The 57,013-nt window shown below is 71.2% G+C and carries 51 protein-coding genes (1 of these 51 only partly in view); 26 read left to right on the top strand and 25 right to left on the bottom strand.

The features are described 5' to 3' along the window. Window positions 1-163: 163 nt before the first annotated feature. The 4 genes from ACIBW9_RS27440 to ACIBW9_RS27455 are packed head-to-tail and all read right to left on the bottom strand — an operon-like array spanning window position 164 to window position 4,062. A complete protein-coding gene (locus ACIBW9_RS27440; RefSeq protein WP_398959399.1) occupies window positions 164-1,183 on the bottom strand; it encodes an ABC transporter substrate-binding protein in 1,020 nt (339 codons plus the stop codon). A gap of 34 nt (window positions 1,184-1,217) precedes the next feature. Next, on the bottom strand, window positions 1,218-2,027 hold the full coding sequence (locus ACIBW9_RS27445) for an ABC transporter ATP-binding protein (protein ID WP_398959401.1): 810 nt from the start codon (window positions 2,025-2,027) through the stop codon (window positions 1,218-1,220). Continuing rightward, entirely contained in the window at window positions 2,024-3,073 is a 1,050-nt protein-coding gene (locus ACIBW9_RS27450) for a FecCD family ABC transporter permease (protein WP_398959403.1), read from the bottom strand. Before ACIBW9_RS27450 ends, ACIBW9_RS27445 begins: the two co-directional genes overlap by 4 nt. Beyond that, window positions 3,070-4,062 (bottom strand): FecCD family ABC transporter permease, encoded by a 993-nt coding sequence (locus tag ACIBW9_RS27455; protein ID WP_398959699.1) that lies wholly within the window; start codon window positions 4,060-4,062, stop codon window positions 3,070-3,072. Before ACIBW9_RS27455 ends, ACIBW9_RS27450 begins: the two co-directional genes overlap by 4 nt. Before the next feature lie 209 nt (window positions 4,063-4,271). Here ACIBW9_RS27455 and ACIBW9_RS27460 point away from each other — a divergent pair, with 209 nt between their 5' ends. Continuing rightward, the gene (locus tag ACIBW9_RS27460; protein ID WP_398959405.1) at window positions 4,272-5,111 is read left to right on the top strand and encodes a (2Fe-2S)-binding protein; all 840 of its coding nucleotides are present in this window, start codon (window positions 4,272-4,274) and stop codon (window positions 5,109-5,111) included. Window positions 5,112-5,204: 93 nt separating this feature from the next. Here the strand turns inward: ACIBW9_RS27460 and ACIBW9_RS27465 are convergent, their stop codons facing one another. Next, window positions 5,205-6,959, bottom strand: coding sequence for an ABC transporter ATP-binding protein (locus ACIBW9_RS27465; protein ID WP_398959407.1), 1,755 nt, complete (start codon window positions 6,957-6,959; stop codon window positions 5,205-5,207). Window positions 6,960-7,100: 141 nt separating this feature from the next. Here ACIBW9_RS27465 and ACIBW9_RS27470 point away from each other — a divergent pair, with 141 nt between their 5' ends. The 4 genes from ACIBW9_RS27470 to ACIBW9_RS27485 all read left to right on the top strand — a co-directional run bounded on the left by ACIBW9_RS27470 (window position 7,101) and on the right by ACIBW9_RS27485 (window position 10,200). Next, window positions 7,101-8,186 (top strand): S-(hydroxymethyl)mycothiol dehydrogenase, encoded by a 1,086-nt coding sequence (locus tag ACIBW9_RS27470; protein ID WP_398959409.1) that lies wholly within the window; start codon window positions 7,101-7,103, stop codon window positions 8,184-8,186. Next, window positions 8,186-8,815, top strand: a complete 630-nt coding sequence (locus ACIBW9_RS27475; RefSeq protein ID WP_398959411.1) for an MBL fold metallo-hydrolase — start codon at window positions 8,186-8,188, stop codon at window positions 8,813-8,815. The genes ACIBW9_RS27470 and ACIBW9_RS27475 overlap by 1 nt, the downstream gene beginning before the upstream one ends. A gap of 20 nt (window positions 8,816-8,835) precedes the next feature. Then, window positions 8,836-9,210, top strand: a complete 375-nt coding sequence (locus ACIBW9_RS27480) for a DUF4180 domain-containing protein (protein ID WP_398959413.1) — start codon at window positions 8,836-8,838, stop codon at window positions 9,208-9,210. A 75-nt stretch (window positions 9,211-9,285) separates the two neighbouring features. Further along, entirely contained in the window at window positions 9,286-10,200 is a 915-nt protein-coding gene (locus ACIBW9_RS27485; RefSeq protein ID WP_398959415.1) for an SDR family oxidoreductase, read from the top strand. A gap of 2 nt (window positions 10,201-10,202) precedes the next feature. Here the strand turns inward: ACIBW9_RS27485 and ACIBW9_RS27490 are convergent, their stop codons facing one another. Continuing rightward, entirely contained in the window at window positions 10,203-10,739 is a 537-nt protein-coding gene (locus tag ACIBW9_RS27490; RefSeq protein WP_398959417.1) for a hypothetical protein, read from the bottom strand. 49 nt (window positions 10,740-10,788) lie between these two features. On the opposite strand from ACIBW9_RS27490, the gene ACIBW9_RS27495 reads away from it, so the two are divergent. Beyond that, the gene (locus tag ACIBW9_RS27495; RefSeq protein WP_398959419.1) at window positions 10,789-11,586 is read left to right on the top strand and encodes an SDR family NAD(P)-dependent oxidoreductase; all 798 of its coding nucleotides are present in this window, start codon (window positions 10,789-10,791) and stop codon (window positions 11,584-11,586) included. 200 nt (window positions 11,587-11,786) lie between these two features. Continuing rightward, window positions 11,787-12,485, top strand: coding sequence for a L,D-transpeptidase family protein (locus ACIBW9_RS27500; protein ID WP_398959421.1), 699 nt, complete (start codon window positions 11,787-11,789; stop codon window positions 12,483-12,485). 26 nt (window positions 12,486-12,511) lie between these two features. Here the strand turns inward: ACIBW9_RS27500 and ACIBW9_RS27505 are convergent, their stop codons facing one another. Genes ACIBW9_RS27505 through ACIBW9_RS27520 form a run of 4 tightly spaced genes read right to left on the bottom strand, consistent with a single transcriptional unit; the run spans window position 12,512 to window position 17,003 of the window. Then, on the bottom strand, window positions 12,512-13,711 hold the full coding sequence (locus tag ACIBW9_RS27505; RefSeq protein WP_398959423.1) for a Gfo/Idh/MocA family protein: 1,200 nt from the start codon (window positions 13,709-13,711) through the stop codon (window positions 12,512-12,514). Between the two features lie 29 nt (window positions 13,712-13,740). After that, window positions 13,741-15,090 (bottom strand): ABC transporter substrate-binding protein, encoded by a 1,350-nt coding sequence (locus tag ACIBW9_RS27510; protein WP_398959425.1) that lies wholly within the window; start codon window positions 15,088-15,090, stop codon window positions 13,741-13,743. 10 nt (window positions 15,091-15,100) lie between these two features. Further along, on the bottom strand, window positions 15,101-16,018 hold the full coding sequence (locus ACIBW9_RS27515) for a carbohydrate ABC transporter permease (RefSeq protein ID WP_398959427.1): 918 nt from the start codon (window positions 16,016-16,018) through the stop codon (window positions 15,101-15,103). A 19-nt stretch (window positions 16,019-16,037) separates the two neighbouring features. Continuing rightward, the gene (locus ACIBW9_RS27520) at window positions 16,038-17,003 is read right to left on the bottom strand and encodes a carbohydrate ABC transporter permease (RefSeq protein ID WP_398959429.1); all 966 of its coding nucleotides are present in this window, start codon (window positions 17,001-17,003) and stop codon (window positions 16,038-16,040) included. Window positions 17,004-17,171: 168 nt separating this feature from the next. On the opposite strand from ACIBW9_RS27520, the gene ACIBW9_RS27525 reads away from it, so the two are divergent. The 3 genes from ACIBW9_RS27525 to ACIBW9_RS27535 all read left to right on the top strand — a co-directional run bounded on the left by ACIBW9_RS27525 (window position 17,172) and on the right by ACIBW9_RS27535 (window position 19,514). Next, window positions 17,172-18,332: an ROK family protein gene (locus ACIBW9_RS27525; protein WP_398959431.1), complete on the top strand. Its 1,161-nt coding sequence runs from the start codon at window positions 17,172-17,174 to the stop codon at window positions 18,330-18,332. Window positions 18,333-18,431: 99 nt separating this feature from the next. Further along, window positions 18,432-18,617 (top strand): hypothetical protein, encoded by a 186-nt coding sequence (locus ACIBW9_RS27530; RefSeq protein WP_398959433.1) that lies wholly within the window; start codon window positions 18,432-18,434, stop codon window positions 18,615-18,617. Between the two features lie 63 nt (window positions 18,618-18,680). Beyond that, on the top strand, window positions 18,681-19,514 hold the full coding sequence (locus ACIBW9_RS27535; protein ID WP_398959435.1) for an EamA family transporter: 834 nt from the start codon (window positions 18,681-18,683) through the stop codon (window positions 19,512-19,514). Window positions 19,515-19,519: 5 nt separating this feature from the next. Here the strand turns inward: ACIBW9_RS27535 and ACIBW9_RS27540 are convergent, their stop codons facing one another. Together ACIBW9_RS27540 and ACIBW9_RS27545 are read right to left on the bottom strand one after the other, a co-directional pair. Next, a complete protein-coding gene (locus tag ACIBW9_RS27540) occupies window positions 19,520-20,905 on the bottom strand; it encodes a S1 family peptidase (protein ID WP_398959436.1) in 1,386 nt (461 codons plus the stop codon). A gap of 115 nt (window positions 20,906-21,020) precedes the next feature. Further along, a complete protein-coding gene (locus ACIBW9_RS27545) occupies window positions 21,021-21,851 on the bottom strand; it encodes an SAM-dependent methyltransferase (protein WP_398959438.1) in 831 nt (276 codons plus the stop codon). A 159-nt stretch (window positions 21,852-22,010) separates the two neighbouring features. Between ACIBW9_RS27545 and ACIBW9_RS27550 the strand changes: the two genes are divergently transcribed. The 3 genes from ACIBW9_RS27550 (at window position 22,011) to ACIBW9_RS27560 (ending at window position 24,406) form a co-directional block, all read left to right on the top strand. Further along, complete coding sequence (locus tag ACIBW9_RS27550; RefSeq protein WP_398959440.1) at window positions 22,011-23,189, top strand: MalY/PatB family protein; 1,179 nt, start codon at window positions 22,011-22,013, stop codon at window positions 23,187-23,189. Window positions 23,190-23,252: 63 nt separating this feature from the next. Next, window positions 23,253-23,996: a type 1 glutamine amidotransferase domain-containing protein gene (locus tag ACIBW9_RS27555; protein ID WP_398959442.1), complete on the top strand. Its 744-nt coding sequence runs from the start codon at window positions 23,253-23,255 to the stop codon at window positions 23,994-23,996. A 23-nt stretch (window positions 23,997-24,019) separates the two neighbouring features. Next, complete coding sequence (locus ACIBW9_RS27560; protein ID WP_398959444.1) at window positions 24,020-24,406, top strand: PPOX class F420-dependent oxidoreductase; 387 nt, start codon at window positions 24,020-24,022, stop codon at window positions 24,404-24,406. A gap of 65 nt (window positions 24,407-24,471) precedes the next feature. On the opposite strand, the gene ACIBW9_RS27565 is transcribed toward ACIBW9_RS27560, so the two are convergent. Then, a complete protein-coding gene (locus ACIBW9_RS27565) occupies window positions 24,472-27,249 on the bottom strand; it encodes a hypothetical protein (protein ID WP_398959446.1) in 2,778 nt (925 codons plus the stop codon). 187 nt (window positions 27,250-27,436) lie between these two features. On the opposite strand from ACIBW9_RS27565, the gene ACIBW9_RS27570 reads away from it, so the two are divergent. Continuing rightward, the gene (locus ACIBW9_RS27570) at window positions 27,437-28,780 is read left to right on the top strand and encodes a Gfo/Idh/MocA family protein (protein ID WP_398959448.1); all 1,344 of its coding nucleotides are present in this window, start codon (window positions 27,437-27,439) and stop codon (window positions 28,778-28,780) included. Between the two features lie 7 nt (window positions 28,781-28,787). On the opposite strand, the gene ACIBW9_RS27575 is transcribed toward ACIBW9_RS27570, so the two are convergent. Further along, on the bottom strand, window positions 28,788-29,201 hold the full coding sequence (locus ACIBW9_RS27575) for a Zn-ribbon domain-containing OB-fold protein (RefSeq protein ID WP_398959450.1): 414 nt from the start codon (window positions 29,199-29,201) through the stop codon (window positions 28,788-28,790). Between the two features lie 154 nt (window positions 29,202-29,355). Next, window positions 29,356-30,018 (bottom strand): TetR family transcriptional regulator, encoded by a 663-nt coding sequence (locus tag ACIBW9_RS27580; RefSeq protein WP_398959701.1) that lies wholly within the window; start codon window positions 30,016-30,018, stop codon window positions 29,356-29,358. Window positions 30,019-30,212: 194 nt separating this feature from the next. Here ACIBW9_RS27580 and ACIBW9_RS27585 point away from each other — a divergent pair, with 194 nt between their 5' ends. Then, a complete protein-coding gene (locus ACIBW9_RS27585; protein WP_398959452.1) occupies window positions 30,213-30,896 on the top strand; it encodes a peptidoglycan-binding protein in 684 nt (227 codons plus the stop codon). Between the two features lie 20 nt (window positions 30,897-30,916). Here ACIBW9_RS27585 and ACIBW9_RS27590 read toward each other — a convergent pair whose 3' ends face one another. The 7 genes from ACIBW9_RS27590 to ACIBW9_RS27620 form a co-directional block, all read right to left on the bottom strand. Then, on the bottom strand, window positions 30,917-33,214 hold the full coding sequence (locus tag ACIBW9_RS27590; RefSeq protein ID WP_398959703.1) for a SpoIIE family protein phosphatase: 2,298 nt from the start codon (window positions 33,212-33,214) through the stop codon (window positions 30,917-30,919). A gap of 202 nt (window positions 33,215-33,416) precedes the next feature. Further along, on the bottom strand, window positions 33,417-33,983 hold the full coding sequence (locus ACIBW9_RS27595) for an antibiotic biosynthesis monooxygenase (protein WP_398959454.1): 567 nt from the start codon (window positions 33,981-33,983) through the stop codon (window positions 33,417-33,419). A gap of 58 nt (window positions 33,984-34,041) precedes the next feature. Continuing rightward, complete coding sequence (locus tag ACIBW9_RS27600; protein WP_398959456.1) at window positions 34,042-34,416, bottom strand: hypothetical protein; 375 nt, start codon at window positions 34,414-34,416, stop codon at window positions 34,042-34,044. 398 nt (window positions 34,417-34,814) lie between these two features. Continuing rightward, window positions 34,815-35,738 (bottom strand): MurR/RpiR family transcriptional regulator, encoded by a 924-nt coding sequence (locus ACIBW9_RS27605; protein ID WP_398959458.1) that lies wholly within the window; start codon window positions 35,736-35,738, stop codon window positions 34,815-34,817. Window positions 35,739-35,827: 89 nt separating this feature from the next. Further along, window positions 35,828-37,561 carry an ArnT family glycosyltransferase gene (locus ACIBW9_RS27610; protein WP_398959460.1) on the bottom strand — a complete coding sequence of 578 codons (1,734 nt, stop codon included), beginning with the start codon at window positions 37,559-37,561 and terminating at the stop codon, window positions 35,828-35,830. Window positions 37,562-37,603: 42 nt separating this feature from the next. Further along, a complete protein-coding gene (locus ACIBW9_RS27615) occupies window positions 37,604-39,532 on the bottom strand; it encodes a phosphatase PAP2 family protein (RefSeq protein WP_398959462.1) in 1,929 nt (642 codons plus the stop codon). A gap of 201 nt (window positions 39,533-39,733) precedes the next feature. After that, window positions 39,734-40,633: an N-acetylglucosamine kinase gene (locus ACIBW9_RS27620; RefSeq protein WP_398959464.1), complete on the bottom strand. Its 900-nt coding sequence runs from the start codon at window positions 40,631-40,633 to the stop codon at window positions 39,734-39,736. Window positions 40,634-40,961: 328 nt separating this feature from the next. Here ACIBW9_RS27620 and ACIBW9_RS27625 point away from each other — a divergent pair, with 328 nt between their 5' ends. From ACIBW9_RS27625 to ACIBW9_RS27650, 6 genes are all read left to right on the top strand, one after another. Then, window positions 40,962-42,095: an ROK family transcriptional regulator gene (locus ACIBW9_RS27625; protein WP_398959466.1), complete on the top strand. Its 1,134-nt coding sequence runs from the start codon at window positions 40,962-40,964 to the stop codon at window positions 42,093-42,095. A gap of 280 nt (window positions 42,096-42,375) precedes the next feature. Continuing rightward, window positions 42,376-43,707, top strand: coding sequence for an ABC transporter substrate-binding protein (locus ACIBW9_RS27630; protein WP_398959468.1), 1,332 nt, complete (start codon window positions 42,376-42,378; stop codon window positions 43,705-43,707). Window positions 43,708-43,823: 116 nt separating this feature from the next. Continuing rightward, entirely contained in the window at window positions 43,824-44,735 is a 912-nt protein-coding gene (locus tag ACIBW9_RS27635) for a carbohydrate ABC transporter permease (protein WP_398959470.1), read from the top strand. After that, window positions 44,732-45,634, top strand: a complete 903-nt coding sequence (locus tag ACIBW9_RS27640) for a carbohydrate ABC transporter permease (RefSeq protein WP_398959472.1) — start codon at window positions 44,732-44,734, stop codon at window positions 45,632-45,634. Before ACIBW9_RS27635 ends, ACIBW9_RS27640 begins: the two co-directional genes overlap by 4 nt. Window positions 45,635-45,636: 2 nt before the next feature. Further along, window positions 45,637-47,343 (top strand): hypothetical protein, encoded by a 1,707-nt coding sequence (locus ACIBW9_RS27645; RefSeq protein ID WP_398959474.1) that lies wholly within the window; start codon window positions 45,637-45,639, stop codon window positions 47,341-47,343. Window positions 47,344-47,356: 13 nt separating this feature from the next. Then, a complete protein-coding gene (locus ACIBW9_RS27650) occupies window positions 47,357-49,189 on the top strand; it encodes a hypothetical protein (RefSeq protein ID WP_398959476.1) in 1,833 nt (610 codons plus the stop codon). Here the strand turns inward: ACIBW9_RS27650 and ACIBW9_RS27655 are convergent. Beyond that, window positions 49,179-49,832 carry a nucleoside/nucleotide kinase family protein gene (locus ACIBW9_RS27655; RefSeq protein ID WP_398959478.1) on the bottom strand — a complete coding sequence of 218 codons (654 nt, stop codon included), beginning with the start codon at window positions 49,830-49,832 and terminating at the stop codon, window positions 49,179-49,181. The two genes, ACIBW9_RS27650 and ACIBW9_RS27655, sit on opposite strands and share 11 nt — an antisense overlap. A 101-nt stretch (window positions 49,833-49,933) precedes the next feature. Here ACIBW9_RS27655 and ACIBW9_RS27660 point away from each other — a divergent pair, with 101 nt between their 5' ends. The 5 genes from ACIBW9_RS27660 (at window position 49,934) to ACIBW9_RS27680 (ending at window position 55,702) form a co-directional block, all read left to right on the top strand. Next, window positions 49,934-50,329 carry a YybH family protein gene (locus ACIBW9_RS27660; RefSeq protein WP_398959480.1) on the top strand — a complete coding sequence of 132 codons (396 nt, stop codon included), beginning with the start codon at window positions 49,934-49,936 and terminating at the stop codon, window positions 50,327-50,329. Between the two features lie 54 nt (window positions 50,330-50,383). Then, on the top strand, window positions 50,384-51,124 hold the full coding sequence (locus ACIBW9_RS27665) for an HAD family hydrolase (RefSeq protein WP_398959482.1): 741 nt from the start codon (window positions 50,384-50,386) through the stop codon (window positions 51,122-51,124). Next, on the top strand, window positions 51,121-53,457 hold the full coding sequence (locus ACIBW9_RS27670; protein WP_398959483.1) for a glycoside hydrolase family 65 protein: 2,337 nt from the start codon (window positions 51,121-51,123) through the stop codon (window positions 53,455-53,457). Before ACIBW9_RS27665 ends, ACIBW9_RS27670 begins: the two co-directional genes overlap by 4 nt. A 140-nt stretch (window positions 53,458-53,597) precedes the next feature. Further along, window positions 53,598-54,452 carry a proteasome subunit beta gene (prcB, locus tag ACIBW9_RS27675; RefSeq protein ID WP_398959485.1) on the top strand — a complete coding sequence of 285 codons (855 nt, stop codon included), beginning with the start codon at window positions 53,598-53,600 and terminating at the stop codon, window positions 54,450-54,452. An 86-nt stretch (window positions 54,453-54,538) separates the two neighbouring features. Then, window positions 54,539-55,702 (top strand): HoxN/HupN/NixA family nickel/cobalt transporter, encoded by a 1,164-nt coding sequence (locus tag ACIBW9_RS27680; protein WP_398959487.1) that lies wholly within the window; start codon window positions 54,539-54,541, stop codon window positions 55,700-55,702. Window positions 55,703-55,722: 20 nt separating this feature from the next. Here ACIBW9_RS27680 and ACIBW9_RS27685 read toward each other — a convergent pair whose 3' ends face one another. Both ACIBW9_RS27685 and ACIBW9_RS27690 read right to left on the bottom strand, forming a co-directional pair. Then, window positions 55,723-56,682 (bottom strand): hypothetical protein, encoded by a 960-nt coding sequence (locus ACIBW9_RS27685; RefSeq protein WP_398959488.1) that lies wholly within the window; start codon window positions 56,680-56,682, stop codon window positions 55,723-55,725. Between the two features lie 11 nt (window positions 56,683-56,693). Further along, window positions 56,694-57,013, bottom strand: the final stretch of a protein-coding gene (locus ACIBW9_RS27690) for an APC family permease (RefSeq protein WP_398959490.1). Its footprint extends 1,153 nt past the window's final position; only the last 320 of its 1,473 coding nucleotides appear in the window; the start codon falls outside the window, past its right edge; the stop codon is at window positions 56,694-56,696.

Consider the following 57,013-nt stretch of genomic DNA (forward strand, 5'->3'; position numbering starts at 1 on the left):
CGCCCCGGCCCCCCGGGGGGGCGGGGGCCAGCACCCCCGGGGCCCCCCCCCCGGGGGGGCGGCCCGGCCACCCCCCCCCCCCCCCCGGCCCCCCCCCCCCCCCCCCCGGGCGGGGGGGGGCCCGGGGCCGCCCCGCGGCGGCCCGCCCCTGAGGAAGCGGGAGTTACTTCTTCGGGAGCTCCACGCCGGTGGCCTTCGCCACGTCCTTCAGCATCTGCTCCGCGGCCTGGACGCCGATGCCGGACATCCATGTCTCGTCCGGGACGGTGAAGACCTTGCCGTCCTTGACGGCCTTGAGGGACTTCCAGACCGGGTTGGAGGTGACCTGCTTCTGCTGGGTCTTGTCCGGGGTGTCGGCGGTGGTCACGAAGACCAGGTCGGCGTCGGCCTGGTCGATCTCCTCCGGGCTGACGTCCTTCATGGTGACGGCGGGGTCGTTCGACACCTGGGACTTGGGCCGCTGGAAGCCGATGTCGTTCAGCACGACACCGCTGTAGGAGTTGGTCTGGTAGAGGCGGGTCGGACCGGCGATGAAGCGGACCACGGACGCGGTGGGCATGGTGCCGCCGTCCTTCTTCCTGATGGCCTCACCCAGCGCCTTGGCCTGCGTCTCGTACTCCTTGAGCTTCGCGGCGGCCTCCTTCTCCAGGCCGAGCGCCTCGGCGTGCACCTTGAGGTTCTGCTTCCAGACACCGCCGGTGGTCTCCGTGAAGACGGTCGGGGCGATGGCGCTGAGCTTGTCGTAGATCTTCTCGTGCCGGATCTTCGACGACAGGATCAGATCCGGCTTCAGCGAGGCGATCTTCTCCAGGTTGGGCTCCAGGAGAGGGCCGACGTCGGCGGTGCCGCTCAGCTCGCCCTTGAGGTACGTCGGGAAGCCGCCCTCCGTCTTGAAGTGCGGGGCGACCGCGCCGACCGGGTCGATGCCGAGCAGGGTGACGTCGTCCAGCTCGCCGGTGTCGAGCACCACGACCCGCTTCGGCTGCGAGGGGATCTTGACGTCGCCCATCACGGTCTTGAGGGTGCGCGGGAAGCCGGTTGATGCCACGCCGGAGGCCTTGGCCGTGTCGGCCGCATCGGTCTTCTCGCTGCCGCAGGCGGCCAGCACGGCCGTACCGAGCACGACGGAGAGCAGCACGGCGATCAGCCGGCCGATTCCGCGCAGGGGAGAGCGCTTGAACATGGGGGGTGGGTCTTTCTGGTAGGGGAGTGGTGGGTCAGGCGGATGCGGCCGGTTGCCGGACCGCGCTGCTTTTCGGGACGACCAGCGGGGTGCCGGTCTCCGGGTCGGGGATCACCCGGCAGTCCACGTCGAACACGGACCTGACCAGGTCCGCGTCGAGGACGTCGGCCGGGGCGCCGGCGGCGGCGAGGCGTCCCTCCTTGAGGACCACCATGTGGTCCGCGTAGCGGGCGGCCTGTCCGAGGTCGTGCAGCACCATCACCACGGTGCGGCCCGCCTCGGCGTGCAGGGCGGCCACCAGGTCGAGGACGTCGAGCTGGTGCCGCAGGTCGAGGAAGGTGGTGGGTTCGTCGAGCAGGAGCAGCTCGGTGTCCTGCGCCAACGCCAGGGCGATCCAGGCGCGTTGGCGCTGACCACCGGAGAGCCGGTCGACGGGCTGGTCGCGCAGGGACGCGGTGCCGGTGCGTTCCAGGGCCTCGTCCACCGCCCGCTGGTCCGCCGCCGACCAGGGGCTCAGCAGCCGCTGGTGCGGATACCGGCCCAGCCGTACGAGCGCCTCGACGGTGATCGCCTCGGGCGTGACCGGTTGCTGGGGCAGCAGTCCCATCCGGCGGGCGAGCGTCCGGGCCGGCATGCGGTGGATGTCCGCGCCGTCCAGCGTGACGGTGCCCGCGGACGGGGCGAGCAGCCGGCTCAGGCCCCGCAAGAGGGTGGACTTCCCGCAGGCGTTGGGACCGACGATCGCCGTGACGGCGCCGCCCGGCAGCGTCAGATCGAGCCCGCCGACGACCAGCCGGTCGCCGTAGCGCAGATCGAGGCCCTGGGTCTGCAACTGGTTGGTCATGCGTGGCTCCTCTGGACGGGTGAGCTCTGCCGGAACATCAGCACCAGCAGCCAGGGCGCGCCCAGCGTGGCGGTGACCGCCCCGACCGGCAGCCCTTCGATCGGCAGCAGGTGCTGCACCACCAGGTCGGAGGCGAGCAGCAGCACCGCTCCGGTGAGACCGGCGAGCCCCAGGGAGGCCGCCGTGGGCGGACCGGTGACCAGGCGGACGAGGTGCGGCACGGCGAGCGCGACGAAGGTCACCGGACCGGCGAGCGCGGCCGCGAGCGACGCCAATGCCACGGCCACAAAGAGAAGTTGAAGACGTGCGGCGGACGTCCCGAGACCCAGCGCGCCCGCCGATTCGTCCCCGAGGTCGAGCAAGGCCAGCCGTCGGTGCAGTACCAGGGCGGTGGCGAACGCCGGCACCATGGCGCCGGCCGCCCCCCACACCTCCGTCCACGTCCGGCCGTACACCGAGCCGGTGGTCCACTGCAGCGCCGAACCGGCGAGCTCGGCCGGGAAGCGCACGATCATCAGGTTCACGGCGGCGGCCAGCCCCGCCTGCACGGCGAGCCCGGTGAGCACCAGCCGGGTGACGGCGAGCCCGGACCGCCAGGCGAACACACCCAGCAGCAGCGCCGAAAGCAGGCCGCCGGCCAGCGCGCCGACCGGGATCAGCGTCTGCGAGGCCCCGGCGGCGATCAGCGCGACCGCACCCAGCGAGGCCCCGCCTGTCACGCCCATGACATCGGGAGACGCCAGGGGATTGCGGAACAGTCGCTGCAGCACGCAGCCCGCCGCTCCGAGACCGGCGCCGGCGACGATCGCCGCCACCGCCCTGGGCGCGCGGAACTGCTGCACCACCAGCACGTCTCCAGAGTCTCCGAGCCCGACCAGGGCCCGCAGCGCCGTGCCCGCGGGCATGGGCATCTCACCGGTCGTCAGGGAGACGGTGAGCAGCACGAACAGGACGAGGAGACCGCCGGCGGCGAACACCAGGACACGGCGGCGCATCCGGCTGCGGGACATGGACTTGGCGGGGAGGGTTGCAAGGCCGGCGGTCATCGGGCCACCTTCCGGGCCAGCAGTGCCAGCAGGGGCGCGCCCAGGAACGCCGTCACGATGCCGACCTCCAGTTCCGAGGGGCGGATCACCAGCCGGCCGAGGACATCGGCCGCGAGCAGCAGCAGCGGTCCGGCGATCAGACAGCCGGGCACCAGCAGCCGGTGGTCGGCACCCACCAGGGGACGTACGAGATGGGGTGCGGCGAGGCCGATGAAGGCGACCGGACCGGCCATGGCGACCGCCGATCCCGCGAGCAGGACCACCGCGATGCCGCCGGCCAGCCGGATCCGGGCCACCGGCACCCCGAGCGCCTGGGCCGAATCGTCGCCCAGGGCAAGGGCGTTGAGGGCGGGCGACACGGCGAGGGCGACCGCCAGGCCGAGCAGCAGGGTCGGCAGCACCGGCCACAGCACGTCGAGGGGCCTGCCGGACAGGGATCCGGCCAGCCAGAAGCGGGCCTCGTCGAGGGTGCGCTGGTTCAGCAGCATCACCGCCGACGTCCAGGACAGCAGCACCAGTTGGAGCACGGTGCCGCCGAGGGCGAGCCTTACGGGATCGATGTCCCCGGCGCGGCGGGCCAGCGCCTGGGCGAACAGGGCGGCGCCCGCGGCCCCGGCGAACGCGAACCACACGTACTGCACAGGGTCGTTGAGCTTCAGTGCGTAGATCGCGACGACGACGGCGAAGCCGGCGCCCGCGTTGATGCCGAGGGTGGTCGGCGACGCGAGCGGATTGCGGGTGATGCCCTGCGCTACGGCCCCCGCGACCCCGAGCGCGGCCCCCACGGCGAGTCCGATGACGGTGCGCGGCAGCCGCAGCCCGGTGACCACGAGCGCCTCCCGGCCCCGGGCGTGGCCGAACAGCGCGTCGGCCACCGTGGACAGGGGCACCGACCGGGCGCCGAGCGCGAGGCTCAGCACGGTGCAGAGCACCAGGGCGCCCAGTCCGGCGAGGAACAGGGGGAGGTGTCTGAGGGCAGGGGAGGGCACACCGACAGGTGCGCCCCGTTGGGTCGCAGTCACAAGCCGTGAGCTTAGGCTAGCCTTGCTTTACTTTTCAATTGGCTGTGAGATGGCCCTGACGTGGAGGTTCCATGATCGGCAGTGGTGAATGCCCTGCTGGTCGCTCTCGGCAGCACGTGAAGTAAGGTGAGCCTTACCTTCTCGGTTCTCTTTGAACTTCCTGTGCTGGAGCGCCCATGTCCGTGGCCCTGAAGACCCCGTCCGCCGGTGCCGTCACGCATGCCCTCGGCGCTGCCTACCGCAGACTCGCCGACATCTGCGAAACGCTGGCCGTACGGGTCGTCGAGCCGGGCCACGAGTCGCAGGCCGCGGTCACCGCGGCCGAGTTGGCGTCGGACCGCAGCGTGCTCGACGCCTTCGTCGACGCCGAGGCGGCCCGCATCCACGCCCGGTACGGCGTCGCCGCGCGCCGCGACGTCGCCGCCTCACGCGCCCTGCACGGCTACGCCTGGACCCTCGGCGTCCTGCTGGGTGGGACCTGGTACCTCGAACGGCGAGTGCCCCGCATCCGCCCCGAGGACCTGCGCCTCGATCTCACCACGGGTACGTACGAGATCACCCCCGGTACCGAGCTCGCCTGTCTGCCCAGCGACCCCCTCGCCGCACTTCCCGGCACGCTGACGACCCCTCAGGAAGAGTCCCTGCGGGCCGCGTTGCGCAGGTCGACGGCCGACCACATGCGCCCGCTGCTGGCCGCGATCGGCCCCGTCGCACGACGCGGGGCGCGTTCCCTGTGGGGAATGGTCGCCGACGACCTCGTGTCCGGCATCTGGTACCTCGGCCGCATGCTCGGCCAGGAGGCCACCGCCGTACGAGCCGCCACCGACGTCCTCCCGATCGCCGTGCCCCCGTACCCGGCCGCCGCCTTCCGCCACTTGGCGGGCGACGACGGCCGACGACACATCACCCGCACCCGCACCGGCTGCTGCATGTTTTATGCGATCAAGCCCGCCGAGGCCTGCGTGACCTGCCCCCGCACAAGCGACGCCGAGCGCCTGCGCAGACTCCAGAACTGAGAAGGAGGCGGCCGGAGGAGCGCCCCAAAGGGGCGCGGGGAACTGCGCGACCAGCCCGCCATGGTGCCGCAGTCGAACGAAGAACCCCGCAAATCAGTCGGCAGTGGCAAGAAACTGCGTGGCCGCCAACTCGGCGTACAACGGATCCGCGGCAACCAACTCCCGATGGGTCCCAACGGCCCGCACCCGCCCCGCATCCATCACCACAATCCGGTCGGCCATCGTCACCGTGGACAGCCGGTGCGCCACGACAAGAACCGTTGTGGTCCGGGCGACGTCGTCGACCGTGTCCCGCAGCGCCGCCTCGTTCACCGCATCCAGCTGCGAGGTCGCCTCGTCGAGCAACAGCAGCCGAGGCCGGCGCAGCAACGCGCGGGCGATGGCGACCCGCTGCCGCTCACCGCCCGACAGCTTGGTGCCACGGTGCCCCACCAGCGTGTCGAGGCCACCGGGCAGCCGGGCGACCAGACCGTCCAGCCGGGTCGTCTTCAGCACGCGCGTCACCGCGTCGTCATCCGCATCCGGATTGCCCAGCAGCAGATTGTCCCGCAGCGAACCCGACAGCACGGGAGCGTCCTGCTCCACATAGCCGATGGCCGACCGGAGCCTCGGCAACTCCCAGTCCTGCAGGGCGATTCCGTCCAGCGTGACGGTCCCGGACTCGGGATCGTAGAACCGCTCGATGAGCGAGAACAATGTCGTCTTGCCCGCGCCGGACGGGCCGACGAACGCGGTCATGCCACGGGCCGGCACGGAGAACGTCACCCCGTGATGGACGTACGGCAGATCGTCGGCGTACCGGAACCGGACCTCGTCGAAGGCGAGCGCGGCCGGTTCCGCGCCCGCCGTGGGCAACGGGGCGGGACGGGCCGCCGGTTCGGAAGGCAGGCTCAGCGCCTCCTGGATACGGGCGAGAGCGGCGGCACCCGTCTGGTACTGCGTGATCGCGCCGACCACCTGCTGGATCGGCGACATCAGATAGAAGACGTACAGCAGGAACGCGACCAGGGTGCCGATCTGGATGGCCCCGGTCGCCACCCGTGCCCCGCCCACCGCGAGCACCGTGATGAAGGCGATCTGCATCGCGAGACCGGCCGTGTTGCCCGCCGCGGCCGACCACTTGGCGGCGCGCACGCTCTGCCGCCACGACTCCTCGGCGGCCTCGTGCAGGCTCCGCTCCTCGCGGTCCTCGGCGCCCGACGCCTTGACCGTGCGCAGCGCGCCGAGAACCCGCTCCAGCGAGGCCCCCATCATGCCGACCGCGTCCTGCGCCTGCCGGCTGGCCCGGTTGATGCGCGGCACGATCACCCCGAGCACCGTGCCCGCACCGAGGATCACGCACAGGGTGACACCGAGCAGCACCGGATCCACCAGCCCCATCATCACCACCGTCGCCACGAGCGTGAGCCCGCCCGTTCCCAGGCCGATCAGCGAATCGGTGGTGACCTCGCGCAGCAGCGTGGTGTCGGAGGTGATGCGGGCCATCAGGTCGCCCGGCTCGGTGCGGTCCACCGTGGGGATGCGCAGCCGCAGCAGATACGAGGACAGGGTGCGCCGCGCGCCGAGCACCACCGACTCCGCGGTCCGGCGCAGCACATACGAACCGAGCGCGCCCAGCGCGGCATTGGTGACCACCAGCCCCGACATGGCGAGCAGCGCGCCGGTGATGGCCCGGTCGTGCGACAGATCCTCGATCAGCCCCTTGGCCACCAGCGGCAGCAGCAGCCCGGTGGCCCCCGTCACCAGCGACAACAGCGCGCCCGTCAGCAGGGACCACCGGTGCGGCCGTACCTGGGCGAGGAGCAGCCGCCAGGCGGGCGGTCGGGGCTCGGGCTCGGCGATGCTCACGGCGCTCCTCGGGAGTCGTGCGGAGCATTCAGGCTACGTCGGGCGGCAGGCGCCCCGAGGCAGTCTGCTCCGGCACCGTTACTGATCAGTCACCCCTAGGGTCGGAAGCACGGACATCCGCAGACGAAAGGGTTCGACGCCATGGCGCAGGAAGTACGCGGCGTGATCGCACCGGGCAAGGGCGAGCCGGTGCGGGTGGAGACGATCGTCGTGCCGGACCCCGGCCCGGGGGAAGCGGTCGTACGGATCCAGGCGTGCGGGGTGTGTCATACCGATCTGCACTACAAGCAGGGCGGTATCAGCGACGACTTCCCCTTCCTGCTCGGCCATGAGGCGGCCGGTGTGGTGGAGTCGGTCGGCGCGGGCGTCACGGACGTCGCACCCGGCGACTTCGTGATCCTCAACTGGCGGGCCGTGTGCGGTCAGTGCCGGGCCTGTCTGCGGGGACGGCCCTGGTACTGCTTCAACACCCACAACGCCGAACAGAAGATGACCCTCACCGACGGCACCGAGCTGTCCCCGGCGCTGGGCATCGGCGCCTTCGCGGAGAAGACCCTGGTCGCGGCCGGGCAGTGCACCAAGGTGGATGCGAGCGTCGCCCCGCAGGTGGCGGGGCTGCTGGGCTGCGGGGTGATGGCAGGCATCGGCGCGGCGATCAACACCGGCAACGTCGGCCGCGGCGACAGCGTGGCGGTCATCGGCTGCGGCGGCGTGGGTGACGCGGCGATCGCGGGAGCGAACCTGGCGGGCGCCGCGAAGATCATCGCGGTGGACATCGACGACCGGAAGCTGGCCAAGGCACGGGAGATGGGCGCGACCCACACCGTCAACTCCAAGGAGACCGACCCCGTCGAGGCGATCCGCGAGCTGACCGGCGGCTTCGGCGCCGATGTCGTCATCGAGGCGGTGGGCCGCCCGGAGACGTACCAGCAGGCCTTCTACGCACGCGACCTCGCCGGCACGGTCGTCCTCGTCGGCGTGCCGACCCCGGAGATGAAGCTGGAGCTGCCGCTCCTGGATGTCTTCGGGCGGGGCGGATCGCTGAAGTCGTCCTGGTACGGCGACTGCCTGCCCTCCCGTGACTTCCCGATGCTCATCGACCTGCATCTGCAGGGTCGCCTGCCGCTGGACAAGTTCGTCACCGAGACCATCCGGCTCACCGACGTGGAGCAGGCCTTCGAGCGGATGCACCACGGCGACGTGCTGCGCTCGGTGGTGGTGCTGTGATGGCCGCACGCATCGAACGCCTCGTCACCTCCGGCACCTTCAGCCTCGACGGCGGCACCTGGGAGGTCGACAACAACGTGTGGATCGTGGGCGACGACCACGAGGTCATCGTCATCGACGCCGCTCACGACGCCGACGCCATCGCCGAGGCCGTGGGGGACCGCCGCCTCGCGGCCATCGTGTGCACCCACGCCCACGACGACCACATCGACGCCGCGCCCGCGCTGGCCGACCGCACCGGCGCGACCATCTGGCTGCACCCCGACGACCTGCCGCTGTGGAAGCTCACCCACCCGAACCGCGACCCCGACGCCCATCTGCGCGACGGCCAGGTCATCGAGGCGGCAGGGGTCGACCTGACGGTCCTCCACACCCCGGGCCATGCACCGGGCGCCGTCTGCCTGTACGACCCCGCCCTGGCCGCGGTCTTCACCGGCGACACCCTCTTCCATGGCGGCCCCGGCGCGACCGGCCGCTCCTACTCCCACTTCCCGACGATCATCGACTCCATCCGCGACCGCCTGCTCACCCTCCCCCCGGAGACCAAGGTCCTCACCGGCCACGGCGATCCGACCACCATCGGAGCCGAAGCGCCCCACCTGGAGGAATGGATCACCCGCGGCCACTGAAACTCCTATGATCCCGTCCCATGACCACGACCCCCGGAACGCTCGAAGACCTGCACGGCGTACGCGTCCTGCGCTGTACGCCCGACGGCCCGCTGCTCGACGGTGAACAGGCCGCGCTCGATCTGATCGGCGACGCGATGGGGTACGACGCGGAACTGGTCGCGCTGCCCGTCGAGCGGGTGGCGGACGAGTTCTTCCGGCTCAAGTCGGGGGTCGCGGGCGCGGTCATGCAGAAGTTCGTGAACTACCGGGTGCGGCTCGCCGTCGTCGGCGACCTCTCCCGGCACCTCGCCGAGAGCTCGGCACTGCGCGACTTCGTCCACGAGACCAACCAGGGCAGCCACATCTGGTTCCTCGCGGACGAGGACGCCCTCGCCGCGAGACTGCGACCGTAAAAGACGACAGAAGATGTCCGGCTTCTTCGGCACCCTCGACAGGGACAGCAGCCGTAGGGAAAGGGGAGGCCGGACATGTCCGCACCACTGAAGGGCAAGGTGGCGCTGGTCGCCGGGGCGACGCGGGGCGCGGGCCGCGGGATCGCGGTGGAACTCGGTGCCGCCGGTGCCACGGTCTACGTCACCGGACGCACGACGCGTGCGCAGCGCTCGGAGTACGACCGCCCCGAGGCCATCGAGGACACCGCCGACCTCGTCACCGCGGCGGGCGGCCAGGGCATCGCCGTACCCACCGACCACCTCGACCCGGCGCAGGTCCGCACCCTCGTGGAGCGCATCGCGGACGAACAGGGCCGCCTCGACGTCCTCGTCAACGACATCTGGGGCGGCGAGAAGCTCTTCGCATGGGACAGGCCCCTCTGGGAGCACGACCTCGACGACGGGCTCCGGCTGCTCCGGCTCGCCGTCGAGACGCACGCGATCACCAGCCACCACGCCCTGCCGCTCCTGCTGCGCCACCCCGGCGGCCTGGTCGTGGAGGTCACCGACGGAACCGCCGAGTACAACCGCGACACCTACCGCGTCTCCTTCTTCTACGACCTCGCCAAGGCGTCCGTGCTGCGCATGGCCTTCGCCCTGGCCCATGAACTCGGGCCGCGCGGGGCGACGGCCCTCGCGCTGACACCCGGCTGGCTGCGCTCGGAGATCATGCTCGACCAGTTCGGCGTACGCGAGGACAACTGGCGCGACGCCCTGGAACGCGTCCCCCACTTCGCCATCTCCGAGACCCCGCACTACGTGGGCCGCGCCGTCGCCGCCCTCGCCGCCGACCCCGACGTGGCCCGGTGGAACGGCGCGTCCCTCTCCAGCGGCTCACTCGCCCGGGAGTACGGCTTCACGGACCTCGACGGCAGCCGTCCCGACGCCTGGCGGTACCTCGTCGAGGTCCAGGACGCGGGGAAGCCGGCGGACACCACCGGGTACCGGTGAGATCAGGAGGAGGACACCGGCGGCAGCTGCCACCGCACCGAGAGGCCCGGTGGCAGAGCCAAGTCGTCGCGTACGGCGCCGTAGTAGCCGTCACGTCCGATGCGATGCCGCTCCACCAGCGCCTGCCATCCCGCAGGATCGCGAGTCCCGTCGCGCAGGAACTGCTCCATCTCCAGCACCACCGTGACCCACCCCCGGGCCTTCTCCACCACCTCCGGACTCCCCAGCAGGAGCAGCGCTTCTCCCACCGGATCCCGTCCGAGAGTGGCCTCGGCCAGCAGCGGTGCGACCTCCTCGGGGGGCAGGGGATGCGGGTGAGGGTCGTTGCCGAGGTGGGACGCGCCTCGGCACGCCAGCGTGACGGACTTCTTCAGCGCGCTCGCGTAGTCGGCGTACACCGCCAGCCGCCGCTCCTCCCAACGGACCGTCTGCTCCCGGTGGAAGCGGGCGCGGTCGCTGCGCACGACGGCCAGATACGAACCGAGCGCTCCGATGACGACGCCGATGAGCGCAGGCAGTTGCTGTATGAACGCGGACATGCCGCACAGTATCGGCCCAGTTGATCGGCGTGGCACTACGGTGCGATCCATGACGGACGCAATGCGCTGTGCAGGATACGGAGTTCTCGTCACCGGCGCCGCCCGAGGCATCGGAGCCGCTGTCGCCCGCAGGCTCGCGGAGGAAGGGGCGCGAGTGCTGCTGACCGACGTGGACGCGCCCGAGGCGGCCAGGACCGCGGCAGTGCTGCGGGAACAGGGCCTGGCCGCCGAGGCGGCGGGGTGCGACGTGGCCGACCGGGCCTCCGTGGACGCGGCCGTCGCGCATGCCGTGGACGCCTTCGGTTCGCTGGACGTCCTGGTCAACAGCGCGGCGAGCTGCACCCCCGACACCCCCCTGTTCGAGGACGGCCCGGACGAGGCCTGGGAGCGCGACCTCGACATCACCCTGACCGGCACCTACCGCTGCTGCCGCGCGGCCCTCCCGCACCTGGCCGCCTCCGGGCGCGGTGCCGTCGTCAACATCGGTTCCGTCAACGCCCTTCAGGACTTCGGCAACCACGCCTACAGTGCGGCCAAGGCCGCCCTGGTCTCCCTCACCCGCACCATGGCCGCGCACGTCGCCGCACGGGGGGTCCGCGTCAACCTCGTGGTGCCCGGCACGGTGCGCACCTCGGCGTGGGAGGGCCGCGAGGACGAGCTCGAGGCCCTGCGTCCGCTGTACCCGCTCGGCAGGGTCGGGGAGCCGGACGACATCGCCGCCGCTGTCGCCTTCCTCGCCTCCCGCGAGGCGTCCTGGATCACCGGCACCTCGCTCACGGTCGACGGCGGCCTCACCGCGGTGAACACGGGATTCCTCAGGGCGACCCGCCAGAGCCGGGACGTCTGAGGCTCGCGGGACAGGCGAGAGCCAAGGGGCGCAGGCGGCCCGAGGTGGGGCGTGCATCACGCTGTGACCTGCGGCACTGCGAATGTCACCGTTTCGTCGCATCGTGAGGAGGCCTTGCAACCGATCGCGCCGGACGCCGGTCTAGCTGGCAGAGATCGCAGATCTGACCGAATCCGACCGCACGAAAGGCAAGGCAGGCCATGGGGGACATACGCAGACGGGGTGTCGTCGCACTCGGGCTCACCGGACTGGTGGCGCCGCTCGCACTCGCGCTGGGGACGGCGCCCGCGCAGGCGGCCACCGGCTGCACCACACAGACCGGGCCCTACCAGAAGCAGGTCGAGAAGTTCCTCGGCCTGACCGTCGACGGCAAGCAGTCCGCCACCGACTGCAAGGCCATCAAGGCCTTCCAGACCAAGCACGGCATCACCCCGAACATCGGGTACGCGGGTTCCGTCACCTGGGGCGTGATGGACCTCATGACCAAGCAGAAGGCCGTCGGGAACAACCCCAACCGGAGTGGCGCCTGCCCGACCAACAAGGGCCGCATCGCCTGCGTGAACCTCACCCTCCAGCTCAGCTGGATCCAGGACGGCAGCAGGCTCGTCTACGGCCCCGTCCCGGTCCGCACCGGCCGCGACGGCTACGAGACCCGCACCGGCCTGAAGAAGATCTACTGGCGGGACAAGAACCACGTCTCGAACATCTACAACGTGCCCATGCCCTACAGCCAGTTCTTCGACGGCGGCCAGGCCTTCCACTCGGTCAACCTCAGCATGTGGAACCCGCCCGGCTCGCACGGCTGCGTCAACATGACCCCCACCACGGCCAAGAAGTACTGGGACCTGCTGAAGACCGGCGACGACGTCTTCGTCTACGGCCGCAAGCCGGGCACCTGAGCAGGCACCCGGCCCCGGCGTCCCCCCTACTGCGGGGCGTCCCCGAAGTCCGGGATCTCCAGCCTGACCCCGCCCTGCCGCGCCGACTCGTGCGCGACGATGCCCGGCAGGGTGTAGCGGGCGGCCACCCACGCGTTCACCGACGGCAGCGACCGTGTGTTCACGGCGGTCACGAAGTCGTCGACGAGGAAGTGGTGGCTGCCCTCGTGCCCGTTGTGCAGATGGTCGAACTCCCGCGGCAGCCGCGCCCGGTCGTGCACAGGCGCCGAACCCGAGGTGAAGGCGGCCCGCAGATCCGGCGCGATGTGCTGGAGTGACGGGTCGTCAGGAGACAGGGTGGGCTTGGGCTCCAGCAGTTCGCTGATGTCCTTGACCCCCTTCTTGTCCTGCCACAGGGCCACCGTGGCGAGCTGCTCCATGCTCGCCTCGGTCCCGAAGAACCGGAAACGCGACTCCCGGATGTGCGAGGGATAGCCCACGCGACGGAACTCGTTCGTACGGAACGACCCGCCGCCGGCCACCTCGAACAGCGCGGTGGCGTTGGAGAAGTCGTTGCCGAACTGGCTGACCTCCTTGTCGAAGACGCCGTCGCCGCGCTCGTCCACGACCCCGATGGCCGACACGCTCACCGCGTGCGTCTGCCAGGCGCCGAGCACACCGCCCACCGAGTGCGTGGGGTAGAGCAGCGGGGGATAGCTGGCGGTCTGCTTCCAGTTCTCGCCGCCGCTGTACTGGTAGGCCTCGTAGAACCCCAGATCCATGTCGTGGACGTAGTCGCCCTCGGCGTAGAAGATCCGTCCGAAGGCGCCCTCGGCGATCTGGTTGCGGGCGTGCACGGTCGCCGGGTTGTACTGGCTGGTCTCGCCCATCATGTACGTCAGCCCGGTCGCCTTGACCGCGTCGATGATGGCGGCGATCTCCTCGGTGGCCATGGCCATCGGGACCGCGGAGTACACGTGCTTGCCGGCGCCCAGGCCCTGCAGGACCAGCGGTCCGTGGGTCCAGCGCTGGGTGAAGATGGCGACCGCGTCGACGGCCTGCGACTCCAGCATGGCCTCGTACGTGGGGAAGGTGCCCGCCAACCGCTGTGCTGCTGCGAGCTGTTCGGCCCGTTCGGGAAGGAGGTCGGTGACGTAGACGTCGCTGACCCCGGGATGGGCTTGGAAGAGGGTGGCGAACTGGCCGGAGAACTGGCCGGCACCGACGATGCCGAGCGAGAACGTCATGAAAAAAGTGTCCTTCACTGGTCGGGAGATCACTGCGAGAGGATGAGATTGATCTGGTCGTTGGTCTGGTCGAGGCTGGTGACCGACTTGTCGCCGCCGAAGATTCCCTGCATGGCCGGGTGCATGAGGGCGAACACGTCCGCCGCGTTGTCGGTGATGGGGAAGGTGAAGGTCCTGAAGTCCTTCTTGTCGGCGACCGGCTTGGTGAACGCCGTGACGTCGATGCCCTTCTTCCCGTAGGCGGCCACCGCGGCCTTCGTCCCGGCGAGGGTGGCCGGGAAGACGATGCCGTAACGGCCGACGATCTTCTGGCAGGCGTCCGAGGACAGGTACCGCACCCACTTCTTGGCGCCCTGCTTGTTGTGGGCGTTCCTGGTGATGGAGTCGGCGAGGCCGTTCATCATGGTGGCGCGCTTGCCGGTCGGGCCGACGGGTGTGGAGGCGGTGGCGACCTTGATGCCCTTCATCGCGTAGTACGTGGAGATCATCCAGGCGCCGTCGAAAGCGGTCGCCGCCTTGCCCGCGGCCACCTGGGCGTTGGCCGGGTTGGCGCCCGCGCTGTAGTCCGTCAGCGGTGCCAGATAGCCCTTCTTCGCCAGCCCGAAGTACCACTTGATCACGGACTGGAAGGTCTTGCTGTCGTAGTGGTACTTGGTGCCCCACCGCTTCTTGTCGGTGTAGTTCCAGCCCGCGGACGCCGCGAAGTTGCTCCACTGCGTCTGTCCGTCGCCGTCGCCGCCACCGCCGGTCGCCAGGCCGTACACCTTGACGTGCTTCCTGTCGAAGCCGGGTTGGTCGCCGCGCTTGCCGTGGATGTCGATCGTGAGGTGGGCGATGGCCTTCTCGAAGCTGCCGCCGTCCTTCGGGTTCCAGGACAGGGAGTTGAGCTGCTGCGGGGTGAGGCCCGCCGCCTTCGCCATCTTCGTGTTGTAGAAGAGGGCGACCGTGTCCCAGTCCTTGGGGGCGCCGTACCGGTGGCCGTCCTGTCCGATCCAGTTGTCGGCCAGCCCCGACTGGTAGTCGGCGGGGTCGATGCCGAGGTCGTCCAGTGGTTCGAGGACCTTCAGGTCGGCGAACTGGCCGAACTTCTGGATGTGGTCGGTGAAGACGTCGGGCTGGGTGCCCGCGATGAAGCTCGCGGTCAGCTTGGTCCAGTAGTCGTCCCAGCCCATCTGGCTGATCTTCACGTCCAGGCCCGGGTTCTCCTTCTCGAAACCCTTCGCGCAGGCCTGGTAGGCGGGCAGCTGGTTGGAGTCCCACAGCCAGTACGTCACCGTGTTCGCGTCCGCTCCCGCTCCGCCGCCCTTCGCGCACCCGGCGACCAGGGACAGCGCCAGCGCGCCGGTCAGCGCCACGGCGCTCCGCATCCGAACTCGCATGCCAGTCCCCTTACTTGATCCCGGTGAAGCTGATGGTGCTGACGATGCGGCGCGCGAAGAACCCGAAGAGCACGAGCATCGGAAGCGCGGCGATGAGGGTCGCGGCCATCAGACCCGACCAGTCGTAGCCGGTCTGCGGGGTCTGCGCCCGGAAGATGGCCAGCGCCACCGTCAGCACCCGCGAGCTGTCGCTGTAGGACACCATCAGCGGCCAGAAGTAGTCGTTCCAGGAGGTGATGTACGTCAGCACGCCCAGGGTGAGGATCGGCGTCGACGCCATCGGCAGCAGCACCCGGAAGAAGATCCGTACCTTCCCCGCGCCGTCCAGCAGCGCGGCCTCCTCGACCTCGCGCGGGACGTTCATGAAGAACTGGCGCAGGAAGAACACCGCGAACGGCGTCATGAACATCGTCGGCAGGGCGATGCCCAACAGCGTGTCCACCAGGTGGAGTTGCTTGATGAGCACGAAGTTCGGCAGCAGCGTGAAGATCGCGGGGACCATCAGGCCGGCGAGGAACAGCCCGAACACCTTGTCCCGGCCGCGCCACCTCAGGCGCGCGAAGGCGTAGGCGGCCATCGAGGAGAAGAAGATCTGGCAGACGGTGATCAGCGTCGAGACGATCACCGAGTTGAGCAGATAGCGCCAGAACGTCAGCCCGCCGCCCGCACCGCCCTGCGCGATCGCCTCCTTCGCCGACTGCAGGCCCAGCGCCCGCTCGAAGCCGCCCGCCGTCAGGCCGACGGGGAGCGGGTCGCCGGGATGGGCGGCGAGCGCGGTGTTGGTGGACAGTGCGGTGCGCAGGATCCAGTAGAACGGCAGCAGGGTGATCAGCAGGATCGCGGCCATCACCGCCCAGGCGACGATCCGGCCGAAGGAGGTGCGGCGCCTGGTGGGCCGTACGGTCGTGGTGGTTGCCACGGCAGCCATGTCGTTTCTCTCCCTTCCGTCAGCCGAGGTCGCTCTGGCCGGCCCGGGTGAGCCGGTACTGCAGGAACGTGATCGCGCTCAGCACGAGGAGCAGGGCCACGGACATGGCCGAGGCATAGCCGAACTGGAAGCGGCCGAAGGCGGCGCCGTAGATGTAGTACTGGAGCACGTTGGTGGCGTTCGCCGGGCCGCCCATGGTGGTCACGGCGACGGTGTCGAACACCTGGAACGAGCCGATCACCGTCATGATCAGCACGACCGCCAGCACCGGCCGCAGCAGCGGCAGCGTGATCCGCCAGAACATCCGCCACTCGCTCGCGCCGTCCACCCGGGCCGCCTCGTACATGTCGTTCGGGATGGCCATGAGCCCCGCGAACAGCAGCAGCGCCGTGTATCCGACATGCCGCCACACGTTGATCAGCGCGATCGTGGGGATCGCCCAGTGCTCGTCGGCGAGGAAGGGGATGTGGTCGAAGCCGAGCGCCCCGATGACCTGGTTGCCGATGCCGAGCTGGGTGTCCAGGATCCACAGCCAGACGACGCCCGCCACGACGTTCGACATCAGATACGGCGTGAGCACGATCCCGCGCAGCACCGCCGACTGCGTCAGCCGCTGCAGCAGCACCGCGATGGCGAGCGCCGCCACCGTCTGGACACCGATGTTGATGACCACGTACTCGACGGTGACCTTGAGCGAGTCCCAGAAGATCGGGTCGTGGATCATCCGTATGTAGTTGTCCACGCCCACCCACTTGGCCGGCGTGAGCAGGTTGAAGCGCGTGAAGCTCAGATAGATGCCGCGCAGCGTCGGCCAGAGGAGAAAGACCGTGAAGCCCAGTAGCGCCGGCGCGATGAAGACCGCGGCCAGCCGTCCGTCGCCCCCGTTCTCACGGGCCCTGACCCGTCCCGTCCTCTGTTCGGTCCCTTCCCTCTGCCGGCCGCGCAGTGACAGGCGCGACGGAGGGCTGCTGGAGGCGATGGTCATCGGGAGACTCCCTCGTCTGCGGCGGCTCGTCCTCAGGCCACTTACTTTTGGTTCGAAAGAATCAATGCGTCAAGGGGCTGGCGGACATCTTTTTCCTGCGCGGTCGAGCGCGCTAACCTGACCTGGTTACTTCCATGGCGAAAAAAATCATGTGGGAGTCTGACCTTCATGACCACAGTTGCCGACAGCTGGCTTCCGCTGAGCCCCGGTGAGCGCTCGGTGGCGATCGAGGTGCTCGTGAACGGCCCGCTGTCGCGTACCGAACTCGCCCGGCGGCTCGACCTCTCTGCGGGCAGCCTCACCCGGCTCACCAAACCGCTGATCGAGTCCGGCCTGCTGATCGAGGTCGCCGAGGCCGGAGCGCCGGCGGAGGTTCGCCAGGGGCGCCCCTCCCAGCCGCTGGCCGTCGTCGCCGAGTCCCGCTCCTTCGTCGGCTTCAAAATCACCGAGGACATGGTCTACGGCGTCGTGACCACCCTCCGCAGCGACATCGTCGCCCGCTACGACCGCCCGCTCACCACCCACGAGCCGGCCGAAGTCGCCGACGTGCTGGCCGCGATGACGGACGAACTCGCCCGCGTCCACCCGCGACTCGCCGGCATCGGAATCGGTGTGGGCGGGCTGGTCGAGGACCGGGCCGTGGTGGGGGAGTCGCCCTTCCTGCAGTGGCGGGACGTCCCGCTGGCCGGTCTGGTCGAGGAGCGCACCGGGCTGCCCGTCGTCGTCGAGAACGACGTCGCCGCCCTCGTCGAGGCCGAGACCTGGTTCGGGGCCGGGCGCGGCCTGGAGCGCTTCGTCGTCCTCACCATCGGCGCCGGCATCGGCTACGGGCTGGTCCTGGGCGGCAAACGGGTCTCCCGCGCGGAGGAGGACCGCGGCTTCGGCCGCCACTGGATCATCAACCCCAACGGGCCGCTCACCCCCGACGGCGAACGCGGCAGCGCCGTCTCCCTGCTGGCCATCCCCAGCATCCGCTACCAGGTCCGGGCCGCCGACGGCCGCGACCGGACCTACGAGGAGATCCTCGCCCTGGCCGCCGCCGGTGAACCCATGCCCGCCCGCGTCATCGACGAGGCGGCCCGCGCCCTCGGCGCCCTGGTCGCCCAGATCGCCAACTTCGTCATGCCCCAGAAGATCCTTCTCGCGGGCGAGGGCGTCGGCCTGATGGATGTGGCCGGAGACACAGTGCGGCAGACGATCGCCGCCCACCGGCATCCGATGGCCGACCCTGTCCCGCTGGAGACCAAGGTGTCCGACTTCCACGACTGGGCCCGTGGTGCGGCCGTCCTCGCGATCCAGGTGCTGGTGCTGGGCGCGGCGGAAGCCTGAACTCGGCGGCTCGCGTGGGCAGATGGACGTGATCAGCAACACGTCCGATATGCCTGATTGATGTCGCCTTACTCACAGCGCCTTCACCTCCGGAGCCGTATGCTTCACATCATGTCCACCACTGTTGAACCCGTCTCCGAGCGCTCGGCAGCCGAGGTCAACGAGGAGATCCGGGCCCTGTGGCGCCGGTCGGGCGGGACACTGAGCGGCGAGCAGCGCGAGGAGTACCAGCGTCTCGTCCTGGAGTGGGCCGCCGCGGCCCCGCAACCGGCGCGGGCGGCCTGAGCACCACCCGCTGAGGGCCCGCCACCGCGCATCGGAGCCCCCGACCGGGGCACCCCACACCGGATGGGCCCTCTCCTCGCACTGGCCTCGGCGGTCTGCTACGGCCTCGTCGACTTCACCGGCGGGCTGCTGTCCCGCCGCGCCCCCTTCACCTCGATCACCTTCCTCGGTCAGCTGGGCGGTCTGCTCCTCGCGGGCCTGGCCGCCCTTTTGGTGCCTGCCGACGCCGTCCACCCCGCCGACCTGCTCTGGGGAGCCCTGTCCGGCCTCGGTAGCGGCACCGCCATGCACTTCCTCAACCGCGGACTGAGCCGCGGCGCGATGAGCGTCGTCGTCCCCGTCAGCGCGGTCACCGGCGTCGCCCTGTCCGTGCTGTGCGGGGTGCTCGTCCTCGGTGACCGCCCCGGCGCCCTGGCCTGGACCGGCATCGCGGTGACCGTCCCCGCGCTCTGGCTCGTCGCCGGCGGCGGATCCGGCGGCCGGGGCGCGGGCGGGCAGGTGGCGGACGGCCTGCTGGCGAGCGCCGGGGTCGCCGTGCAGTACGTCGCGCTCGGACTGGCGGGACCCTCCGCCGGACTGTGGCCGGTGGCGGCGGGCCGCGTCGCCGCCGTGCTTCTGCTGCTGCCCACCGCCACCCGGCACCGACACCAGCTGCGGCTGCCGGGACACCTCACCGCCGAGGCCCTCCTCGTCGGCGCCGGTGCCGCCCTCGGGCTGATCCTCTATCTGCTCGCCGCCCAGCGGCAGCTGCTCGCCGTCGCCGTGGTCCTCGCTTCCCTCTACCCCGCACTTCCCGTCGTCCTCGGCCTGGCCCTGCTGCACGAACGCGTCACCCCACGGCAGACGGCCGGCCTGCTGGGCGCCGCGGCCGCCACGGTCCTGCTGACCCTCGGCTGAGCCCCTCACCCCCACGTGGCCGAGTAGTAGCGTCGGTACGCCTTGCGGTCCTGTTCGGCGCGGATCCAGCGGGTGGCCACCAGGGCGAGCAGGCTGCCTCCGATCACCAGCATCCCGGGACCGATGTTCTGGGGGTTCGTGAGCCTGGCCAGCAGCGTCGAACCGCCCGTGATGCCCGTCACGGGAGTCGAGGAGCCGGGTGAGGCCGCGCTGGGAGCGATCGCGCTGTGCGTGGCCGCGGGCGACGGTGCGGAGGAGGGCGCGGCGCCGCCCTGTCCGGCGGCGGCCTGCTTCGACACGATCAGCTGGACGCCGAGCGCCTGCATCGCCTTCGTCACCGGCTGGAAGAACGTCGTACCGCCCGAGGTGCAGTCGCCGCTGCCGCCCGAGGTCACGCCCAGCGCGATGCCCTCGGAGAACAACGGGCCGCCGCTGTCCCCGGGTTCGGCGCACACGTTCGTCTCGATGAGGCCGGTGACGGTGCCCTCCGGATAGTTGACCGTGGCGTCGAGCCCCTTGACCTCGCCGTCGTGCAGACCGCTGGTGCTGCCGCTGCGGAACACCCGTTCCCCGACGGCCGGATCGCCCACCCCCGTGATGCGCACCCCGTTGCCGTTGCCGATGGCCACGATGTCCGCTCCGGCTCCCGCCGCGCCGTTCGCGTACTGGACCAGCGAGAAGTCACTGCCGGGGAAGTTCTGCTGCACGGTCTTGCCCAGCTGCTGGTTGCCCTGGTTGTCCGCGAACCAGACGGACCCGGTCGGCCCGCAGTGCCCGGCGGTGAGAATGAAGTCACTCTGCCCGTTGGTCACGTTGAACCCCGCCGAGCAGCGCCCGCCGGTGGACAGGATCGGTGACGCCCCGTTGAGACGGGTGGTGAAGGTGCCCTGGGTGCGCTCCATGCGGACGTAACTGCCGATGCCGCCCGCGACCTTGGTCATCTTCGACCAGTCCGTCGCCGAGACGGTGCTGTCGGCCTGCACCACCACCTGGTTCGTCCGGTAGTCCATGACCCATGCAGTGCCCGCGACCCGGGGCGCGGCACGCAGCGTCGACGTCGCGGCCTTGAGCTCGTTCATGCTGTGCGACACCATCTTCGCCTCGGCGCCGGCACGCTTGACCTCGGCGGCCGCCGCGTCGTCGGTCACCGCGACGACCGGGCGGCCGTCCGCGCCGATCCAGGTGCCCGCCGTACGGGAGGTGCCGAGCTTGGACACGAGCGCGGCACCAGGGTTGGGCGAGGTCCCCGAGGCCTTCAGCGGGAGGGCGGAGGTGCCGGGAGTATCGCTCGCCATGGCGGCCTGCGTCACCATCGCTCCTCCCAGCAGGAGTCCGCCGACGGCCGCCAGCCGCGTCACTCGCCGGACGATCCGTCGTCGTGCGTGCCTCATGCATGGCTCCCGAACCTGAACGCGCGGCGCGAACACCGCGGGGCCCTCCGGTCGTTGAGCACCCTCCCTCCATACGTGGCCGGGGACGGTCGCGTTCAGCGCGCGGGCGATCTTCTCACCGCTTGCGGCCCACCCCGCCGAACAGGGCCACTTCCTGTGGTTCGCCCGCCTGCGAGGGCTCGGGCCGCCAGCGCGAGCAGGAGACCACGCCGGGCTCCAGAAGCTCCAGACCGTCGAAGAAACGGGCCACGGCCTCGGGGGTGCGCTGGGTGAGCGCCGGGACGCCGCGCTCGTTCCAGAACCGGACCGCCTCGTCCACCTCCGACAGTCCGGGGCCCGTGATGGTGTGGGAGAGGACCAGATGGCTGCCGGAGGGCAGCGCATCCAGGAGCCGCCGCACCATGCCGTACGGGTCCTCCTCGTCGCCGATGAAGATGACCACCCCGAGCAGCATCAGCGCGACCGGCTGTGTGAGGTCCAGGGTGCCGGCGGCGCGCTCCAGGATCGAGTCGACATTGCGCAGGTCCTCGTCCAGGTGGTCCGTGCGGCCCTCGGGCGAGCTGGTCAGCAGGGCGCGGGCGTGTGCCAGGACGAGCGGGTCGTTGTCGACGTAGACGATCCGCGCATCGGGGGCGAGCCGCTGCGCGACCTCGTGGGTGTTGTCGGCGGTGGGCAGGCCGGTGCCTATGTCGAGGAACTGCCGGATCCCCGCCTCGGTCACCAGATGACGCACGGCACGGCCCAGGAAGAGACGGTCCGCGCGGGCGTACTCGCCGATGGCCGGATGCAGTTCGCGGATCCGGTCGCCGGCGATGCGGTCGACCTCGTAGTAGTCGCCACCGCCCAGCCAGTAGTTCCAGATCCGGGCCGTGTGCGGGCGCAGTGTGTCGATGCGGCGGCGCAGCGCCGCGGCGGGATCTTCGGTGGCTGCCGGGTTCTCCGTCACGCGCTCTGCTCCTGGAGTGCCTGATGGTGCGTTGTGTGCGACGTCAAACGGCAATCTAGACGGCCATGTTGACCTGTGCCGAGAGTGCGGGGCGGATCTTTTCCCCGCAGGCGCTGCCAGGCGGTGCCAGGTCACACCGCAGCCCCTATCTTGTGCCCCATGAACAGCACCCCGCATGCGACGTCCGGCGAGCCGAACCCCCTGCGTGCACTCTCCCTGGAGAGCCTGCGATGTCGTACGAGCATGAAATGGCGCACCTACCCCGCCGACGTGCTGCCGCTGTGGGTGGCCGAGATGGACGTGCCCCTCGCCGAACCCGTCGTCCGCGCGGTCACCGGGGCGCTCGCGCTCGGGGACACCGGCTACCCGGCCGGCACCGCCTACGCCGAGGCCCTCGCCGGGTTCGCCGAGAAGCGCTGGGGATGGGACGGGCTCGCCGTGGAGCGCACCGCGATCGTGCCCGACGTCATGCTCGGCGTCGTCGAGATGCTCAAGCTGGTCACCGGGCACGGGGATCCGGTCGTCGTCAACTCGCCTGTGTATCCGCCCTTCTACCAGTTCATCGAGCACATGGACCGGCGGGTGCGGGAGGCTCCGCTCGGGGCGGACCTGCGCATCGACCTCGACGCCCTGGAAGAGGCCTTCCGGCAGGCGGTCACCGGCGGACGCCGGGCCGCCTATCTGCTGTGCAGCCCCCACAACCCGACCGGCACCGTGCACACCGCCGGGGAACTGGCCGCCGTGGCCGCGCTCGCCGACCGGTACGGCGTCCGCGTGGTCGCCGACGAGATCCACGCCCCGCTGACCTTGCCGGGCATCGACTTCGTGCCGTACCTGAGCGTTCCCGGCGGGGAGAGCGGTCTGTCCCTCATGTCCGCGTCGAAGGCCTGGAACCTGGCGGGCCTCAAGGCCGCGCTCGCGATCGCCGGACCCGCGGCCGCCGCCGACCTCGCCCGGCTGCCCGAGGAGGTCGGCCACGGCCCCAGCCACGTCGGCGTCATCGCCCACACGGCCGCCCTGACCGAGGGCACCGCCTGGCTGGACGCGCTGCTCACCGGCCTCGACGACAACCGGCGCCTGCTCACCGACCTGCTCTCCGAACACCTCCCCGCCATTTCCTACCGTCCGGGCGAGGCCACCTACCTGGCCTGGCTCGACTGCCGCGGACTGGGCCTCGGTGAGGATCCCGCGCAGGTTTTCCTGGAGCGGGGCAGGGTGGCCCTGAATTCGGGGATTCCCTTCGGCACCGGGGGGACCGGGCACGTACGCCTGAACCTGGCGACCTCGCCCGAGGTGGTCACTGAGGGCGTCCGGCGGATGGCAGCGGCACTCGCCTGAACCGACCCCCAGATGGCCTGGTGGGGGTGTCATGGACACGTGACACCTCTGCATGATGGCCCCATGCGCGTGCTGATCCCCCTCCCCGACCACGACTTCGACGTCACCGAGGTCGCCGTGCCCTGGCGACTGCTCACCGCCGCCGGGCACGAGGTCGTCTTCGCCACCGAGCGCGCCGGGACCCGGCCCGCGGCCGATCCAAGGCTGCTGGCGGGTGTCCTCTTCGGGCAGCTCGGAGCGGAGGACGAGCCCAAGCGGTTCTACGAACAGCTCACCGCGGCATCGGAGTTCACCGCCACGGTCGCTTGGGCCGACGTGGACGTGACCGAGTACGACGGACTGCTGCTGCCGGGCGGACACGCGCCCGGTATGCGGCAGTATCTCGGCTCGACCGAGCTGCAACGGCAGGTCGCCCGGTTCTGGGCGCTTCAGCGGCCGGTCGGTGCGATCTGCCACGGGGTGCTCGTGCCGGCCCGCACCCGGGATCCCGGCACGGGGCGCAGTGTCCTCGCCGACCGTCGCACGACGTGCCTGCCCAAGTACATGGAGCGCACCGCCTACCTGACCACTGCATGGAGGCTCGGGCGGTACTACCGGACGTACCCGGCGTATGTGGAGGACGAGGTGCGCTCTGCTCTGGCCGAGCCGGCTGAGCAGTTCGAGCGGGGCCCCCGGGTTTTGACCCAGAGGGGTACGGCGGACGACGACACCTACGCCTTTGTCGTGCAGGACGGCAATTTTCTGTCGGCGCGGTGGCCGGGGGATGCGTATCTTTTCGCCCGCCGGTTCATCCAGCTCCTCGTGTGAGCTGTCTGCCTAGAATTTCGGGTATGGACAACACGGCGCTGGAGCGGCTCGGGGCGGGGAAGTACGTGCTGGTCACCAGTTACCGCAAGAACGGTACGCCGGTTGCCACGCCGGTGTGGGCGGTGCGGGACGGTGACACGCTCGGGGTGTGGACGGCGGCCGACTCCTGGAAGGTGAAGCGGATCCGCGCTCGCGGCGACATCCTCGTCGGCCCCTGCGACGTGCGCGGCAACCCCACCGGCGCGCAGCTCCCGGCCACCGCGGAGATCGTCGACGAGGCGAGTGTCGCCCGCTACCGCCAGCTCATCGCCCGCAAGTACGGCATCGTCGGCCGCCTCACCCTGCTCGGCAGCCGGCTGCGCCGCGGTCTGAAGGGCACCGTCGGCATCCGCGTGACGCTGAAGCCCTGAGACGCGTACGGCCGTGTGGTCCTCCCAGGGGAGGACCACACGGCCGTACGACGGCGCGCCGTGCTCTACGAGCCGTCCAGCACCGTGCCGGTCAGCACCGGTCCCCCGGGCGCTGGATCACCGTTGTCGTTCGTCAGCTGGAAGCGCACGGACTCGGCCGGCTCCGTCACCCGGTCCTTGACCGTCGGCACGGACACCTCCGCACTCAGCTTCCCCGTGGGCACGTTCGCCCCCACGTAGAGGTAATTGATCTGCGACAGGGGACGTTCCGGATCCGGCGTCTCGCCCGAGGCGCCGGCCAGCCACGCCGGGTCGACGTCCTTGGTGGACAGCTCCGGGCCGCCCGTGACCGGGGCGACGAGGAACATCGGGCTCAGGTCCACGTCCGCGGCCTCGGACAGGGACACCTTCCACTTCAGCGGGTTCCCCTCGATCACCCGGTCCGCCACCGGCGTCACGGAGATCGTGGGCATCGGGTCGTCGTTCTGCACCGTCACACCGCCGCGGTACGAGCCGATGACAGCGCCCCGCACGGCCTTGACGATCACCGTGTGGTCCACGTCGTAGGCGTAGCGCGTGTTGCCCTTCACCTCCACCGGTACGTCGATGTCATGGCCGCCCGGATGCACCGTGACCAGGCGTGCCGTGGCCCTGCCGGTGGCGGGGTCGACGACGTACACCCGCACCTGCCCGCTGCCCTGCCCGGACACCTCCACCGGCACCTGGTACGTGCGGACGCCCGAGTCGCCCTCCTTGACGGTCGTGCGGCCGATGTCGACGCGTGCCAGCGGGGCCTCGTGAACCGCGGGAGTGCCCGGGCGCCAGCCCCAGGCGTCCACCAGCCAGGCCTGCCCGGAGCGCGAACGCGGGGTGAGAGCAAGGGACTTGATGTGCTTGAGGTCGAGACCGGCCCGGGACGCCGCCGACAGCGGGACGCGGACCTCGCGCGCCCAGTACGAAGCCGTCCGTTCCGTGCCCGGCAGGCCGTCGACGGTGGTGCGGCCGAGCGTGGCCTTCTTGCCGTGGGTGTCGGCGAGGGAGACGTCGAGGCTGGTGCCGGTCGAGTTGGGCGGCACGATGACGCGCAGCGCGAGGTCCTTGGCGGCGCCCAGCGACACCGGCGCAGCGGGCTGCACCCGGACCGCCGACCCGGCCGCCGACCAGTGCAGCGCGACCGCGCGCCGGCCGATCTCGCGGTCCGTCTCCCATCGTGCGAAGTGCGGCGAGGCGCCCTTCACCCGGGATCCGAGACAGGCCACGTGGTCGTCCGGATCGACGGCCGAGCACAGCCGCCCGCCGGTCACCGTGACCTGGCCGTCCGGCAGGAACCCGCCCTCGCGGTTCGCCCCGACGGCGTGCGTGAGCACCCGCGCGGGATCGGCCGACGGTGCCCGCCGGCCCGAGCCGTCGAGCAGCGGCCGTACCCGGTCGTCCCCGGCCACGAAGAGCCGGGCCGCCGCCGCGATGTAGGTGCTGCCCGCCTTGTGCTGCTGGTTCGCCGTCAGCCGGGTCGCGGTGCCCGGCGAGCACACCGGGTCACGGTGGTCCGGGTCGTCGTAGAAGTCGTCCTCGGCAGGCGCCTGCGCCTGCCCCGGGGTCCACTCGGTGTTGAAGAAGTTGTGGTCGGCGCCCGTCACGTACACCGCGCTGTGCAGCGCGGCACCCCGGCTGACCGCGCGGGTGCCGTCGACGTAGACCTCGCCCTGCAGGTCGGAGACGTCGCCGTCGCAGCCCGGCAGGATCGTCGCCGACGGCACGTCCGCGACCGGATTCTGGCCGAACACCGTCGGTCCGATGAGGACGGTGCCGCGGATGTGCCAGCGCACCGGCCCGTGGTAGCCGTCCTGCGCGGCGGGCGGCGGGTCGAGGCTGTCCATGGCCGCCCGGTTGACGCCCTCGCCGCCGCGGGAGTGGCCGACGAGCAGTACGCGCGAGAGGTCGGCAGGCGGTGCGTTGCGGACGGCCGCGGGGGCCGAGCCCGGGTCTGCGGCCCAGTCGGCCCAGCGCGCCAGGTGCCGGCGCACCAGCGAGGAGCGGGCCTGTGCGCCGCCGTCCTCGGCCGCGTCGTCCTGGGCGTTGATGCCGTTGGCCGAGATCGACACCGTCACATAGCCCTGCGAGGCCAGCAGCCGCTGGTCGCGCAGATAGCCCCGGTAGCTCGGGATCGGCTTCGTGCCCTGCGGGCAGGGCCAGTCACCGGTCACGTTCGTACGGGTGTAGCAGGTGGAGTGGCGGCCGTGCAGGAACAGGGCGAGCGGCCGGTGGCCGGTGGTGCCCTTCGGGGCGACCACGACTGCACGCATCTCGACCGGCTGCGGGAAGCCGGGCAGCTTCACGGGGGCGAGGTCGTACTCGCCGGTCGTCGTGGCGTACCGGCCCGGTTTGCCGGGGTCCACGGAGTTCGCGGGAAGCCGGGCGGGCGGCGCAGCCGCCGCGGAGCGCCGTCCGCCCGGGGTCTCGCTGCGGCCCGCGGCGTCCAACTCCCGCCCTCCGGCCCGTACATGAAGGCTCGTGAGCCCGGTTGCCGCCGCGCCTCGCCCGAGGCCGAGTCGGAACGTGCGGCCGTCCCGGTCCGGCTGCGGGACGCCCAGCATCCGGCCCGCGGAGTAGAACTCGAGTCGCGCGTCTCCCATCGGCACGGGGGCGGTCGAGCGCCAGACCAGCTGCCGGGCGTCCCCCTTGCCGGCGATCCGCCAGCCGGGTGGCAGGCCACCGTTCCGGTCGGCACCTGTGCTGGACGCTCTGGCGTCGGGCGGCGGTGCCGCCTGCGCCAGTCCTGGCGATCCCCCCGCCACCACGAGCACCGCCGCAGCGGTCACCCATATTCGCCGGGCACGGAACAAGGTCCCCTCCTCAAGTACCAAGCAAAAGCACCCCCGTTGGTCAGCCGGGGGCGTCACGCGTTTCAGAGGACGTCAGGAGGGGCCTGTGGGTTGCCTGTGACTGACGATTCAGCCGGTGCCCGTGACGCGATCAGACCGGCCCCGACGACCAGGCATGGCCGCCGGGACTGCGGGACAGGACCCCCCAATGAGCCGAACACCGTTGCGTGCCGCCGTCGTCGGCACCGGCCACCGCGCCCAGACCTTCGTACGGGGACTCGCCGCCCGCCCGGGCCACCGCGTGGCAGCCCTGTGCGACCCGAGCCCGACGCGGATGGCCTTCCACAACCGGGCGCTGGCCGCCGCCGGGGAACCGGCGGCCACCGAGTGGGAACCGGACCGCTTCACCGACATGCTCGCCAAGGAGGCCATCGACGAGGTCGTCGTCACCACCGTCGACGCCGCACACGACCGCTACATCGTTCCCGCGCTGCAGGCGGGCTGCCGCGTCGTCACCGAGAAGCCGATGACCGTCGACGCGGACCGCTGCGCACGCATCCTCGACGCGGTGCGGGCGACCGGCAACACCCTCACCGTCGCCTTCAACTACCGCTTCAACCCGGTGCACGAGAAGGTGCGGGCGCTGCTCGCGGACGGTGCGATCGGCGAGATCCTGTCCGTGCACTTCGAGTGGGTCCTCGACGTACGGCACGGCGCCGACTACTTCCGCCGCTGGCACCGCGACAAACACAGCAGCGGCGGCCTGATGGTGCACAAGTCGAGCCATCACTTCGACCTGGTCAACTGGTGGCTCGCCGACGAGCCGCACGAGGTCTTCGGCTACGGCCGGCTCGCCTTCTACGGCCCCGAGGCGGGCGAACGCCACGGACTGCGCCGGGACTACGACCGCGCCCACGGGGCCGCCCCGGCCGCCGACGACCCCTTCGCGCTGGACCTGGCAGGCAACGACACCCTGCGTGCCCTGTATCTGGACGCAGAGGGGGACGACGGTTACCTCCGCGACCGCAATGTCTTCGGCGGCCCGGTCACCATCGAGGACGACATGGCGGTCCTCGTCCGCTACGCACACGGGGCGACGATGACCTACCACCTCACCGCCTACTCCCCGTGGGAGGGCTACCGCGTCATGTTCAACGGCAGCTCCGGCCGGCTCGAGCTGGAGGTGGAGGAGAGCCGCTGGGCGCAGCCGCGGACCCCGGCCGCGTCGGACAGCGGTGCGCTGCACGGAGACACCGCTGCCGAGCAGGCGGGCGGCGCACGGCTCACCCTGCGCCCGCTGTGGCGGCCGCCGGTCGAGGTGCCGGTCGACGCCGCCCACGAGGCCCACGGCGGGGGAGACCCCCGTATGCTCGACGCGCTCTTCGGACCCCTGACCCCCGGTGCGCCGGATCAGGGCGCGGCAGCGCATCCCACCGCCACCCAGCGCGACGGCGCCCTCGCTCTGGCCGTGGGGCTCGCCGCCAACCGGTGCTTCGAGACCGGACGGCCGGTGGCCGTGCGGGACCTGGTCCCCGGGGTGTGGCAGAACTGAGGGAGCGTCAGGACCAGGCGCGGTAGGGCTCGTCGACCAGCTGGAAGACCGGCTCGCCGCGGACCGGGTCCTTGGCCGTCGACAGCCGGACCCGATCCCCGCTGTGAATGCCGATCAGCGGGCCCATGACCCTGCCGCGCACGACGAATCCCTCGGCCATCTCCACCAGCGACACATTGCGCGCGGCGGGGGTGTTGCGGTGCACGACCGTCGCATGGCGGACCGTGCCCACGCCCTCGCTGCGCTCCGTGCGCAGGTCGCCGCCCTGGCAGACCGGACACAGCAACCGGTGGTACGTCGCGGTGCCGCACCAGGTGCAGCGCTGGAAGAGGATGGTGTCCGCATCGGGCGCCTGGGGATCGAGCACGCCTGCCGCGGAGCCGGCTGTCTGACGAGCAACGTTTCCTGAGTGGTGGTACACGCTGGTCAACTCCCTGCGCTCGGCCCGGAATCCCGCGTGCGCGGCTCAACCGTGCACGCACGTGCCCGGTCGCCGTGCCACCGTGCACGGCATCAATGTATGGCACTGAGTGTCATACGTAAAGACACTGCGTACCCTCAATCTGTGACTCCGGTCAGTCCTGCGCGAGAGCGCTCTCGATCTCCTGGACCACCCGCCACAACGGTGCGCGACGCCGGGAGACGACCACCACCACGTCCTCGGGTTCCTCGTCCTCGGGCGGGGGCGTGGTGAAGGCCTGCTGTACGTACCCCAGCGCGTGGTCGAGAGCCGCGCTCGCGTCCCCCTGCCCGTCCGAGCGCAGCCAGGAACGCAGTGCGTTGTTGTGCGCGGCCGCCACCGCCGCCGCGATCACATCGGCCTGCAGCGTCCCGTCCGGACGGCCCTCGAGGCGGGCACGCAGATGGTCGGCGAAGGCGCGCTCGTAGCGCCACACCACCGAGAGTTCATACGCCCGCAGTCCGGGCACCTTCTTGGTCAGTCGGTAACGCTGCACGGAGAAGGTCGGGTTCTCCGTGTACATGCGCAGCACGATCCGAACCGCGTCACAGACCCGCTGCACGGGTTCGTCCTCCTCGCCGCTGTCGGCGAGGAACGCCGTCATCTCGGCCAGGCACCGCTCGTGGTCGGGGAAGACCACGTCCTCCTTGGAGGGGAAGTAGCGGAAGAACGACCGCCGTCCGACGCCGGCGAGCGCCACGATGTCGTCCACCGTGGTCTGCTCGTAGCCCCGCTCGAGAAACAGCTGGAAGGCCGCCGCGACCAGGGCGTCCCGCATGGGTGGCCGCGCGGCAGCCGGCTCCGTCTTCATGAACGGGAAAGTAGCATCCGGACGCCATGGATGGCACTCAGTGCGCTGCTGAAGGGAACTGAGTGTCCTCCGGTGGGATTGCTGAACCGGCGCGGTGCAGGACGCGTATCACTCCCCGGGGAACGGCGGAGGCCCCGCAACGGGGACGGAAGGAGAGCACTGTGCCCACACCGCCCGCATCCGGGTCACCGCAGGACCGTTTACCGCTGGAGCCCATCCGGGTCCTGCGCCCGCGCAGCACCGACGCCCTGGCGGAGCTGTTCAAGGAGATGGAGCAGGGCACCGGCGACCTCGAGCCCGTTACCGTGCCGGACCCGCGGTCCTGGGACGAGGGCGAGACACAGGAACTCCCGCCCGTCCGCACCGGCCGCGGCAGCCCACCGAACGAGGACGGCCGCTTCGGCTTCGGGCCGGGACTGCGCCGCGCGGCCGTCACGATCGCCGTCGCCGCGGCCGTCCTCATCGGCTTTCTCGGCGCCTTGCTGCTGCACGACCGGCACGACGCCGCCGCCGCGCAGGAGCCTCCCGCCGCCGCGTCCGCCGAGCCGACGGCGACCCCTTCCGCCGAGCCGACCGTGACCGCCTCCGCCGCGTCGGACCCGGACGGCCCGGGCACCCTCCGCGAGGGTGACAGCGGCCCCGCCGTGACCGATCTGCAGCAACGCCTGCTGCGCGTCCCGGACGTCTACACGGGCGGCTCCACCGGCGGCACCTACGACGCCACCCTCAGGGCCGCGGTGGCCCGCTTCCAGCTCTGGTACGGCATCCGGGGCGACGAGACCGGCGTCTACGGCAACGACACCCGGGCCGCACTGGAGTCCCGGACGGCCTCCGGCACCGGCTGACACCGCGGAGGCCTCGCCACCTACTGCGGATCCGCCGGCACCCGGATGTCGAGCACACAGACGTCGTCCCGCCGGTCGCCCTCCAGCATGGCGGCGAGCATGGGCGCCAGGGAGCCGGGCTCGTCGCTGTGGTGGCCGAGGACGGCCCCGGAGAGCCGTTTGAAGCCTCGGTCGAGGTCCTCCGCGGGCCGCTCGACCAGGCCGTCCGTGTACAGGAGGACACGGTCGCCGGGCTCAAGCGGCAACTCCGCCTCCGCGAAGACCGGCGCCGTGCTCGCGCCGAGCAGGATGCCGCTGGGGCGGTCGAGGTAGTGCGCCTGGCCGTCGCGCAGCAGCAGGGGCGGCGGGTGGCCGGCCTGCGCCCAGATCAGCCGGCGCTCGGCGGGGTCGTAGCGGGCGAGGACCATGGTCGCGGTGCCGTGGGGCCCTCGGGAGTGCAGCAGCAGCGTGTTGAGCCGGGCGAGCGCTCCCGTCAGCGAGGACCCGGTGATGACCATGCCCTTGGCGGTGAAGCGGAGCTGGGCCATGGTGGCGACCGCGTCCATGCCGTGGCCGGCCACGTCGCCGACGACGAAGAGGGCGTCCCCGTCAGGGAGTTCGATGGCGCTGAACCAGTCGCCGCCGACGTGGGTGCCCGACTGGGCGGGCAGATAGGCGACTTCGACACGCAGCCCCGCCAGGTGCACGGGCCGGGTGGGCAGGGGCAGCAGGGCGTGCTGCAGCCGGCCGGCCAGTGTCCGCTCGGCGCGCAGCACATCGTGCTGGGTGAGCACGGCCCGCTCGCTCTCGACGAGGGCGAGCTCCGCGCTGCGCTGCGCGGTGAGGTCCTGCACGACGCCGTGCACCTCGACAGGCGTACCGGCGGCGTCCGGAACGGCCTCGGCGACGGCCCGCAGATGCCGTAGCCCGTCCGCCGTCCTGATGCGGAACGGGACGTCGAAGGGGCGGCCGGCGCCGAGGAGTTCGCCGATGGCACGGGCCAGCGCGGGCGCGTCCTCGGGCAGGGCGAGTCCGGGCAGGCCGGTGAGGCCGACCGGGCCCTCGCCGGGGTCGCGGCCGAGGAGCTCGAAGACCTGCGAGGACCAGGTGGCCTCGTGCGTGACCAGGCTCCAGCTCGCCCAGCCGAGGCTGCCCAGCCGCTGCACGTCCGCCAGGCGCTGTTCCTGCCGGTCCGAGGAACCGTGCCGCACCCACGTCACGAACAGCCCGTCGCCCAGCCGGGCCGCCCGCACCGTGTAGGTGGACAGCTCCGCGATGCCGTCCACGACCTCCTGGTAGGCGAACGGCGCGCTCTCGTACGGCTTCCCGGTGGCCAGCGCGCTGCGCAGACCCTGCCACAGCGGCTCGCCCGCAAGGGCCGGGCAGGCCTCCTGGAACCGCCGGCCGACCAGCTCGGGCCCGGCACCGCCGGCCACGTCGGCTGCCTGCGCGGTGGCCGCGTCGATGCGGTAGTCGTCGATCTCGCCCGAGGCGCCGGGCAGCGGAGTGAGCAGCATGGCCGCGCCGGGCAGCGCTTCGAAGACGGCCTGGATGGCCTGCGCGGTTTCGGTGGCGTCGACGGCGGCCTGCGGACCGGTGGAGAAGTCCCGCAGACGTCCTGCGCACAGCAGGGCGGCGGCCTCCAGATGACGCCGCTCGCTCCCGCTGAACGGCCCGCTGCGGGTGCGCAGGATCCCGATGCAGACGCTCGGCGAGGCACCGGTCGGCACCGGCAGCCAGGCGCGCGACGCCCAGCGGTCGGACGGGTCCCCGATCAGCACATAACGCTTCCGGTCCGCGGCGGCGTCCTCCAGCCAGCGCGGCTCGCCCGCCCGCAGGGCCTCGAAGGCGGGCATCCGGTTCAGTGGCGGGATCTGCTGCCACTGGGCGGCGAGGGTGGCGTCGATGCCGGCGTGGCCGATCAGTTCGAGCCCTCCGGCGGGCGATCGAGCGTAGATCATGACCGCGTCGGCGCCCACCTCGGGGGCGAGTTGCTCCAGCAGGCAGGAGGCGAGGTCCTGCGGTGTGGTGACACGGACGAGCTCCCTGCCGAGAGCGCCCAGTGCCGTGGAGTCCCACTGGGCGGCCGCGTCCCGCGAGGGCGGCACGGCGGACTCTGCCAGGACGGCGGGCTCCGGGGTGGGGGCGGCACCGCCCGGCGGCGGCAGGCTGCCGAGGGTGATCCAGCACTCCTCCAGCACGGTGCGGCCGGCGGTCTCGGCCCGCCGCTGCAGCTCTTCCTCCGCGGCGCCGGGGGAGCAGCCGGTCAGTGCCATGACCACACCCTTGGCCTGCTCCAGGACAGCCGACATGGCCGCCAGGTGGCGCAGCCGGTCCATCTCGGCGCGCTGCCTGGCGACGATCTGGGCCAGCGCGACGGTGTCGGCAGCGGTGCTGGACTCCGTCGGCGTGGCGGGCTTGCTCGTCACGCGTCGAGCATCGCACAACAGGGCGGGTTCGATCGTGGTCCGTCCGGCCCTGGCTTCACTCGAAAGGAGAAGAGCCCGCGTGTCGAAGTGGACGCCGGGTCCGCCCGGCCCGTCAGTCGTCGGGCGGCGGGTACAGCCACAACCGGAACATACGGCTGAGCAGCGGCATGACCAGGTAGGTCAGCACGGGCAACAGTACGACGGGGAAGACGGCCGCCCTGAGCGGCAGGGGCCAGGCCGCGGTGCGGGGCGTCACCAGCCACTGGATGAGCAGGGTGAACGGATAGACGCCGAGGAAGGTGGTCAGCAGCATCTTCCAGCGGGGCGGGGACTGCGCCGCGGTGCCCGGCAGGTGGAACCAGGTCTCCATCCCGGTGGTCGACTGCCGCTCGTCGCCCACCTCCGTGGCGATCCCCTCGATCCGCGCATGCCACTCGGCCCGTTCCGTGGACTCCAGCCACCGCGCCAGACGCTGTGGATCGGACCAGCGCAGCACCGCGTGATACCGGGGGCCGTCCTCGGGGCGCAGCCAGGAGACGCCCTCATTGCCGGGGAACCGACTGGCGCAGCGGGTGATCCCGCGGGTCCAGTCCTCGAACTCCGCTTCCCGGCCGGGACGCACCCGCCAGGTCAGCACCGTGGTGACCGGATCGCGCCTGCGCAACTGCGTGGTGCTCATGTTCACCACGTGTGCCACGCGTGGCGCGAATCATGCCGTGCGAACCCGGTCGCCGCGGTCAGCGCCCCGAGTCGACCAACGCCTGGGAGACCGCCCGGACGCTGCGCGCGATGTGCTGGAGCTGCAGCACCTCCGCCGCGTACAGCTTGATCGTGTGCTCGATGACCGACTCGGGCATGCCGAGCGAGGGCAGATCGGCGCGTGCGGTCTGCAGCGCGGTGCGCGCGACCCGGATCTCGTGCTGCACCTGGATGTGCGCATGGCGGGCCAGCAGCACGGGGTGGCGCATCAGGGCCGGGTAGCTGCCGTAGCGGGACGGCACCAGTTCGCGCAGCCACTTGGCCGCCGAGCGCTCCCAGTCGTAGGAGCCGGGCGTCTTGACCTGGCACGGCCAGTCCGGGCTGATGCGCGTGGTCGTCAGTTGCATGATCATCGCTTCCGGGTGTGCGGCGTCGTGTGGGGGTGGTCCGACGTGGGCGGGCGGCCCCGGTCTAGGGGATGACCGGGGCCGCCAAGGGCGCTCGCACAGGCGAGGCCCGACCGAACACCCTGGGCGCCGACGCGGGTAGGAGACGGCGGCTTCGGGTGTCCGTGCAGGAGCCCGGGAGGGCAGACGGTGCCGGCGCGGGGATGGTGCAGGCGCATGGGCGGACCGTCGGCTTTCTCCGGGCTGATGCGGGTGGGGACAGGGGTGCGGAACGTGTCCGGAGTGAGCCGGTGCGCGATCCGTGAGAAGTATTTATATATGCCGTCCGGTTTGCAAGAAGCATGAAAACATTCATGCCCAGTCTGTTGCGAAAGGTCCCTTTGTAATTCCGCCGTAACGCCGGATCAGTCGCGCAGGAAGAACTGGTGCTGGTCGGAGATCTGCTCGTACTCCTCGAGCCGCGCCTGGGTGCGCTCGGGATCGGCGTCGGTCATGGCCTGCAGCAGCGCTGCGGCGATCACGCCGGGCGCCGCGTAGGAGTCGAAGACCAGGCGGGAGCCGGTGCCGGTGGCGAAGACGACGTCCGCCTCGTCGGCCACGAGCCCCAGCGCCAGGTCGGTGACCAGGGCGACCTTCAGCCCGGCGCTGCGCGCGACCCGCACGGCCGTGAGGGTCTCCTGGGCGTGCCGGGGCATCGAGAAGGCCAGCACCCAGGTGCCGCCCGCCTCACGCGACTGCAACAGCGCGTCGTAGGCGACACTGCCGCCCCGCGTCACCAGCCGCACGTCCGGGTGGATACGGCGTGCGGCGTAGGCGAAGTACTCGGCCAGCGAGACCGAGATGCGCAGCCCCAGGACGGTCAGGGGCGTGGACGCCGACAGTTTGCGGCCGAGCTCGATCAGCTGGTCGGGGTCGGCGAAGTCGCGCCGCAGGTTCTCGAGGTTCTCGATCTCGGCGTCGACCGCGGCCTGCAGCTCGTTGCTGCCGTTCTCCTCGGTCGCGGCGGGGCCGCCGGCGAGCGTGCCGAGAGCGATCGACTGGAGCTTCTCGCGCAGCGCGGGGTAGCCGCTGAAGCCGACCGCCGCGGCGAACCGCGTCACCGAGGGCTGGCTCACGCCGACGCGTTCGGCGAGGTCCGTGATCGACAGGAAGGCCGCCTCGGTGATGTGCTCGATGAGGTACTGCGCGATGCGCCGCTGGCCGGGAGAGAGCCGGGGCCGGTCGAAGAGGGTCCTGAGCTGGGAGGCCGGGGCCGCCTCGGCTTCCGGAGCCGTCTTGCCCGAGGTGATCGCGGACGCCTGTGCGCGTGCCTGCTGCGGCGATGACACCGGTGCGCCTCCTTTGTCTCCCACAGTGCTTCAACATAGCCCACACACCGTCGTGACCAGGGCTTGTACGGCGGCATCCGGCGCCGCCGTCACCGGCGGTAGATCGTGATCGAATGCCCGACGTCGTCGACCGGACGGCTGCTGTGGATCAACGCGGCCAGCCGGCCCCGCGCCTTGGCCGCCGCCGAGTCCGACACGACCAGCAGCCCGTGCACCTGACGCGGGGGCACCTGGCGCGGATCGGAGGCGTCGATGCCGTAGTACGAGGGCACTCCGCTGCCCTTGTACACGAGCCAGATCCGCTCGCCGCGGTACCGCTGGTGCAGCCGGTCGGCGAGCCGGCCCAGGTCCTGGCCCCAGTCCACGTTGGAGTCGTGCAGCCGCAGACGGGTCTTGGCAGGGCCGCCGAAGGCCTCGTTGGAGTACGGCAGGTAGTACGGATACGTCAGCAGCGAACTGACCGCGACGAACAGCACCAGCGCTCCCGTCACGAGCGGCGCCCACCGCCACCGGACGGCGAGCACACAGCCCGCGGCCACCGCCAGGAACATCGGCACGAAAATCGCGTACCGCGTCCCGAAGTCCCGCGACCCGGTCATGGCCGCGGCCAGCAGCACACCGGCGGGCACCAGCACGTACGGGGCCGCGGGCCGCAGCCGCCGCACCGCCACCAGCACCGCCGCCCCGGCCACCCACAGGGCGAGCATGCCGAGCGGCGTCTTCACCAGCAGCGCGGCCGGCAGGTAGTACCAGCGGGAGCCGGAGTACAGATGCCCGAACAGGAAGCCCTGCCACGGGTAGTCCTCGAGGCCGAACTGGATGCGCATCCCGTCGCGGTAGGACGCCGGCAACGGCAGCAGCCGCACGAGCAGCCCCTTCACTCCGTGCACCGCGGGCACGGGCTGCTCCGGCGTCCACCGCAGCCTCGGGTCGACCACCAGATACGACGCCCATACGACGGCGACCGCGGACACCGCCGCCACGCCGGCACCGAGAGCCGCCCTCTTGCGGCGGTTCTCGGCCCCCGCCCGCCACACCGACCAGGCGGCCAGCGCCAGCAGCACCGGAACCGCCGGGAGCACGCTCATCTTGGTCGCCAGCCCGGCCCCGAGCGCCACTCCGGCCAGTGGCACATACAGCCGGGGCCGCCGGCGTGCCCGCCACAGCAGCCAGGCCGACGTGAGCACGAACCCGGCCGCGGGCACGTCGAGCGTGGCCAGGGCGCCGTGTGCGATCACGTCGGGGGAGAAGGCGTACAGGGCGAGGGCCGTCAACCCGGCGGCGGCGCCCGCGAGTTCACGGGCGAAGGCGAACACGACGAGCCCGAACAGCAGCGTCAGCACGATCACCGGCAGGCGCGCCCAGAACATCAGCCGCCATGGATCGTTTCCCGACTCGTACAGCAGATGCCGCCCGAACTGCCCCTGATCACCTGTGTACGAGGTGTCGACGTGCGGAGCGGCGATCGCCACCCCGACCGCGACGACCAGTTTCCCGAGCGGCGGATGCTCCGGGTTGAGACGCACCCGGTGCTCGTGCAGATAGTCGGCGGCCGTGGCGACGTAGACGGGCTCGTCGATCGTCGGGGTCTGCTGCACGGCGGTGGTGACCATCGCCGCGGCCATCTGGGCCAGCAGCACGACCACGAGGAGCGGCAGCAGCCACCGCCTGCGCGCGCGGGGCGACCGCTCGGGGGCCGTCGCCGGCGGCGGGTGTTCCTCGTCGTCGTGTGTGCCCGGCTCGAGGACCGAGTGCTGTTCGTGCGCCATCATCCGCCCCGCGGTGACACGGACCGCGAGGGGGCGGGAGCGATCCGGGCCCATCCCATGGGCCCTACTGTCGCATCAGCTCCCGCCTCCCGGGCGTTACCGCTTCAGGAGTCGTACCGACAGACCTTCCGTCGTGTAGACGGGTACGGCCCGCAACCGGTCGGAGTTCAGCTCGATGCGGTCGAACTGGCCGCGCAGCCCCGCAGCGGACAGCACGCGCACCTTGCTGCCCGCGGCCGGCGGCTTGTCGGCGTCCAGGTGCAGCCTCAGGACGCTCCCCGTGCCCAGCACGGCCCGGCGGGTGACCTCGAGGGCGGGCCCGTGCCCCGAGCGCAGTGTCAGCTCCAGTGCGCCCGACTCCTGCGCGTAGACCCCGTGCACCCGGACGGACCGCTGCAGCCGCAGCGTGCCGCCCGAGACCCGGACCTCGCCGTGGCCCAGCGCGTGCGAGGAGGCGGCGACCAGCACGCCGTCCTTCACCACGGTGCCGCCGGTGTACTTGTTGTGGCCGGTCAGGGTGAGCGTCCCGCTGCCCCGCTTGGTCAGGCCGCCCTCGCCGCAGATGTCGTTGCGCCAGCTGTCGGCCGCGCCGAAGCCGCCCGTCGCCGCGTCGAGCGTGACGGTCACGTCGGATTCGAACGCGCCGTAACCGTCCGCCGCGGCGAACAGGTTCAGCCGTCCCCACTGCTCGAAGCCGTCCAGCAGCACATACCCGGAGGGCAGCGCGGTCGTGCGCAGCACCTCGCGCCGCTGCTCCGCGTCCAGGTACGGCAGCCGCGTCTCCAGCAGCACCTCCGCGCCCTTCGGCACGGTCAGCGGCTCGCTGCGGCCGTGGCGGGTCAGCACGTACGTCAGCCGGGGCCTGACCGCACGGGCGTTGGCGTCCCGGTCCGCGTACGGGTCGGTGGCGTCCGAGTGCGCGTATGCGTACAGGGTGTCGGCCGTGGTGCCGGTCTGGGCCTCGAAGTAGGCAAGGGCCTGGGCGCGGGCTGCGGCCTTGAGTGCGGCGTTCGCCGGGTCGGCCAGGGTGGCGGCGGCGAGGGCGGTGGCCATGATGCGGCCGCCGATCACGTCGACCGTGGAGTGCATGCCCGCCATGATCCGGGTGTGGCTGAGCTCGAGCGCTCGCGTCACCAGCTCCTGGAAACGCTCCGGAACGGCGTACGCGTAGGCCAGGCCCGCCAGGTGGAAGGCGTTGGTGTGGCCGCTGGGGAAGCCGCCGTCGTCGGTCGGGGAGGTGTTGCGCTGGCGAAGCAGCTGGGGGGCGACGACCACCTTCGAGTCGTAGACCGGGAAGCCGAGGGCGTCCGTCCTCCCCGTGTCGACGACCTCGCTGTCCTCGTTCATGCGCCACGGCCGCGGGTACTGGTAGGCGTACTTGGACGGGTTGCCCGAGGCCCAGTTGCCGCGCAACGTGTCGATCAGCTCGGCGACCTTGCCGAGCGCGGAGTCGTGCGAGCCGGCGCCGAGCGCGGAGCCGGCCGGGGCGTCCGCGGGCACGGCGTCGTCGATCTTGGTGGGCGGTGTGCCGTCGGGGGCGCTGGTGATCGACGTGACGGCCTTGGCGCCCGCCTTGTACAGGTCGGCCAGCGGTCCCAGGCCCGCGATCATCGCGTAGCTCTGGTGCTGGCGGTCGTAGACGAACGCCTCCTTGGCCTGCGCGTCCGTGCGTGCGGCCGTGATGCGGGCGCAGTAGCTCATGTTGGCGCGCAGTGTCTCGGGCCGCAGGGGCGTGCCGGTGTTCCAGGCGCTGCCGGTCTTCCATATCCGCGCGAACCCGCCGAGCACGCGCACGACCGCGTTCGTCTCGGGCGTGAGGTTCGTCGGGAGGTTGGTCCTGTAGTCGTCGACGAACGCCGCGGGCGCCGTGGCGGCCTTCGCGTCGGCGGCGCCCAGCCACGTCACGAAGGTGGGCGCGGCCAGCACACCGGCCGAGGCGCCCAGGGAGGTCTTGAGGAACCCTCGCCTGTCCACGGTGAGTCGTCCGGCCTTCGAGGAGGAGCGGTGCCCGGCAGGTGACGGCATGCGTGTGCCTCTCTTCAGTTCTGCGGCCCTGCGGCCGGGGGAGGAGATCGTGCGATCAGAGATGTCCCGCGGGACGCATGAGATGTGCGAATCCGGTGCGTCCCGTGAAGCTTTGAGCGAAGATCTACGGCCGGGTCCTGTCCCGACGGCGAGGGCCCGGCGGCCGTGACGTGTCGGGTGCGTGAACGCGGGCCGACCGGTTCACAGGATCGAACGGGCCAGTGCCACCGCACCCGCCACCGGCGGTGCGCGCAGCGGCTGCGGACGTGCTCCCGGCACGGACCTCGCGAGCGCTGTCGCGAACGCGCCGTACAGGGAGGCCTGGGCGAGCACCGTGCTGCCCGCGACCACCACGTCGTCCACCACGACCCCGCGCGCGGCGAGCCGCTCCACCAGCGCGGCCAGCGAACGGCCGGCCTCGGTGATCACCGCTCGGGCGAGCTGCGAGCCCGCCTCGGCGGCCGCGAACACGACCGGCGCGTGCCGGCCCCACTGGGCGGAGACGTCGGTGGCGCTCTCCAACGCGGCGCCGAGCGCCGGCACTTCGGAGACGTCGAAGGATGCGAGCAGGCCCCGGGCGAGTTCGTCGGGTTCCTCCCCGCGGTCGTGCGCCGCCCAGGCGGCCCGTGCGGCCTCGCGGACGAGACCGGCCGCGCCGCCCTCGTCGCCGAGGACCGCACCCCAGCCGCCGACCTGCACGGAGGTCCCGTCGGAGAGCCGGCCGACCGCGACGGAACCGGTGCCGGCGACCAGGCCGACGCCCTTGTCCAGTCCCGCGGCGGGTACGAGCAGCTCGGCGTCGCCCACGATCAGCGCGGGCGCGTCGACGTGCTGTTGCAGGGCGGTACGTATCCGGGCGCACTGGCGCGGAGTCTCACAGGCGTGGCCGCCCACGGCGACGGCCGCCGGGCGCGCGCCTGTGGGCAGCGCGTCGGCGGCCAGCGCGGCCAGCCAGTCGGCGGCGGCCACGGGGTCGTGCGGCCGCCAGCCGCTGCTCGTACGGACGTGGTCGGCGACCTGCTCGCTGCCGGCGTAGGCACGCAGCTGCGTCTTGGTGCCACCCACGTCGATGCCGACCACGAGGGGCGTGGAGTCCTGCACGGAACCTCTTTCGTCATTGCGCCGGCCAACGCGGTCCGGGAGCGCCCTGAAGGGGCGCAGGGGACTGCGCGACCAGCCACGACGGTGCCGCAGATGACCGACCGGTCCTTTGCGGCACACCCAGCGGACCGCTCGGTGGGCGAACCGTGCCTGAGAGTACGGGAGTTGGTGAACTAGGGAAGCCCCGGGACGGGCTTCTGGCGGACACGGCAGGCGAGTACCGTGAAGTTCGTTAGGAAGTTAACTAACGAAGTACAGTGCGTCAAGAGGCATCGCCCACTCGACCACTGAGCGGCCCGTGACCCGTGGGAGAACTGTGATACACGACGTGGCGGAAGCCCCCCGTCTGACCGAGAGCGCAAGCGCGGTATTTGCCGTGCTCGCCGAGGCGGGCAGCGCGACCCGGCCGCAGCTCGCAAGTCTTGCGGGCCTGTCCAAGCCCACCGTGTCCTCCGCCGTGGCGGAGCTGGAGAGCGCGCGGCTCGCCGCCCACTCGGGCACCGCCTCCGGCGGCACGGGCCGTTCCGCCGCCGTCTACGGCCTCGGACCCGCCGCCGGTGCCGTGCTCGCCGTGGACCTCGGTCCGGCCCTGACCCGGGTGCGCGGGTGCGCCCTGGACGGCACCCTGCTCGCCCAGGCCACCGGCACCCGTCAGGAGGCCGCCGACGTGGTGCGCGAGGCACTCGTCGCGCTGCCTGACGGCGCCCCGCTGCGCACCGTCGTCGTCGCCGTCGGCGACGTCACCGCCCGGGAGAAGGAGGGCGCCCGCATGCGCCCGGCCACGGCCAAGGCGGGCCCCGCCTTCGACGCCATGGCCGTCGCCCTGCCGCCGGGCGTTCCCGTCCACCTGGAGAACAACGTCAACTGCGCCGCGCTCGCCGAACTCCACGAGGGCGCCGCGCGCGGCCGGCACACCTTCGGCTATCTGCGGATCGGCGTCGGTATCGGCCTCGGCATCGTGGTCGGTGGCCAGGTGCTGCGCGGCGCCAACGGCGCCGCCGGTGAGCTGGCCCGGCTGCCCTACCCCTGGGACGACGGCCGTGAGCCGCGCCACGAGGCCCTGGAGGAGTACATCGGCGCCCGCTCGCTGCTGCGGCGGGCGGCCGAGGCCTGGCAGGACGAGGACGGGCCCTGCCCGCGCACCGCCGAGCAGCTCTTCGCCCTGGCGCAGGAGGGCAGGCCGGCGGCCCGTGAGGTGATCGGCCGCCATGCCACCGATGTCGGCCGGCTGGCCGCCGCCGTGACCGCCGTACTGGACCCGGGACTGATCGTCCTGGGCGGCAGCACCGGCGCGGACCCGCAGGTGCTGCCCGGTGTGCGGGCGGAACTCGCCCGGCTGAGCTGGCCCACCGAAGTCGTCAGCAGCACGGTCGGTGATCTGGGCACCGTCGTGGGCGCCGCCCGGCTCGCGGTTTCGCGAGGAGTCCAAACCGTGACCGAGGCCGCGGGGGCTAAGGATTGACGGCCTCCGACTCGACGTGCCAATGTCCGGACAAGCGCTTTCTAAGTCGGCCGGGACGCCGACTCCGGGTGAGCTTCCCGCCCGTACGCGAAGTACGGCAGTCGCACGAGGGCGTGCTCGTGCGACGACGGCCCTCACGGCCGGGGACTCCACCCGCTCCAGGCGACGCGGCCGGGCGAGGCCGTGCCCCGGAAGGCGAAATTCGAAATTTCCTGCAAAATGCACCCGTGCCGCCTCGGCTGGCGCCGTGCTCCGTCCAGTACGACGAAAAGGGAAGAAAATGACCAGTGTGGGTGTGCGGCGCTCCCGCCGACTCGGCCGCGGCGGCATACGCCGCGTGGTTCCCCTCGCTGCCGTGGCCACGGCAGGTGCTCTTCTGCTCACCGCCTGCGGCGGGTCGGGGTCCGGCTCCGGCGGGAACTCCAAGTCCCTGACGTTCTGGATCTCCACGGTTCCGGGGCAGGACGCGGGCTGGAAGAAGCTGGTGGCGCAGTACAAGAAGGAAGCCGGCGTCGACGTCAAGCTCGTCAACATCCCCTACGACGGCTACACGACGAAGCTGCACAACTCCGCGCAGGCGAATGCCCTGCCCGACGTGGCGGCCGTGCCGTCGCTGGACCCGATCTGGTCGAACAAGCTGATCGACCTGAGCTCCATCGCCGGCAACAAGAGCTACAACATCAACGCCAACTTCCTGGCGAAGGACTCCTCCGGCAAGGTGCTGGCCATCCCCTCGGACGTCACCGCGTCCGGTCTGTTCATCAACAAGACGCTGTTCAAGAAGGCCGGCGTCTCCTTCCCCACCTCGCCCTCGAAGACCTGGACCTGGACCGACTTCATCGCGGCCGCGAACAAGGTCCGTGAGAAGACCGGCGCCAAGTACTCCCTGACCTTCGACCAGTCGCCCTCGCGGCTGCGCGCCATGGTCTACGAGATGGGCGGCAAGTACGTCCACGCGGACTCCTCCGGCAAGTTCTCGGTGGACGCGGCGACCAAGAAGGCCGTGAACACCTTCGTCGGATGGAACGACGACAAGACCATGCCGAAGTCGGTGTGGACCAGCGGCGCCGACCCGTCCGCGATGTTCCAGAGCGGTGACGTGGTCGCCTACTGGTCCGGTGTGTGGCAGGTCGCCGCCTTCTCGGACAGCATCAAGAAGTTCGACTGGGCGAGCGTCCCGACCCCCGCCGAGCCCGTGCAGGCCAGTGACGTCAACGCCGGCGGCCTGATGGTGGGCTTCAACAACAACGGTGCCGCGGCCACCGCCGCGAAGAAGTTCATGACGTGGGTGTACGACCCGAAGCAGTACACCGAGCTGGTCGAGAGCTCCGGGTTCCTCCCCGTCGAGAGCGGTCTCACCCCGAACTACCCCTTCAAGTCCGAGGCGGCGCAGGCGGCGTTCAAGCTGTACAACGAGGAGATCCCGCTGTACGCCCCGATCTCCGGCTACTTCAACGGCGCGCAGACGGAGTGGGTGCTGAAGGGCAAGAGCCTCACCACCGACCCGACCAAGACGGAGCTCGGCAAGGCGATCAACGGCCAGCAGTCGGCCGACAAGGCCCTGGAGAACATCGTGGCCGGCTACAACCAGCAGGTCGGCGGCGGATCGTAGGTCACAGGGCCGGGGGCGGTGTCGCAGACGCCGCCCCCGGCCCTGAACGCCCACACGATGCCGGGCTCATCGCGTGAACCCACCGCAACCCAATCCACCAGCACGGAGTCAGGAAGATGACAAAACGCGCCTCGGCCGTGTCCGCGAGCCCGCCCAGGAGACGCAGTAAGTACACCCTTGCGCCCCTCGTCCTCATCGCGGCCAATGTCGTGCTGTTCGCGCTGTTCTTCGTCTGGCCGGCCGTGATCGGGCTCGTCTACTCCTTCACGAACTACACCGGTGTGGGCGCGTTCCAGTTCATCGGACTGGACAACTACCACAACCTGTTCGGGGACTCCACGTTCTACGACGCACTGAGCCGGACGCTCCTGTACACCGTGCTCTTCGTACCGCTGAACTTCGCGCTCTCACTGCTCGCCGCCAACCTGGTGGTGAACAAGCACGCCAAGGGCACCTCGGTCGCCCGCGTCATCTTCTTCATCCCGTGGCTGCTGTCGCCCATCGTCGTGGGTGTCCTGTGGCGCTGGCTGTTCGGCGAGAACTTCGGCCTGGTCAACTACGTCATCGAGAAGCTCGGCGGAAGTGCCGTCCCGTGGCAGTCGAACGCGGACCTGTCGCTGCTCGTCGTGGTGATGGCGGCGTCCTGGATGTGGACGGGCTTCACGATGCTGCTGTTCATCGCGGCGATCAAGAACGTGCCGGTGTCGTACTACGAGGCGGCATCGCTCGACGGCGCCGGACCATGGCGCCAGTTCTTCAGCATCACGCTGCCGAGCATCGCACCGACCTCCTTCATCGTCATCCTGCTCAACACGATCAACGCGATGAAGGAATACCCGGTGTTCGTCTCCCTCAACAACGGCGGACCCGGAACGTCGAACAACCTCCTTGTCCAGTACATCTACCAGACCGGCTTCCAACGGGGCCAGATCGGCTACGCGAGCGCCGCGTCGTTCGTGCTCATGCTCATCCTGATGGCCGTCGCGGTCGTGCAGCTGATCGTCAACCGGCGGGTGGAGAACCGATGACAACCACAGACATGCCCCGCAAGGTCGACGCCGGTCCCGGACGGACCGTTTCCAGGAAGCGGACCCGCGGCGCGGCGAGCGGCGGGATCCGGCAGGCGGTGTCCGCGACGACCCTGCTGTGGATTCTCGCGTGCCTCTACGGGCTGCCGGTGCTGTGGTTCATCCTCAGCTCCCTCAAGCCGGCCAGCGACCTGTTCTCCTATCCGCTGACGCTGATTCCGCACCACCCCACCCTGTCGGGCTACCTGACGGCCTGGCGCAGTGCCAACTTCTCCCAGTTCTTCATCAACACGACCATCGTGTGTGTGATCACGACGATCCTCACGGTGGGAGTGAGCTGCTGCACCGGGTACGCCCTGGCCAAGTACGACAACAGATGGCTGAAGGCGTTCTTCCTCTGCATCCTGGCCACCACGATGCTGCCGGGCGAGGTCATGCTGGCGCCGGAGTTCCTGGTGGTCCGCAACCTCGGCCTCTACAACTCGTTCGCCGGCATCATCTTCCCGGCCGTGCTCACCGCGACCGGATGCTTCATGTTCCGCCAGTTCTTCCTGACGGTCCCCGACGAACTCGTGGAGGCCGCCCGCATCGACGGTGCCCGCGAACTGTCGATCTTCCTGCGGATCATGGTGCCGCTCTCCCGGCCCATCATGCTGACCCTCGCCATCCTGTCCTTCCAGTGGCGGTGGAACGACTACATCTGGCCGCTGCTGATGCTCAACGACCCCAACAAGTTCACCGTGCAGATCGGCATCCAGAGCATCGTCGGCGCGCAGAACATCAACTGGTCGGTCCTGCTCGGCGCCTCGGTCATCTCCATGATCCCGCTGATCGTGATCTTCCTGGTCTTCCAGCGCTACGTCATGGGCGCCGACATCAACGCCGGACTGAAGGACTGACCTTGCCCACGCCGCTCGACCACGAGTTCGTCCGCGCGGTGGCGGTCGCCGCCGACGGGTCGGCCGCCCTGCTCGCGGCCGACCCGTCGGCGGAATTCATCGGGCCGCACCGCGCCCTGGCCCGGCGGGTGAAGACCCTGGTCGCGGCGTACCGCTCGCCGGAGTCGGCCCTGCACGGCAGCGAGCGGGCCGTCGACGCCGCGCTGACCCACCTGGGTGCCCTGCGGTCCCTGCAGACGGCTTCCGGCCTCTTCGCGGGCGGCGACAACGTGCAGTCGCCGCCGGACTCCGCGTTCACCGTCAACGACGTGTGCGACGCGCACGTCCTCGCCGCGGGCGCGGGACCGGAACTGGACGAAGTCACGGCGGCGCTCGCCGAGATCGCCGTCGCCGCCACCGGCCCTCTCCTGACCGGCGGGGTGCACACCCCGAACCACCGCTGGGAGCTGTCCGCGGCGCTGGCCCGGCTGCACCGGTCGTTCCCGGACGACCGGCTGCTCGCCCGTGTCGAGGAGTGGCTCGCCGAGGGCGTCGACATCGACGCGGACGGCCTGTACTCGGAACGCAGCGCCGTCTACGCGGCCATCGTCACCAACCCGTCGCTGCTGTTGCTGGCCGAGGTGCTCGGGCGCAGCGACCTGCTGGACGCCGTCGAACGCAACCTCGCCACGACCCTGGACCTGATCAGGCCGGACGGCACCGTGGAGACCGTCCACTCGCGCCGCCAGGACCAGAGGCAGTCGTTCGCGCTCTGGCCCTACCTGCCGCACTACCGGCTGCTCGCGGTCCGCACCGGCCGGGGCGACTTCGCCCGCGCGGCCCGCCTGGCGGCCGCCGACGGCATCAAGGACCCCGACCTGCTCGCCCAGACCCTCCTCACCCCGGATCTGTGCCGCGCCCTGCCGGTCCCGGACGCGGAGAAGCTCCCGCGCGACCGGTACCTCCCCACCGCACGCCTCGCCGTCCATGCCTCGGCCACCGCGCACACCGTGGTGTACGGCGGCTCCGACGTGCCCGAACACCGGCGCATCCGCTCGGGCCTCGCCTGCAACCCCACCTTCCTGCGCCTGTTCGCCGGTGCCGCCGTCCTCGACGCGGTCCGCCTCTCACGGGTGTTCTTCGACCTGGGCCCGTTCCGCGCCGCCGACATGGAACAGCTCGCCGACCACCGCTACCGGCTCACCCAGACCCTCACCACCGCCTACTACCAGCCGCTCCCGAAGGACCTCAGGCGCGACGACGGCGCCTACCGTCTGGTGGACGAGGGCCGCTTCTCCGCTGCGATGGCGTTCCCCGACCGCCCTCAGGACGAGGTCTCCCACACGACCCGGGTCGAGGTCGACCTGCGGGAGGACGGGGCCGACCTGCGGATCGACATCGGCGGCCCATCGGTGCCCTGGGCACTCGAACTGACCTTCCGGCCGGGCGGCGAGCCGCAGGGCGCCGTACCGCTCGGCGACGGACGCTGGTGCCTGACGACCGAGCCGTTGACCTACCGCGTCGGCGACGACGAGATCCGGGTCGAGGCCGCCGTCGAGACGGGCGAACCGCTCGCCGGACCGGACCGCAGCGACGTACTGCGCTACGACCCGGGGCAGGACTACACCGTGGTCGGCGGCACCGACGCGACGACCGGGAACCGCGTCTACCTCGGCGGACACGGACCGCAGACACTGACCCTCACAGTGCGCGCCACCTCTCAGGCATGAAGGGCTGATCTCCTTGCACCTCCCACGCCAGCTCGGGCCGCTGCACGACCTGCCGGACACCCCGGAGGCATACGACGCCGTCCTCGCCGACATCACCGAGCAGGCCCTCGCGCGCCTCACCCCCGAGGGCAACCTCGAACACCCCGACTGCCTCGACGACATCGGCGACACCTCCCTCGGCATCACCTCACTGCTCGCCTTCGCCTGGCAGCGCACCAAGGACGACCGACTGCCCGAGGCGGTCCGCCGCAGCCTCGCCTTCCATCTGCGCGAGCGGGTGTACACCGACGACAACCCCGGCTACCCGAACCTCAGGGTCCGCAACTCCAGCCTGCCGTACGCCCGTTACACCCTCGCGGCCGGTGTCCATCCCATCGGCGACTGGCCGAGCACGGTGTGGGCGCTGCTCCAGGCGGTGAACCTCCTCGACGCGGCCGACGGTCTCGTCGAGGAGGCGCAGCGCGCCGAACTCCTCGACATGGCCCGCGGATACTGGCGCTGGCTCACCGAGGCGACGTTCTTCAACCCGCAGGAGGCCGGTAACCAGGCCATCGGCTGTGTCGTCGGCGGCCTGATGCTCGCCCGCCATCTTCCGCCGGAGGAAGCCGAATCGGTCCGCGCCCGCGCGATCGAGCTGTACGTCGAGAAGATCCGCGACCACCGGATCGCCGACCGGGGCGCGCTGCTGCCGCCCGAGCACGGCGGGGCGTACGACAACAACTACGGCCCGATCTCCCTGTCCTTCCTCGCCCAGGCCCATCGTGTCAGCGGGGAGGAGATGTTCGCCGAGGACGGCGAGGCGCTCGCCCGCTACATCGACGCCCGCCTGACGAACGGCGGCTTCGACAACGGCGGCCCGCGCTACAGCGAGCAGCACTCCGCCTTCGAATCGGTCCTCGGCCTGCGCTACTTCAGCCGCCGTATCGGCTCCGACCTGGGCCGCTACCGGGGCGACAGCCGCTGGGCGCGGCACGCGGCGGGGCCCGACGGCGGCGTCGACGGGCACTTCGCCTGGATGCTCGTCTGGCAGATCCAGGACCCCACCCGCTGGCACCGCACGCCCTCGGCCGAGCCCGTGCGCCACCAACTGCGGGCGGGCACCGTCTCGGTGGCCTTCGACGACCGTATGACCCCGTCGGTCGTCGAGGCGGGCGGCACCTACTACCTGCCGGCGGCCGTGAACCGCCAGCACGGCTTCGGCCCGGTGCTGGACGGATTCGTGTTCTGCCGTCCCATGGGCGAGGTCCGGGTCAAAGACCTGCGCACCGACGCTCTGGCGGCGAAGCTGGTCACCAAGCCGGTGGTCGGCCGCGACCACGTCCTGCGGCACGTGCGGTCCCTGTACGTCACCGACGGCACGAGCCTGTGGACGACGGTCGCCGTGGAACGCCTGCCCGAAGAGCCGTATCTGCTCGCCGGACTGCCCTACGCGGCCGACGACGGCGACCGGGTGCGCCGGACGGCCGAGGGCGCGGTGGCGTCGGCGGGTACCCTCCGTCTGACGCATCCGGAGGCGCAGGCCCCGGAGCACTTCGACGCCCGCGCGGAACTCACCCAGGAGCAGGCGGCGTTCGCGCTCGCCGCCGACCCGCGCGGCTACGGCAACCCCGACGAGGGCTGGCGCCACCTGGTGAGCTCCACCGCCCTGGAGGCGGGCCCGATCCCGGGCGCACCGGACGACCTGCATGTGTTCGCCGTACGATACGGCTCCGCCGCGCCGCTCACCGTGTCCGTCGAGCGGGACGGGGACGGGCTGCGCATTGCAACCTCCGGATTCACCGCGGTGATCGGCGCAGACGACGAGCGGGGGGAGCCGCAGCTGACGCTGCGCGCCGTCAGCTCTTGAGGGCGAGGTCGCCCACCGGCACCACCAGGTCCGCCCGGTCGCGGGTCGCGGCGACCAGCTCCGCATTGCGCTGGTCGCTGCGCAGCACCCACTCCACCGCTTCCTCGTGTCCCTTGCCGAACTCCTCGTGCCGGGCGATCAGCCGCCGCAGGCGCTCCGCTTCGTCGAGTTCGCAGAACCACACCTCGTCGAGCCGGCCGCGCACGCGGGGCCAGGCCCCCGTGTCCAGCAGCAGGTAGTTGCCCTCGGTCACCACCAGCCGGGCCGTCGGCGGCACCGCGACGGCGCCCGCAAGGGGCTGCTCCAGCACCCGCTCGAACCCCGGCGCGTACACCACCTCGCCTTCCTCGCTCTCGCGCAGGCGGCCCAGCAGCGCCGCGTACCCGGCCGCGTCGAAAGTGTCGGGCGCCCCCTTGCGGTCCCGTCGGCCCAGCCGCTCCAGCTCGATGTCGGCGAGGTGGAAACCGTCCATGGGGACGTGCGCGACCCAGGGCTCCCCGGTGCCGTTCAGCTCCCGCACGAGGTTCTCGGCGAGCGTCGTCTTGCCGGCGCCGGGGCTGCCGGTGATGCCCAGGACCGCCCGCCGCCCGGGGCGGGCGAGGGCGCGGGCACGGGTGAGGAGGTCGTCGAAAGTCAGCGGCACACAGCCGAGTGTGTCACCCGTCCGGCGGCGATGATTTCCGGCCGGGCGGGGAGTCGTACTCCTACAGGCCGACACAGGTCCGTACGGGAAGGGAGCGTGCCGTGCCCGACGACGCGGCGCAGATCCGCGCACTGATCACGAAGTGGGCCGAGGCCGTTCACCGGGGCGACCTCGAGGGCGTCCTCGCGCACCACACCGAGGACATCGTGATGTACGACGTCCCGCCGCCGCACGAGGGCCTGCACGGCCTCGCCGCCTACCGCGCGGCCTGGCCGCCGTTCTTCGAGTGGCAGGCGCAGGGTGCCCGCTTCGACATCGAGTCCCTCGACGTCACGGCCGGCACCGACGTCGCCTACGCGCACGCACTGCTGCGCTGCGGCACACCCGAGGAGCTGGCCGAACGCCCTACCGTCCGGCTGCGGTTGACGCTCGGTCTGCGCAAGGAGCACGGACGCTGGCTGGTCGCACACGAGCACCACTCGTTCCCGCACGACTGAACGGTGTGGCGTGCGCCACAAGCTGGATGCCCCCGAAAGGGGAACCGGACCCGTATGACGCAGCTCGGTCTCCCCGAAGACATCCAGGCCTGCCTCTTCGACCTCGACGGGGTCGTGACCCGGACGGCCGTCGTGCACGCCGCCGCCTGGAAGGAGACCTTCGACGCGTTCCTGCGCGAGCGGGACGGCGAGCGGTTCCGGCCCTTCGACGCCACTGCCGACTACGACGAGTACGTCGACGGACGCCCCCGCGCCGACGGCGTGCGCACCTTTCTCGCCTCCCGGGGCATCGAACTGCCCGAGGGTTCCCCGGACGACCCGCCCGACAAGGCGACCGTCCACGGGCTCGGCAACCGCAAGAACGTCCTGCTCCTGGAGAGGATCCGCACCCAGGGCGTCGAGGCCTACGAGGGCACCCTGCGCTACATCGAGGCCGTACGGGCCCAGGGTCTGCGCACCGCGATCGTCTCCTCCAGCGCCAACACCCGTGACGTGCTGCGCTCGATCCACGCCGAGGACCTCTTCGAGGTCCGCATCGACGGTGTCGTGGCGGCCGAGCGCAAACTGCCCGGCAAACCAAACCCCGACACCTTCCTCGAGGCCGCCCGGGACCTCGGGATCGAGCCGTCGCGAGCGGCCGTCTTCGAGGACGCCCTCGCCGGCATGGACGCCGGCCGCTCCGGCCGCTTCGGATACGTCGTCGGTGTCGACCGCGTGGGACAGACCGACGCGCTGTACGCACACGGCGCGGACGTGGTCGTGCAGGACCTCGCCGAGCTGGGAGGCCGGGCGTGATCACCCACCGGTCGTACACCGTCGAACCGTGGGCCGTGCGCGAGACGGAGCTCAACCTCGACGTCCTGGCGCAGAGCGAGTCGGTCTTCGCGCTGTCCAACGGCCACGTCGGCTGGCGCGGCAACCTCGACGAGGGGGAACCGCACGGCCTGCCCGGCTCCTACCTCGGCGGCGTCCACGAACTGCACCCGCTGCCCTACGCGGAGGCCGGCTACGGCTACCCGGAGTCCGGACAGACCGTCATCAACGTCACCAACGGCAAGGTCCTGCGCCTGCTGGTCGACGACGAGCCCTTCGACCTGCGCTACGGCCGCCTCGTCTCCCACGAGCGCACCCTCGACCTGCGCAGGGGAGTGCTGGAGCGGGTCTGCGAGTGGGTCTCGCCGGCCGGTACCACGATCCGCGTCCGCTCGACCCGGCTCGTCTCGCTCTCCCAGCGGGCGATCGCCGCCGTCGCCTACGAGGTGGAGGCCGTCGGCACGCGCACGCGTGTGGTCGTCCAGTCGGAGCTCGTCGCCAACGAGCAGCTGCCCGAGCGCAAGGGCGACCCACGGGCGGCCATGGCCCTGCAGTCGCCCCTGGAGGCGGAGGAGGCCTTCGCCGAGGGATCCCGGCTGCGCCTCGTGCACCGCACCCGGCGCACCGGCCAGCGCGTCGCCGTGGGCGCCGACCACGTCGTGGCCGGCCCGGACGCGACCACCACCGGCAGCGAGAGCAACGAGGACGTCGCCCGCCTCACCGTCACCTCCGTCCTCGAACCGGGCGAGCGGCTGCGCGTGGAGAAGCTCGTCGCGCACGGCTGGTCCGCCACCCGCTCCAAACCGGCGATGAGCGACCAGGTCGATGCGGCCCTCGCGGCCGCCGCGGTCGGTGGCTGGGCGGGCCTCGCGGAGGAACAGCGCGCGTATCTCGACGACTTCTGGGCGCGCGCCGACGTCGAGGTCGACGGCGACGAGGAGATCCAGCAGGCCGTCCGCTTCGCCCTCTTCCACGTCCTGCAGGCCGGCGCCCGCGCCGAACAGCGCGCGATCCCCGCCAAGGGCCTGACCGGCTCCGGCTACGACGGCCACGCCTTCTGGGACACCGAGGCCTTCGTGCTCCCTCTGCTCACCTACACCGCGCCCGAGGCCGTGGCCGAGGCGCTGCGCTGGCGGCACAGCACCCTGCCCGCCGCCCGGGAACGCGCGGCCCAGCTCGGTCTGAACGGCGCCGCGTTCCCCTGGCGCACCATCGAGGGCTCGGAGGGCTCGGCGTACTGGCCGGCCGGCACCGCCGCCTTCCATGTGAACGCCGCCGTCGCCGACGCCGTCGTGCGGTACACGGCGGCGAGCGGGGACGAGCAGTTCGAGCGGGACGCCGGGATCGAGCTGCTGGTGGAGACGGCCCGGCTGTGGCGCTCGCTGGGCCATCACGACCACGAGGGCGCCTTCCACATCGACGGCGTCACCGGGCCCGACGAGTACAGTGCGGTCGCCGACGACAACACGTACACCAACCTCATGGCGCGCGCGAACCTGCTGGCGGCCGCGGACGCCTGCAAGCGGTACCCGGAGCGGGCAGCGCGGCTGGGTGTCGACGACGAGGAGAGCGCGGCCTGGCGGGACGCCGCCGAGGCCATGCACATCCCGTACAACCACGAACTCGGCGTGCACGAGCAGCACGCCGGCTTCACCCGCTACCAGCGCTGGGACTTCGACCGCACCCGCCCGGACCAGTACCCGCTGATGCTGCACTTCCCCTATTTCGACCTCTACCGCAAACAGGTCGTCAAACAGGCCGACCTGGTGCTCGCGATGTACACCTGCGGCAGCCACTTCGACGACGAGCACATAGCCCGCAACTTCGCCTACTACGAGCCCCTCACCGTCCGGGACTCCTCGCTGTCGGCGAGCGTCCAGGCCGTGATCGCCGCCCAGGCCGGCCATCTGGACCTCGCCTACGCCTACACGGCCGAGTCGGCGCTGATGGATCTGGCGGACCTGCAGCACAACACGCGCGACGGCTTGCACATCGCGTCCCTCGCGGGCACCTGGACGGCCCTGGTGGCCGGTTTCGGGGGACTGCGCCGTGACGGCGACACGCTGCGCTTCGCCCCGCGGCTGCCCGAGCGGTTCAGCCGGCTGGCCTTCTCCCTGCAGCTCCTCGGCCGCCGCCTGCGCGTGGAGGTCGGCCCCGACAAGGCCACGTACACCCTGCTGTCCGGCCCGCCCCTGACCATCCGCCACCACGAAACCCCCGTGACCCTGGACGACGACGGCCCCGTCGTCCGCGCAACCCCCCGACTGCCGTCCCGACCGGCCCCACAGCAGCCGTTGCACCGCAGCCCGTGCTAGGGACCGACGGCGCGTGCGCGGGGCTCGCCGATGCGAGGCCCCGGCGGCCCCGGCGGTCCGAGCGGGAGCGGGACGGGCGTTTCCCGGGGCGCCGGTTCAGGTAGGAGTCGGATGTCCGGCCGACGAGAAGGGGGAGTGGCATGACAGTGAGCGACACCGGCGGCCAGTTGGGGGAGGAGTTCTTCACTCCGGGAAGCGCGTCCTTCACCGAGTTCCTGGCCGCCCACCGCCCCGAACTGCTGCCCACCCGGCCCCCCTTCCCGGACGGTGTCCGCGCCGAACCCGGCAGGTTCCCGCACGGCACCACCGTGCTGGCGCTCGCCTACCGCGACGGTGTGCTGATCGCCGGCGACCGCCGCGCCACGATGGGCAACCTCATCGCCCAGCGCGACCTGGAGAAGGTGCACCCCGCGGACGACTACACCGCCGTGGCCTTCGCCGGCTCCGTCGGACTCGCCCTGGACATGGTGAAGCTGTACCAGGTCGAGCTGACGCACTTCGAGAAGATCGAGGGCATCCCGATGACCCTCAACGGCAAGGCGAGGCGGCTGGCCGGGATGATCCGGCAGAACCTCGGCCAGGCCATGCAGGGCCTCGCCGTCGTACCGCTCCTTACCGGCTACGACGAGGCGGCCCCGGACGGCGAGAAGGGCCGCATCTTCAGCTTCGACGTCGCCGGCGGCCTGTACGAGAAGACGGACTTCCACGCCGAGGGCTCCGGATCGCCGTACGCCCGGGGCGCGCTCAAGAAGCTGTTCCACAAGGGCATGGACCGGCGGGAAGCGGCCCTGGCCGCCCTGCAGGCCCTCTACGACGCGGCCGACGACGACTCCGCGACCGGCGGCCCGGACATCAACCGCCGTATCTTCCCCATCGTTTCGGTGATCACCGAGGAGGGCTTCGAGCGGCTGTCGGAGCCCGAGACGGAGGCGCTGAGCCGCGAGATGGTCGAGCAGCGCCGCGGCCGGCCGGACGGGCCGACCGCCGCTCCCTGAGCGGCGGTCCGCCTTTCCTCCTCCATGGCGAAGAGCTGTCCCGCCCTTTACTGCACATGAGTTGCAAGTGCGTGATGATGGCGCATGTGACCGCTGCTCCAGACACCGCACCACCGCTCGCCCCGGACACCGCCGAAGGCTCCGCCTGGCACCGTGTCCGCACCTCGATGACACGGGAGGAGTGGACCAGGATCGGCGGGATGGCCGCCTTCGTCCTCGCCCTGCACCTCGTCGGCTGGTTCACGCTCGTCGGGATCGTCGCCCCCGAGCACTACAGCGTCGGCACGCAGTCCTTCGGTGTCGGCATCGGCGTCACCGCCTACACGCTCGGCATGCGGCACGCCTTCGACGCGGACCACATCGCCGCGATCGACAACACCACCCGCAAGCTGATGGGCGAGGGCCAGCGGCCCCTGTCGGTCGGCTTCTGGTTCTCGCTGGGGCACTCCAGCGTCGTCTTCGCCCTGGCGCTGCTGCTCTCCTTCGGCGTCAAGGCCGTGGCCGGACCGGTCCGCGACGGCGACTCCCGGCTGCACGACATCACCGGCCTCATCGGCACGACCGTCTCGGGGACTTTCCTCTACCTCATCGCGATCATCAACCTGGTGATCATGGCGGGGATCTGGAAGGTGTTCCGGCGGATGCGCTCCGGCGACTTCGACGAGGCGGCCCTGGAGGAGCAGCTGGCCAACCGGGGCTTCATGAACCGCCTGCTGGGCCGCGTGATGAAGTCGGTCACCAAGCCCTGGCACATGTATCCGCTCGGCCTGCTCTTCGGTCTCGGCTTCGACACCGCCACCGAGATCGCCCTGCTCGTGCTGGCCGGCTCCGGCGCCGCCTCGGGACTTCCCTGGTACGCGATCCTGTGCCTGCCCGTGCTGTTCGCCGCGGGCATGTCGCTCCTCGACACCATCGACGGCTCGTTCATGAACTTCGCCTACGACTGGGCCTTCTCCAAGCCGGTCCGCAAGGTCTACTACAACCTCACCGTCACCGGCCTCTCGGTCGCCGTCGCCCTGCTCATCGGCACCGTCGAACTCCTCGGCCTGCTGGCCCGGAAGCTCCCTCTGCACGGCGCGTTCTGGGACTGGATCGCCGGCCTCGACCTCAACACCGTGGGCTTCGCCATCGTCGGCCTGTTCCTCGCCACCTGGATCGCGGCCCTGCTGGTGTGGAAGCTGGGCCGCATCGAGGAGAAGTGGACGGCGGGCCTGTCCCGACCCACGGAGCAGCCCGCGGACCAGGCCTAGCCCCGCCGCCCGATCAGGCCTCAGCCCCGCAGCTTCAGCTCCTTGCGCCACCTCACGAACTGCTGGTCCGGATCTCCCGTGTACGACCAGGGGGTTCGTGTGGCCCGGCGGCCCAGCATCCGCATCAGGGTGGCGGCGACGTCCGGGACGTCGGCATTGCAGGCGGCGTGGGCCAGGTAGTTGAGGTCGCGCAGTTCGCCGGGGGCGATCCCGTTGTCCGGGCGGCCCATGATCCACCGCTGCCAGGTGCGGCGCACGTCGCTGACCGCGCCGTCGTGGTTCCAGTGCTGCCCGAGGCCCACCGCGGACTGGCTGCCCTGCGCCGCAGCGAGGGCGTAGCGGTACTCCTCCACGCGCGCGTACTGCACCAGAACCGGCAGTGCGCAGCCCGTGGGTGCCACTCCGGCCGCGTCACGGGCGAAGTCGTACATGAGGCCGTGGCTGCCGTGCCAGCGCGCCGAGTAGTAGTGCAGGACCTGCAGATGGCCCTCCACGCTGTACGGGTCGCGCTGGTGCAACTCGTCCCACCAGCGCGACAGTTCCTGCCGGCGCACCCCCGAGGAGTACAGCCGGGCCACCGAGATCAGGGAGATCCACGGCGTCGGGTCGTCCAGGTACGCCTCCGCGGCCTGCAGACACGCCGTCACCGCGGTGTCGATGCGGTGCGGGTCGATCGGCACGCCCCGGCCGGCGGCGATCGCCATGTTGAACGCGCGGGCCGTCTCCGTCGCCGCCCGCAGCACCAGCGCGTCGCCGCTGTGGGGCTCGGCCGCGAGCCAGGACTCCACGGTCGAACTGCCCGCGCAGGCCTGCGCGAGCAGTCGGATGCGGTGTCCGCGCGCGAGCCAGTCCGGGCCGGTGTTCCGCAGCAGGTCCCTGAGGCCCTGCCAGCGGCCGATGACGATGTCGTGACGTGCGTTGGTCAGGGGCGCGTCCCCGCAGTCGGGGTCGTAGTCGGGAACGAATCGGTCTCTCGCCATCGGGGTCTGCCTCAGAAGTCGGTGGAGAGACCTTCGTGGACACGGGAGTTCACGGTGGACAGCTCGTCGGGGACGTACTCCGTCTCGACGGTGCGGCTGGCGTCCAGGCGGGCGGGCCGGTAGTAGTCGCTGCCCTGCCTCCAGTACCAGAGCATCGGGACCAGTCCGACGGCGAGCCCGCCGATGCCGATCGCGATCGCCGCGGTGTCGAGCGAGCTCAGCGACTCGGCGAAGATCCAGAACATGAACAGGGCGCCGAACAGCGGCCACACCCCGCCGAGCAGGAAGTTGCCGGGCGACTTGAGCAGCATCCTGCGGTACGCCACGACCA

The organism is Streptomyces sp. NPDC049541 (assembly GCF_044465725.1).
Taxonomy (GTDB): Bacteria; Actinomycetota; Actinomycetes; order Streptomycetales; family Streptomycetaceae; genus Streptomyces.

Coding starts and splice junctions, on each gene's coding strand:
- ACIBW9_RS27635 (WP_398959470.1), top strand. CDS start 43,824: ATGACAAAACGCGCCTCGGCCGTGTCCGCGAGCCCGCCCAGGAGACGC.
- ACIBW9_RS27525 (WP_398959431.1), top strand. CDS start 17,172: ATGACCACAGTTGCCGACAGCTGGCTTCCGCTGAGCCCCGGTGAGCGC.
- ACIBW9_RS27490 (WP_398959417.1), bottom strand. CDS start 10,739: ATGTCCGCGTTCATACAGCAACTGCCTGCGCTCATCGGCGTCGTCATC.
- ACIBW9_RS27665 (WP_398959482.1), top strand. CDS start 50,384: ATGACGCAGCTCGGTCTCCCCGAAGACATCCAGGCCTGCCTCTTCGAC.
- ACIBW9_RS27595 (WP_398959454.1), bottom strand. CDS start 33,983: ATGAGCACCACGCAGTTGCGCAGGCGCGATCCGGTCACCACGGTGCTG.
- ACIBW9_RS27610 (WP_398959460.1), bottom strand. CDS start 37,561: ATGGGCCCGGATCGCTCCCGCCCCCTCGCGGTCCGTGTCACCGCGGGG.
- ACIBW9_RS27640 (WP_398959472.1), top strand. CDS start 44,732: ATGACAACCACAGACATGCCCCGCAAGGTCGACGCCGGTCCCGGACGG.
- ACIBW9_RS27555 (WP_398959442.1), top strand. CDS start 23,253: ATGCGCGTGCTGATCCCCCTCCCCGACCACGACTTCGACGTCACCGAG.
- ACIBW9_RS27615 (WP_398959462.1), bottom strand. CDS start 39,532: ATGCCGTCACCTGCCGGGCACCGCTCCTCCTCGAAGGCCGGACGACTC.
- ACIBW9_RS27530 (WP_398959433.1), top strand. CDS start 18,432: ATGCTTCACATCATGTCCACCACTGTTGAACCCGTCTCCGAGCGCTCG.
- ACIBW9_RS27560 (WP_398959444.1), top strand. CDS start 24,020: ATGGACAACACGGCGCTGGAGCGGCTCGGGGCGGGGAAGTACGTGCTG.
- ACIBW9_RS27440 (WP_398959399.1), bottom strand. CDS start 1,183: ATGTTCAAGCGCTCTCCCCTGCGCGGAATCGGCCGGCTGATCGCCGTG.
- ACIBW9_RS27600 (WP_398959456.1), bottom strand. CDS start 34,416: ATGATCATGCAACTGACGACCACGCGCATCAGCCCGGACTGGCCGTGC.
- ACIBW9_RS27515 (WP_398959427.1), bottom strand. CDS start 16,018: ATGGCTGCCGTGGCAACCACCACGACCGTACGGCCCACCAGGCGCCGC.
- ACIBW9_RS27590 (WP_398959703.1), bottom strand. CDS start 33,214: ATGGACCGGCTGCGCCACCTGGCGGCCATGTCGGCTGTCCTGGAGCAG.
- ACIBW9_RS27480 (WP_398959413.1), top strand. CDS start 8,836: ATGACCACGACCCCCGGAACGCTCGAAGACCTGCACGGCGTACGCGTC.
- ACIBW9_RS27580 (WP_398959701.1), bottom strand. CDS start 30,018: ATGCGGGACGCCCTGGTCGCGGCGGCCTTCCAGCTGTTTCTCGAGCGG.
- ACIBW9_RS27535 (WP_398959435.1), top strand. CDS start 18,681: ATGGGCCCTCTCCTCGCACTGGCCTCGGCGGTCTGCTACGGCCTCGTC.
- ACIBW9_RS27520 (WP_398959429.1), bottom strand. CDS start 17,003: ATGACCATCGCCTCCAGCAGCCCTCCGTCGCGCCTGTCACTGCGCGGC.
- ACIBW9_RS27685 (WP_398959488.1), bottom strand. CDS start 56,682: ATGGCGAGAGACCGATTCGTTCCCGACTACGACCCCGACTGCGGGGAC.
- ACIBW9_RS27510 (WP_398959425.1), bottom strand. CDS start 15,090: ATGCGAGTTCGGATGCGGAGCGCCGTGGCGCTGACCGGCGCGCTGGCG.
- ACIBW9_RS27485 (WP_398959415.1), top strand. CDS start 9,286: ATGTCCGCACCACTGAAGGGCAAGGTGGCGCTGGTCGCCGGGGCGACG.
- ACIBW9_RS27570 (WP_398959448.1), top strand. CDS start 27,437: ATGAGCCGAACACCGTTGCGTGCCGCCGTCGTCGGCACCGGCCACCGC.
- ACIBW9_RS27460 (WP_398959405.1), top strand. CDS start 4,272: ATGTCCGTGGCCCTGAAGACCCCGTCCGCCGGTGCCGTCACGCATGCC.
- ACIBW9_RS27495 (WP_398959419.1), top strand. CDS start 10,789: ATGACGGACGCAATGCGCTGTGCAGGATACGGAGTTCTCGTCACCGGC.
- ACIBW9_RS27550 (WP_398959440.1), top strand. CDS start 22,011: ATGAACAGCACCCCGCATGCGACGTCCGGCGAGCCGAACCCCCTGCGT.
- ACIBW9_RS27500 (WP_398959421.1), top strand. CDS start 11,787: ATGGGGGACATACGCAGACGGGGTGTCGTCGCACTCGGGCTCACCGGA.
- ACIBW9_RS27470 (WP_398959409.1), top strand. CDS start 7,101: ATGGCGCAGGAAGTACGCGGCGTGATCGCACCGGGCAAGGGCGAGCCG.
- ACIBW9_RS27630 (WP_398959468.1), top strand. CDS start 42,376: ATGACCAGTGTGGGTGTGCGGCGCTCCCGCCGACTCGGCCGCGGCGGC.
- ACIBW9_RS27540 (WP_398959436.1), bottom strand. CDS start 20,905: ATGAGGCACGCACGACGACGGATCGTCCGGCGAGTGACGCGGCTGGCG.
- ACIBW9_RS27445 (WP_398959401.1), bottom strand. CDS start 2,027: ATGACCAACCAGTTGCAGACCCAGGGCCTCGATCTGCGCTACGGCGAC.
- prcB (WP_398959485.1), top strand. CDS start 53,598: ATGACAGTGAGCGACACCGGCGGCCAGTTGGGGGAGGAGTTCTTCACT.
- ACIBW9_RS27475 (WP_398959411.1), top strand. CDS start 8,186: ATGGCCGCACGCATCGAACGCCTCGTCACCTCCGGCACCTTCAGCCTC.
- ACIBW9_RS27450 (WP_398959403.1), bottom strand. CDS start 3,073: ATGACCGCCGGCCTTGCAACCCTCCCCGCCAAGTCCATGTCCCGCAGC.
- ACIBW9_RS27505 (WP_398959423.1), bottom strand. CDS start 13,711: ATGACGTTCTCGCTCGGCATCGTCGGTGCCGGCCAGTTCTCCGGCCAG.